Source organism: Photobacterium galatheae, from assembly GCF_000695255.1.
Classification (GTDB): Bacteria; Pseudomonadota; Gammaproteobacteria; order Enterobacterales; family Vibrionaceae; genus Photobacterium; species Photobacterium galatheae.
This window is the reverse complement of record NZ_JMIB01000001.1, coordinates 1-56,821: the sequence shown is the minus strand read 5'-3', so window position 1 is coordinate 56,821 and position 56,821 is coordinate 1. Positions and strand designations below refer to the sequence as shown.

The window sequence follows — 56,821 nt, the reverse complement described above, 5'->3', positions numbered from 1 at the left end:
CTTCTGGGTATTCATCAATGACCTGAAAGCGATCCTTCGGGGGGACATTGAATTCATCGACAAGTGTTTGGTGCAGCGTATCTGAAATGATTTTCAGCGCTTCTTCAGATCGACCGGTCTGAACCATAATTCTGGAAAAAGGCATTATTCATCTCCATCATTCAATGTTTGCAAAGCGGTTACCGCACTGGGCCAGCCGACATAAAAGGCAAGATGTGTAAATACTTCAACGATATCTTCTTCAGTCAGTCCATTTTCCCGGGCAAAATTGATATGCCAGCGTAACTGTTCGTATTTGTTCATTGCCACCAGAGCACTCACCGTAATCAAGCTACGTTCCCTGAATGTCAGTGCTTCTCGCTGCCAGAGATCGCCAAATAATGTATTCGTTGTTAGCTCTGCCAGTTTCGGTGCGATTTTACCTAATGAGTCTTTATCCAGCGTCTTCCCCACGTGTTTCTCCTTTGGTTCAATTCAATCATTGCATGTTTTCAGAACATGACTGCGATTGTTACCGAACCAAAAGCCTTATAAAATCAAAACATTCTGAAGCAATCTTCCCGAAAAGCAGGAATATGATGAAGCGCCCTGAATCAATCGATTTAGATGCATTGAGAACGTTCGTCGTCGGTATCGACTTAGGCAACTTTACGCTCGCAGCCAGTCGACTCTGCCGATCGACTTCAGCAGTCAGCGCACAATTGAAAAAACTGGAGCAGCAATGTGGGGTCAAACTCCTGTCTAAAAGTGGCAGAAATTTGCGGTTAACCGAATCAGGTGAGTTATTGTTGAGCTACGGAAAGAAGTTGTTGTCAATCAATGATGAAGCGCTTCAGGCGATTCAGCAGCAAACCATTCATGGGGCTGTCAGTATTGGATTACAAGAAGATTTCAGTGAGCGATTACTGCCCAACTTATTAGGTCGAATCGCCAGAAGCTTCCCCAACATTCAGATTTATGCGCAATGTGGCCGAAACAACACGCTCAAAGAAGAGAGCCTTCGCAATAAAATTGACTTTGCTCTATGTTGGGAAAATCCGCTCGAAATGAATCAGGACCGACTCATTACGGAAGTCCCTCAGCATTGGATTGCCAGCCCATCTTTTGATCTGGCATCCCATCTGAATTCGGGGAAACCTCTCCCGCTGATTTTATTAGACGCACCATGTATTATTCGTGATGCCGCGATAAAGGCATTAGACCAAGAGAATATTCCCTGGAAAATTGCCGTCTCCGGAGGCAGCCTCTCCGGTATCTGGGCAGCAGTCAATGCCGGTCTTGGTCTCACCGTCCGTGCAGATTTAAGCATCCCAAGTTCATTAGCCATCATTCATCATCAGCTCCCCCAATTACCGACAATCGGATTATCGTTGCTGGAATCATCACTGAAAAAAGAAAAATCACAGACACTCATCAAAGAACTCCTTCTTGATGAATTGCAACGCGATATGCTTCCGTTTTCGTGATGATGCAAAGAAGAACGGCTCCAGAAAGCCAATACAGCCCAGATTCCATGAAACTATGTTACTGATTTCGATAGTATCCAGTGCTGGTTCCATCAATCGATTGAAGCATCCTTCCAAGCTCTGCCCGCCCTCATTTTTCCGTCTTATCATGCAACTTTGCGCTTACCCACAGATATGCAACCCCAAACGCATCACTTCGTGAAACGTGATTCGTATCTGCCTATGATGTACGGCAATTTACGGCACGTGACTTGATTGTCAGGGGCGGTAGCGTGTTTGTGTGAACATCACTGGTACATTGAGCACTGTTTTTTGTGGAGGCTTACAGGATGTCGTTCATCATTCCACAAAAACAGTTGTACAGAATCGGGACTATCGTGTGTCGCTTTTTCGATTCCGAATCACAGGCCGCTGATTTTCGATGCGATGAGTAGAAATCGGGAAACTCTGAACAGAACAGTTACGTGCGGAGGTGAGATATACGACAGGGTTATACGACATTATGTCGTTTAATAAAATGTTAGCTAAAAAGGAATGAAAATGGAAAAGCAGTACTTTGATTTTTTAGAGCTTGAAGGTGAATATATCTGGGCTGTTGATAACGAGTCTGGTCGTAAGGCTCCGTTAAACATAACTTGTACAGCTTACACCTTATCTTCATCTGAAGACATTGAACTTGAAGTTCAACAAGCCTCAGGAGGGTGGTGGTACTTAAGAAAAAAATTTAAAACAGAAAATGAAGTAAAAAAATACATAGCCGATATTGATAAAATGCTTAATGAACTCGATAATCGAAAATGGGCTTAACTATTAAAAGTATTATTGTGCCATAGCGCCTATTAAGATCACTTTGAGGTTTTAGCTAACAATAAATTTAAGAGTGATTCACAACGCTTGGCGCTCTCATTTCAAGTTGAGTTTTGTGTTTAAGGCGCAATGGCTTAGGTAAGATGTCAGCGTTGTTCACACCTTAATTTGGCTACATGGACTCCCCCGGTTGTCAACAACAGTGTCAGGCTATATAAGGTTTGGGACTGCCGCTCTACATTCGGTCTGTTTATTGGCATTGATGCCATGACACTGCGCGGTTGCGGTTCCTCATTCGTTAGAGGGCATCAAATGTGCCCGCCGCATGATCAGGTTTTCCCGCAAAAGGTCTGAACCTTACATCATCATTGGCTGTTGCAATGACCCGGTGAAGTAAGTGACTCCGCTGCACAAAATGTGCTGTTTTTTATATCAGCTCCAAGAAACTCAGTGCGAAACAGCTGCATGATGTCACCCGAGCGCATTGGGGAATTAAATCGATGCACTGGCAGCTGAACGTCAATTTTAAAGAAGACGAATACCGAATTCGGGTGGATGATCGCGCCGAAGCATTTTCAAGGATCAGGCAGTTCTGTTTGAATCTGCTGAAACAAGAAAGCAGTTTTAAAGGAGAGATCCAACGCAAATGAATGGAGTGTGCGATGGATATCAGCTATTTAAGTCAGGTGCAGTGATCCCTTGCATGATGGGGATTTCGTGCGGATTCCGTGGTTAAGGACCAAAAAAATAGAGCCACATTGCTTCGCGGCTGATGGCAGCGTTAGAATTTTTTGATAACACAGAAGAAAAGTGAAATATGAGATCTGAGTTTGATTATATAACTGATATGCTAAAAGACTTTTTTGAACAGAAACATATTAAGGACAGGCTAAATGTCATTGACTTAATGGACATCACCGGATGGGAAGTTTGGTTCCAAATAGAGTTTTCATACTTTCTTTCTATTCATGAATCAGAACCTGAATGGCATCGTGAACTTTCATTTTCAGTAGATGCAAGAAAGGAAAAAATAAAGCATCATGTAAAGCCTGACTTTTTAATTAGAAAAAAAGGTTGGGCACTTGAAAAATATGCTGCATTAGAAGTCAAGTTACATCGTTCACCAGTTTCCTGTGTTTCTAATGTTCTATCTGATTTTGATAAGGTTAGAAAAATAAAACGTTCAGAGATAGACTTAAGGTCATACTGGGGACTCGGTATATGTAAGGAACATGACGTTGTATACATAGAAGATATAATTCAAGAAAAGGCTCATGATAGAGACTATCATATTCGTCCAAGTCGAAGAGTTGTTTCAATTATTGACAACACACCTTTTTCTTATTTCATAATTTAATAAAAATTTCTAATAAGTACCGGGAAAAATACCCTAGAAAAATTTATTCTGGACGAAGCGCGTTGAAAGATGGGCAACATCAACACAAATCGCCATGGCATCACTAAGATCGTTTTAGCCCCGGTTCTGAAAGGCACGACATACTTTGATGCCATGATTTTCGGTATGTGCCCAAGCTTCGCAAACTCTCGGACCCAATCATAAGAAGCGTCGCAGGCTTCCATACCGATGATAGTAAACGTCGAGAGGGGATTTGATCGCGATATTATTCAGTGGATCAATAGCTTGCCTTCATGATTCTCACCGTAGATACTAAAGCCCTGTTTGGCCAAATCAATGCGATAAACAAATGATGACATGGTGGCCTCTAAGGACTTCGTGTTCAGACTGATCAAGTTTGGCAAAGTCTGGTAAGGAAGAATCCATGTCGTTCGTTTTGTGAATAGTGATAAAGGAGAATTTTGAATGATGGAGACCAATGTTTTTGATCGCACGAGTACAGGCGAGCGCGAAATAAGCGCAAGGCTGTATAACCTGACAATAGGTGCCGTGTTGTGTTGGGGCTTTTTGGTTAACTGGCTCATGGTCGATAATATCCCTGTTGAGTTGATAACTTCTATCAATCCCTGGGTCTTTTTGATCGGCTATTTTGTAAGTTGCCTCCTCGGCGTTTTTTTATTTAGTGCTTCATCAAACCCATTGGTTAGTTTTGCAGGTTATAACTTAGTCGTTGTTCCTTTTGGGCTCATCATCAACATGGCCGTATCAAATTATGACCCATCGTTGGTTCTGGACGCGTTGAAGGTGACGGGACTAGTGACCGGCATCATGATGCTGCTTGGTACAATGTTTCCAGCTTTCTTCCAAAGAATCGCTGGCGTGTTGTCGATTGCATTATTAGCCGTCGTTGCTGTTGAGCTCTTTCAAATATTCATACTTGGTATTCACCAAGAGTGGTTAGACTGGGCGGTTGTTATCATATTCTGTGGTTACATTGGTTATGATTGGGGGAAAGCAAATCGAATCCCAAAAACTTTAGACAATGCAGTAGATAGCGCAGCAGCACTCTACATGGATATCATTAACCTATTTTTGAGAATTCTTCGTATTATGGGTCGAAAATAGAATCCACATCACACAGATAAGTCTTCTCAGTGTCAAAGGTAAGCGAACTCATTGGCTGCGTAGCAGCCAATTTATCTGAACAACCAAGTCATCTTGATAATCCTCGCCGGGGATACTGAAGCTGTGTTTGCTTCAATCAAAACCATAAAAAGACGGTGACATGGTGGCTTCCAAGAGTTTTTCAGGCTTTCCTGGTGGGGTAAAGCTGAATGGAGGGAAGCCCATGTCATTCGTTTACATTCAAGTGAGATCGATGAAATATTTTATATTGTTACTAATTTCTCTATCGTTTCAATCTTTTGCTCTCGAGCAAAGAGCATTTATTCCAGAAAAGACAAAAAAAAATGGCTATGTCGAACCATTTAAGATGTTCGATGATGTGTATTACGTTGGAGACAAATGGGTTTCCTCATATTTAATCACAACATCAAGTGGACTTGTTCTCATTGATACTTTAGAAAGCCCATACGGACGCTGGATCCCAGACAGTATCAAGAAACTTGGACTAGACCCAAACGATCTAAAATACATCATCATTACCCATGGGCATTCAGATCATATAGGCGCTGCAGAGTATATACAGCGCAATTATGGTAGTCAGATCATCATATCTTACGAGGATTTTCTTCTGGCCAAATCTACGTCGAAAGAATCCACAGGTAACAATCATTTTATTCCACCCAAAGTAGATAGCTTCACGAAAGATAAAGATGAATTAATCGTTGGAAACAAGCGATTTAAATTTTATTCGACGCCAGGTCATACCGAAGGATGTCTTTCAATCGACTTTTTCGTGAAGAACAAAGGCATTGATCATAGAGCATTTATTGTTGGCGGGAATGGCACCAATTTTAATGGTCTGGATTTGGCTGAAAAATATGTTCAAAGTGTAGAAAAGATTCGGAATATTTCACGAACATCGCCAGAAGTCGAAGTCAATTTGGCAAGTCATCCTCATATGGCTCAGATTTTTGAGCGAAAATCTAAATACTCTGAGGAAATGAATCCATTCATCGATAAAAATGGGTTCCAAGAATTTCTGGATGTACTTGAAGTACGTGGCACCAAGAAGTTGCTGAAAGAACAAACTCAATAATGAAAATAAATCAGTCAACTTCGAGCCTGTGGCGCACGCCGCACTATCAAGTTTCCGAAATAGGTCTGAACCTTACTTTATCATTGGCTATTACAATGACTCAGTGAAGCAATCCACTCCAATGAATAAATAGACTCAGTATTATATTGGTTGATACTGAAGCTGTGTTTGGCTCAATCAATCCTATAAACAGATAGTGACAGGATGGACTCCAAGGATTCTAGCATCAGGCATTAGCCAATGCAGAAAAACCTGATATAAGGGAGTCCATTTCATTTGTCATTTGTCATTTGTCATTTGTCATTTGTTATACCTTGATGAGGAAATATGAAATTTTATCGTGCTGAACAATATCAAGCGTCTTGTAAAGAGCTGTTTCTTCATTACAGGCGTGAAATACAAAAGTTGCTCCCTGAAGCAAGCGTTGAACATGTGGGTGCATCATCAATTCCCATGGCTGTATCAAAAGGCGATCTGGATATTTTCATCGGTGTAAAGGCTATTGAACTAGAGAATGCAGTCCAATTACTGATAACTTTAGGCTTTCAAGAAAAAGTCGACACATTAAGAACTTCGGAACTCTGCATGTTGGAATCAACATCAAATGATAATGTCGCACTTCAAGTTGTCGCCAATGGGTCAGAATTTGAGTGTTTTTTGGCTTTTCGCGATAAATTACGAGCCAATCCTTCGCTAGTCCAACAGTACAATGAACTCAAAATGTCTTGTAAAGGTTTGCCTCAAGAAAAATACCGCAAAAAAAAGTCAGTTTTTGTCGAGCATGTGCTGGCACAGGAATAGCACAACGACTTTATCGTTGATCACTAAAATCCGACTGATTTTTCTTTCTATCAGACACAATTGCGCAGCATCAAATTGGGGATGATAGCCACCGTCCTGACACAGGTAACGATGACGGGTGGTATATATACCAAAGCTTCAATAACTTTTCTGTATGACTGTCTTCAGATCAACGAGCCTGTGGCGCACGCCGCGCTATCAGGTTTCCGAAAAAGGTCTGAACCTTACTTTATCATTGGCTATTACAATGACTCAGTGAAGCAATCCACTCCGCTGAAAAAATAGGCTCAGTATTATATTAGTTGATACTGAAGCTGTGTTTGGCTCAATCAATCCCGTCAAGACCCCCCCCTGGATTTGTCCCAATGTGGCAAAGCCTGATAAGGTAAGGGAACCTGTGTCATTCGTGAATAACATCTTCCAAATAGGGAACTCATATGGAAAGTAAAAGAATTCAATTAGTTCCACCATCATTGAAATATACTGAGTCAATGCTTGTTGCCATTCATGAGAGTAAATCCGATTTATCACAGTTTTTACCTTGGGTTTCTGAATCATTCACAGAAAATAAACTCAGAAGTAATATCAAAGAGGCTATAGAAAATTTTACTCTTTTCACGGGTGAGTTTTGGTTTAATCTCATTGAAAAAGAAACTGGACTCTTTATCGGTGCTGTCGGTTTTATTGTTAGAGATAAATCGGTTCCCTATTTTGAAATAGGTTACTGGTTACAAACATCAAAAACTGACAAAGGTTATATCACCGAAGCCGTTAAACTTATTGAAGAATATGCTTTCAAGGAAAAGCATGCTCAACGGTTAGAAATAAAAATGGCCAAATCAAACTTAAAGAGTCAGGCTGTCGCAAAGCGTTGTGGTTTTCAACTTGAAGCATGCTTAACCAATGCACGACGTTTACCATCGGGTGAATTAGACAGCACGGTCGTTTATGCAAAAGTGTGCTCATAACAAAACGGCTATAACGTTTATCACTAAAATCCGGATGATCCTCACCGTGAACACTGAAACTCTGTCTGGCTCAATCAATGTCATACGCAATTTGTGCCATGGTAACCGTCAAAGCGCTTGCCACACTCAAAGTGATAGAATTGTATCACTTGAGTATTCTATGAGAGCATCTCTCATGAAAGTAGAACTCGCAACAGCACTAAAGCGTCAAACGACTAAGATCCTAGCCGACCTTCACGAAACAAAAGAGCCAGTGTTGATGACCGAACACGGTAAACCATCTGCTTATCTGATTGATGTCGATGATTATGAGTTGATGCAAAACCGCTTCACCATACTTGGAGGTATTGCGCGTGGTGAGCGTACAGTCGCTGATGGCAAAGCAGTCAGTCATGAAGAAACCAAACTGTCAGAATGGCTGAAATAATCTGGATTGAGCCAGCGTTATCGGATCTCAACGATGTTGCTGAATATATGGCACTAAAAAAATGTAATCGCTGCAAGCAGCTCATCCAAACGATGTTTGCGAAAGTGGAGCGTTTAGCCTCCCCCACCATAATTCACTGGCATCAAAAGCTGAACTTGTCTTGACACTGATCAGAATTGGACGGAGAAACCGCCCAATTCTGTCTCATAACGACAATGAACTGCCCGTGACTCTCAGGTAAATCATCTTGTCATCATCACCGCCGATCACCACCGACTCATCGTCTTGTAACAACACGGTCGAGGTAATTTCCCGTTGAGACGTGCCCTGTTCATTGCTGCTTGCATAACGAATATGAACCAAATTCTGGCCTTTTGATACCTGCAACTTCCCTGAAATACGGCGTGTCAGGTGATTCTCTGTTTGCGTCTCATCAAACTCACCATTTTGGTTGACGGCGGCCGTCACCGAAAAATCATCGGAGCTAACCACAACGCCGGCTTGTTCCTTTCTTTGTTCGATTTGTTGTTCAGCAGCGCACCCCTGAATCAGAGCCGATCCGGTAAGTGCTAAACTCAACAAGAAAGCTTTCTTCATTTTTATTTCCATTCAACAAAACACTACACGGTGATGCAGCCGGGTTTCATCCAACAGATGCGATTGGATCACCCGACTGACAAGCGCAATGCCCACCGTAAATTCAACGGTGCTGAATATAACCGCTTGGACACCGTCATTTAAAGGCCGAATCTGCTCATACCCGCGCTTAATTCAAACTCAGCCCGCCATCGACCACCAGCGTATGGCCGACAATATAACTGGCTTTTTCTGATAATAAGAACAACACAGCATCTACAATTTCACTGGCATTGGCATAACGTTTTGCCGGAACGACGGCAGACACATCCGCACGGGTACCGGGGGCTTCGACTTCACGGGCTTCCCAGCGTGGTGTCCAGGTGACACCGGGAGCAACGGCGTTGATGCGAATGCCCTGCCCAATCACTTCCAGCGCAACGGAACGCGTGAGCCCTTCAATGGCATGTTTGGCTGCACTGTACATCGCAGCATTGGGGGTTGGACGTAACCCATTGACCGAGCTGAGATTGACGATGGCACCGCCTTCGCCCATCAGCCGAAGTTCCTGCTGCAGACACAAAGCCTGCGCCCAGAAATCTTGTTGAAGCGTATCCTGTAATGCGACCGATACAACTTCTGCAAACTGTCCGCGGGAAGCCAGCGCCGGGGACGCATTGTTGACCGCAACATCCAGTTTGCCATACTGTTCACTGATGTCACTGAACAGACGATACAACTGGGCCTCATCACTGATATCCGCCTGATGGTAATCCACAGCAGCCAGCTCTGGATAGCGTTCGACCTGCTGCTGCCAGACGTCTTCCCGTCTGGAACAGGTAATCACCTGATAATTTTCCGCAACCAAACGCCGTACCGTTTCCAGCCCGATCCCTTGACTTCCGCCTGTCACCAGCGCAACTTTCATGTGACCTCCTTGTTTATCAATACTTTTCAGTCAGACAAATAATATTCAACGGTTGAAACTACTCTGACTTTCTTCATGTGTGGATTATTTTTGTCCCGGGCGGTAATGGAAAACTGCCCTTGGGACGCTTTTCGGATTTTCCCCAGAGAACTGTCTGAATCAGCCGCAAATTTCTGTGCGACTTCGCGGGCATTGCGGGTCGCTTCCTCAATCATGTCCGGCTTGATGTCGTTCAAACGGGTAAACAAATATTCTGTCTGAGTTTGGTAAGCATCTCCAGTAAAAACAATGCCCTGCTTACCCAATTCAGATAACGACCCCATGACAGCACGCACAGTTTCAATGTCACTGGAGTACACCGTCACTGTCTGAAGTGCAGTATAACGATACACAACCTGAGTCTCATTGCCATATTGCTGGGCTGATTTATCGGTAATCGCTGGGGTCGACACCGAAATTTCGCTGGCACCAATGCCATTGCTGCGAAGATAAGCGCGTATCTGTGATGACTGGCTATCCAGCATCTGATACAGCTCCCCCAAATCATTGCTGGCGATATTGAACTGAATCGGCCAGATCACAATATCTGCCGGATATTCCCGCTCCGACAGCCCTTTCACGGTCACACTGCGATCAAGCTGTTTATAATTCATCGCAGCCTGGCCGAGCAAGAAACCCAGAAAGACCAATCCCAGTAAAATGCCGCCCGCCAGCAGCGCGAAACCCATTCTGTCTTGTTGTTGTGGCATACCCCCTCCCTGACTGAAAAGTAAATTGTCTGAACGCAGTGGCTTTTTGCCTCACGTAGAAGAAATATAGGCAGAAATGATTGATCGTGAAGGGAAAATAACAAAAAACGCAGCCGAAGCTGCGTTTTTCAACTCAAAGGCAGTGAGTCTCAGAATCAGGCGTAAGCCAGCGTAAAGCGGCGGTTCAGGTGCGCCGGAGATTCCAGCTCATCAATCATCGCTTTCGCGTAATCTTCAACAGAAATCTGGCTGTTGCCGCTGGCATCGGTCACTAGCTGATCAGTGCCTAACTTGTACTGGCCGGTGCGCTCACCCGGGGCAATCATGGCCGCCGGAGAAAGCATGGTCCAGTTGACGTTCTGCTGCGCACGTAACTGATTCAGCGCGTATCGTGCGCCTTCCGCAGTCGCTTTATATTCAGCCGGAAACGCAGGCGTATCAATCAGCTGCACGCCCGGTGCGACTTCCAGAGAACCGGCACCGCCAACGACCATCAGACGCTTCACATCCGCGGAAGTTGCTGCCGCCAGAATACTGTCGAACCCTGTTGCAAAGTAACCGCCGACATCGGTCTGCGCGTGGCCTGAGAATGCACTCAGCACGGCATCAAATCCTTTCAGTTGCTCTGTCAGTGCATCGGTATCCTGCACGTCTGCTTTGATCACAGTCAGACCCGGCTGTGTTGCCAGTCGCTCCGGACGACTCACCAGAGCTGTCACTCGATGACCACGGCTCAGCGCTTCTTCACGCAAGGCTGAACCAATAAAACCGCTGGCACCAATAATCGCAATATTCATGTTGTTGTCCTCATTTCTTTCTTATAGATAGATACTGTGTTGAGCTGATGAACATATTGTGCGATCAATCATTGATTTGAAAAACAGCCCATTCGATAATTCACTGTTATTAAATTCATAACAGTGAAGCCATGAACAAAGCACTCGATCTGAATACCCTGCCGATCTTCATTGCCACCGTGGAGGCCGGTTCTTTCACCGCTGCAGCCGATAAGCTGGGGTGTACCAAAACCAAAATCAGTCTGAATATCAAAGCGCTGGAAAAGCATCTGGGTGCGGTACTATTCAACCGCACAACCCGACAGGTGACACTGACCGATGCAGGTCATCAGCTTTATCTGGCCTGTCAGCCGCTGCTGGCAAAGCTGGGGGAAACACTCAGCGAAGCCGGTACCAGCGCACAGGCTTTGTCCGGCACATTGCGGATTACGGCACCGGTTGATCACATGGCGCTGTTACTCGCCCCTGCGGCTGCCGCATTTGGCAAACGCCACCCGGGACTCACGGTTGAGCTTCGAAGTGGCGATAAAGTATCGGATATGGTGCGGGAAGGGATTGATCTGTCGATCCGTATGGGCTGGCTGAAAGACTCCAGCCTGCGCGCCCAGAAACTGGGCGAGTTCGAACAGCGGGTCATGGCCTCAGCCGGCTATTTGCAGGAAATAGGGACACCGAAGCATCCCAGTGAACTGAAACATCACCCGTGGATAGAATTTTCTCCGCTGCCGAGCGCACTGACCTGGACCTTTGAAAAAGCCGGTGAACGAGTTCAGGTTCAGATGCAGAGCAGTTTCCGGGTCGACAATACCAGCGCGATGCGCAGCCTGATCAAAAGCAATGCCGGGTTATCCGTCATTGCCACCCATTTAGGCGAAGATGAGCCCGATCTGGTGCCACTGTTTTCCGACTGGCAGTTGCCCCGGGGCGGGATCTACGCCGTGTTTCCGCCCGGCGCATTTATTCCCGCCAAAGTCAGAGCGTTTGTTGATTTTTACCGGCAGTGGCTCACGGAACAGACAGCAGATACAGAGAACAGGCCGTAAGCAAGCTGGCAGGCACTGCCAGCCTGTGGCAAAAATGCGGGTTTAAATTCCTTCAGCCCCCAGCGATTTGACCGTCTTGATCCACTCTTCACGCTCTGATGCTGTGGACAGAATCACCGAGCCGAGCAGCGTGGTTTCAGCAGGAGCCACGCCGCAAAACTGCAACGTAAAGCGATCGAGCTGCGCAAGGACTGGCTGGGCCTGCACCTGAAGCATCTCCGGCGGTGCATCCATCGTCAGCATGATCCGGGCCGTTTTCCCCTGTAACAACGGCACCGGTTCCGGGTTATCTGCTTCAAACTGAAATGCAACCCCCGGTAAAATAGCCCGATCAATCAGTCCTTTGAATTTTGCGGGCAGCCCGCCCCACCAGACCGGTGAAACAATCACCAGGTGATCGGCCCATTTCAGTTGCTGCTGAAAGTCTTGCAGACAGGGTTCCAGTGGCTGAATGGCGTCGTAGCCTTGATCCAGACTTGGCTGAAAAGCCATTTCCGGCAAATCAAAACGCCGGACGTCAAAGCGTACCCGGGCTTCAATCTGATAATGATCAGCAAGCAAACGGGCAAAGCTCTCTGTTTTCGGATTGGCGTTCAGTAACAGGATGTTTTTCGACATGATTTCCTCTCGTGTTTCAAGAATCAATCATGAGTCTACCGTCTGCCCTATAGGGCAGAGTCAAGTGTTCTGAAGAGACGTTTTCGGGCAATCATTCATGGACTGAAGACATTGCTCCACCTGCTGAATCTTCTGTGTCAGTAACACCTGCTCAGCGAGCAGTGTCTCCCTGACCTCCAGTAGGAAACGATGGATCCGTCCCCAGTCGGCCTCGCCCTGATGATAATGAATCACCCCTTTCAGACGGTTCAGGGTCACGCCCAGTTGCTTGGCTTCCGCGATCAGCCGCAACACCTCAATATCGGTATCGGTGTACACCCGATACCGTCCCTGCCTTGGCGGGGTGCGAATCAATCCCATGTCTTCATAAAGCCGGATGGCTTTAACCGACAACCCGGTCTGTTTTGAGACTTCGCCGATGTACATACTCACCTCTCAAACACTTAAGCTTGCTGGCTTCAAACATATAAAAAGCAGGCTGTTTTTACAGACAACCTGCATTTCATGTCATCCTTTTTCAAAGAAAAACCGACCAGATTGATGATTCAATTTCTTCATCCCGAGGTTCTAAATATGCCTGCAGCAACTGCCACGCTTCAGCGTCGTTCACGACATCCAATCCCCATGCTGCGACTGTGCCATCCTGCTGTAACGCGAGGAATTTATCCTCAGCCGCTTTCAGCAGAATTGTCCGGCTCAGCGCCCCGGTAGCTGACGAGAGATCACCGCCACCAAATTGGTCTCCCCAAGCAACCAGACTGCCATCAGCCCGCACCGCTGCAAAGGCACACGTAGTTGCTTCAACCTGCACAATATCCGTGATGCCAGCAGTCGCGTTGTTTGTTCCGCCACAATTATCAAATCCCCAACTAACGACGGAACCATCTTCTTTCAAGGCAGTGAACGCATTCGCGTTTGGCACAATGGTTTTTATCTGAGTCAGTTGATGACTAACCGATGTGCTATTACCGCCCAAGCGCTCTGACCCCCAAACCTTCACATTTCCTGATTCAGTCAGGGCAACATAAGCGCCCCAGGTTGAAAATATTTCTTTCGCCCCAGGGATGCTTTGTCTCCGCACATCTCGCAGATCTGAGTAGGTATCAGCCCCCCAGGAAATCACAGCGCCATCTTTTTTAATGGCAATAAAATCTGTTCCATTATCATAAGTATCCGGAAAATGAGTTCTGTTCGAAAAAACATTCAGGATATTTTCCAATTCATCACGAAACGACTTCGTATACCCGCCATAATTCAACTCTCCCCAAGTCACAACGGTGTTATCTGCTTTGATTACTGCGAAAGAGCGCTCATTTTCGATGATCATTTCTACATCGGTCAGGTCCGCCTGAACTTGGTTACTGTCACCCGCATCACCGCCTCCCCAGGCAACAACCGTTTTATCATTTTTCAACGCTGCAAAAGCATATTTAGCGCCATAAATCGATTCAACATCAACCAGTTGTGTCTGAACGTCAGCGCTGTCACCTCCGGAATAATGATCGCCCCAAGTCACGACACTGCCATCACCTTGAATCACAGCAAATCCGCCCCCTTGATTTGAATGGAATGATTTCGCATGATAAATCGGTGCCATATCAGAAGGCATGGCAGAGCGCTGCCAAGTAATCAATTTCCCTGTCGTGTCTTGTGCAGCAAGGCCATAATCACTTTCAAATACTTTTTCGATCCCATCATGGGTATCAATCTGGCCGTACGCCCAGGTCACCAACTCACCATTGGATTTCAAAAATGCAACATCGCCAAAATTGTTAGAGAAGATCTTTTCCACCAGAACTGGCTGATAAATCACAAAGTCTGACTTTGCTTTTCCTTCAACCTGGTACTGCATCTCTAAACGGGCCTTTACGCCATATTCATCCGAACTGAGTGTATAACGCTGACCTTGAATTTCTTTATCAGAAACCAACTGACCATCCACAAAGACACTATCTCCCCAGATACCATTACGGTTCATATCCAGCATCCAGGTATATTGAATCTGCTCACAGTCATTGCAACGAGAATTTGCAGAGACCGTATTTCCAACCCTTAATTCACCTTGTTTTTCCAATGCAACCAAACCCGGCTTAGGATGACCACTCTCTGAGCCACAGCCAACTAATCCCAGCCCAATGAAACAGGCAGAAAGAAAGGTTAATTTTGTTTTCATTTTTCTTGATTGATAATTCCAGACACAATGCGAGACATTGTTCATATGGATATTGAAAAATCAATTTATTTTTCATTGACTTCCTGAATCGTGTACTGGACTAGCCATCATGCCACAACCCGAGTTGTTTCAGGCGCTTGTATACCGTATTGCGGCTCACACCCATCGCTTCAGCGGTTTTACTGACGTTCCGGCCCAGCGCCCGGTAAACTTTCGGCAAAGCCGTCTGCCAGTCTTCTTCCAGCAATTCGGGTTCGATGCCCTCCTGTTCACGGACGATGCCTTTCAGATCCCAGAAGAAATCATCCGGCAAGTGTTCAGTACCAATCGGCTTGTCACCAGCAAGCGCAATCGCCACGCGCAACACGTTATGGAGCTGGCGGATATTGCCCGGCCACAGGTGAGATGCGAACAGCTGCATCACGTCAGCACTGACCGCAACCGGCACGCCGTCTTCCGTCAGCTCAGTCAATACGCTTTGCACGACAGAAGTCAGATCCTGACGATCCCGAAGTGCTGGCAGCGTCACCGTCAGGCCATTAATGCGGTAATACAAATCTTCCCTGAATTCCCTGAGCCGGATGGCATCCCGTAACGACTGGTGCGTGGCACAGACCAGCCGGAAATCGACCGGATAGCTCTCACTGCTCCCCAGCGGTGTCACGCGCTTTTCCTGAAGCACCCGTAACAATCTTGCCTGAGTCGATAACGGCATATCGCCAATTTCATCCAGAAAAAGCGTGCCCCGATCGGCACGGCGGATCAGGCCCAAACTGCCTTTCTGACTTGCGCCGGTAAATGCGCCTTTCACGTAGCCAAACAGTTCAGATTCCACCAGCTCGGACGGAATCGCCGCACAGTTCACAGCCACCATGTCGGCATCTGCTCGCGAAGACGACGCATGCAGGGCGCGGACAAACACCTCTTTCCCCACTCCGGTTTCTCCGAGGATCAGCACTGGAATATCGCTGTCGGCAACTTTCTGTGCCAGCGTCACCGCTTTCGCCATGTGCTTATCCCCGGTATCCAGCGCAGTCAGTAAGCGTTCACCTTGCTGCGGTTTCGTCTTTTCTTGCAATACTGCATCTGCACCTACAGCACGTTCAGTGAAAGGTTGCGTCGGTGATTTGATTCGGGCAAATAAGGGAATCGACACCAAGCCGTTCAGGGTCAGCACACGAGCTGGATCAGCCGCTTTCATCTCCGACAGCGGCAGACCCGCCACCATGTCCAAGGTGATCCCGGCCAGCGACTGACCCAGCAGCAAATCTGCCCGGCGGTTGGCCGCCACAATTTGTCCCTGATGATCAAACACCAGCAATCCGGCCCAGGGGCTGTCGAGGTTATCCGGGCTGGTATTCAGCACACACTGCCAGAAGTACGGGCCATATGCCGCCTCGATCAGATGATTTTCAATCGCCTGCGACATTACCTTCACCATGCCGTGGATCTGTGTGGTCGGCAGGTAAGCATCGCTGGCAATACTGAGAATCCCCACCAGCTGACGATGCGGATCAAACACAGGGGCCGCCGAGCCACTCATCTGCCGGTTCTGCACCAGAAAGTGCTCATCCCGGCGAATATCGACGATCTCCCGGGTGTGCAGCGCAAGACCAATCGCCGTGGTGCCAATCACCCGCTCCTGCCAGCAACTCCCCGGTTCAAACAGCGCAGCCGGCATCTGCTGCATAAAAGGTGGATGTCCCCAGTGCGCCAGCAGGTCACCATCCTGATCGGTCAACAACACCAGACTGTTCGCGTTTGCCAGCATGCTTTGATAACCCGGCAGGACTTTCTCCCGGGTGACAGTCAACATCACATCCGCCTGCGCCAGTTTCTGCTGCCACCGGGGTTCATCCGGCCTTGCAATCACGGGTGTATCCCGGCTGATCAGGCCGTAATCCCGGCAACGCTGCCAGGACTCAGCAATCAGAGATTCGTGGTTCTGCTTTTCTTTTGTTTCTTGTGTTTCGTTCGTCATATCACAACCTGTCACTGACTGTTTGTCACTGGCAATGACCCCTGTCATCTGCTGACTGAACGCTCAACACTGTTCACACGCCGTTCACAATCAACAGTGTCATTTCGGGTCAGTCCGGTCGGGTTCAACCAAGAAAGAAATGAAGTGCATGAAAAATCAGGCAGATAACGCCTGGCTCAATTGTTAAATAATTGTGGCACATTTTTCGCCTGTTGCTGTGCAGGATAAATGACGGAGCCCGCAGCAAGATGTCGCTGAAACTGGAGAATATTTCCCGGAAAGTCGATGGCGAGTACTGGATTAAAGATGCCAGCCTGGAACTGGAACCGGGCTCTTTCAATGTGCTGCTGGGCAGAACGCTGGCAGGCAAAACCAGCCTGATGCGTCTGATGGCCGGGCTGGACAGACCCAGTCAGGGGAGAATTTACTTCAACGGTCAGGATGTCACCGGCATTCCCGTGCGTGAACGCAATATCTCGATGGTGTATCAGCAATTCATCAACTACCCCAATATGACGGTCTACGACAACATCGCTTCCCCCTTAAAACTGGAAAAATTACCCAAGGCACACATCGATGAACGGGTCATGCAGACAGCCCGGATGCTGCACATTGAAGATTATCTGAAACGTTACCCGCTTGAGCTTTCCGGCGGACAACAGCAGCGCACCGCCATGGCCCGGGCACTGGTCAAGAATGCCGATATCATTCTGTTCGACGAGCCTTTAGTAAACCTTGATTACAAGTTGCGGGAAGAATTGCGGCAGGAAATGCGCGCGCTGTTCGCGGCCCGCAACACCATCGCGGTTTACGCCACCACAGAGCCCAATGAAGCGCTGGCGCTGGGCGGTAATGTGGTGCTGATGCATGAAGGGGAGATCATTCAGTCCGGTCAGACCCCGCGGGTCTATCACAACCCGGCCACCGTCGCCTGCGCTGAGCTGTTTGGCGAGCCACCGATTAACCTGATCGCAGGTACAGTCAGCCAGCATACCGTGTCCTTTTCAGACCATATCCATTTCGCCCTGAATGACGATCTGGGCGATCTGCCGCCCGGCAACTATGTGTTTGGCATTCGCCCCAACCACCTGACACTGGTGCCGAACCGCGACGATGATTTAGAACTGGCTGTCGATGTTGAGCTGGCAGAAATCAGTGGCAGCGAAACCTTTCTGCACGTGTCCAACCGTGAACTGACTTTGGTACTGCACTTGCCGGGCGTCCATGAATACACAGTCGATGCCCGAATCAACATCTATGTGCCCACCCACAAACTCTATGTGTTTTCGCAGGACAGACAGCTGATTCAGGCTGCCCGTTCCGGCTGGGAGATCCGCTGATGGCTGAAATCCGTCTTGAATCGCTGGCACACAGTTATGCCCCTCATCCCACCCGTGACAGCGACTACGCGATCCGGCGGATGGATCATGTCTGGGAAGACGGAGGCGCCTATGCGTTGCTCGGCCCGTCCGGTTGCGGCAAAAGTACCATGCTGAACATTATTTCCGGCCTGCTGACCCCTTCTGAAGGGGCAGTGAAGTTCAATGGCGAAGTCGTCAATGAACTGGCCCCGCAGGAGCGGAACATTGCGCAGGTATTCCAGTTTCCGGTGATCTACGACACCATGACGGTGTTCGATAACCTCGCCTTTCCGCTGCGTAACATGAAAACACCGGAAGCCAAAATCCGCAGCAAAGTGAAAGAAATTGCTGAGATTCTTGAACTGACACCGTTACTGAATAAAAAAGCACGCAACCTCAATGCCGATGAGAAACAGAAAGTGTCCATGGGGCGCGGGCTAGTCCGGGATGATGTCTCCGCCATTCTGTTCGATGAACCCCTGACGGTCATCGACCCCCAGCTGAAATGGAAACTGCGCCGGAAACTCAAACAAATTCATGAGCAGTTCAATCTCACCATGGTTTACGTCACCCATGATCAGCTCGAAGCCGCCACTTTTGCCGACAAAATTGCTGTGATGTACGACGGCAACATCGTGCAGTTCGGCACCCCACGTGAACTGTTCGAGCGCCCGAATCATACCTTTGTCGGCTATTTCATTGGCAGCCCGGGCATGAACCTGCTGACGGTTGAGCGGGGGCCGTCTCCGCAGCATCTCAACTTCAACGGGCTGAAAATTCCCGTGTCGGCCAGCCAGCAAGCGGCGCTGAGTCAGATACAGCCGGCCCTGCTTCAGTTCGGGATCCGCCCTGAATTTGTACAGATCTGGGACACGCAGCGCGACGACAGTTTTCCCGTAACCGTGACGCATACCGAAGATCTCGGCACCTATAAAATTGTCACCGTGTTGCTGGCAGAGACCCCGCTCAAAATCCGTCTGGCAGAAGGGGCGCCAGTCCCGGACCGTGCAGCCTGGGTCAGTTTTCCGGGCCAGTGGCTCAAACTCTATGCCGATGACTATCTGATTGGCGAAAGCGCTTTCGAAAGTTCTTTCGAAAAACCTCCCGAAAGCAGTGACAAAAATAATCCCGGAGGCGACGATGCAACATAAAACCGAAAACAACAAAGCGTGGTGGCTGGTTGTCCCGGTCTTTTTACTGGTCGCTTTCTCTGCCATCGTGCCGCTGATGACGGTGGTGAACTACTCCATTCAGGATATTTTCGACCTGAATACCACCTATTTCGTCGGCACCGAATGGTACAAAGAAATCCTCAATGATTCCCGGTTGCATGATTCCCTGCTGCGCCAGTTTATCTATTCTGCCTGTGTGCTGCTGATTGAAATACCGCTGGGGATTCTGGTGGCGCTCACCATGCCCAGCAAGGGGATGAAAGCCTCACTGGTACTCATCATTCTCGCGATCCCGTTGCTGATTCCCTGGAATGTGGTTGGCACCATCTGGCAGATTTTCGGCCGGGCGGATATCGGGCTGCTGGGCTGGTTCCTGAGCAGTATTGGCGTGGACTACAACTACGCGTCAAACCCGCTTGATGCCTGGGTCACGGTGCTGGTGATGGATGTCTGGCACTGGACTTCGCTGGTCGCCCTGCTCTGTTATTCCGGCTTACGCGCCATTCCCGACGTGTATTATCAGGCCGCCAAAATTGACCGCGCCTCCAACTGGGCCGTTTTCCGCTATATCCAGTTACCGAAGCTGAAAAACGTCCTGCTGATCGGCGTGCTGCTGCGCTTTATGGACAGCTTCATGATCTATACCGAGCCCTTCGTCCTCACCGGCGGAGGCCCCGGCAACGCCACCACGTTCCTGTCGCAGGCACTGACCAAAATGGCCGTCGGCCAGTTCGATATTGGCCCGGCAGCGGCATTCTCCATCATTTATTTCCTGATCATCCTGCTGGTGTGCTGGCTGTTCTATACCTCGATGACCCTGATGGACAAGGAAAAATAAGATGGATCAGGAGAAATAACATGCAAACCCGGAAAACCCTCGGATTACTGCTCTATATCCTTTTTCTGCTGCTGCCGATTTACTGGCTGCTGATGATGTCGTTCAAAACCAATGAGGAGATCCTCGGCGGGCTGTCATTCTGGCCGCAGGAATTCACTTTCGCCAATTATGCGGTGATCTTCACCGATCCGTCCTGGTACAGCGGCTATCTCAACTCGCTGACCTACGTTTCGATGAATACGGTGATTTCCCTGCTGGTGGCATTGCCAGCCGCCTATGCTTTTTCGCGCTACCGATTCATTGGCGACAAACACATGTTCTTCTGGCTGCTGACCAACCGCATGGCACCGCCTGCGGTGTTCCTGCTGCCTTTTTTCCAGCTCTATTCTTCTGTGGGCCTGTTTGATACGCATATCGCTGTCGCGCTCGCCCACTGCCTGTTCAACGTCCCGCTGGCGGTGTGGATTCTGGAAGGGTTCATGTCTGGCGTGCCGAAAGAAATTGATGAAACCGCCTACATCGACGGCTACAGCTTTCCGCGTTTTTTTATCCGGATCTTCGTGCCGATGATCCGCTCCGGCATTGGCGTAACCGCTTTCTTCTGCTTCATGTTCAGCTGGGTCGAGCTGTTGCTGGCCCGGACCCTGACCTCGGTGAACGCCAAGCCCATTGTCGCCACCATGACCCGCACCGTCAGTGCATCCGGCATTGACTGGGGCGTGCTGGCAGCCGCCGGAGTCCTGACCATTCTTCCCGGACTGCTGGTGATCTGGTTTGTACGCAACCATGTCGCCAAAGGCTTTGCACTGGGCCGGGTGTAACAGACGTCAACAAGGAGACGATCATGAAGTGGATGGCCTGGACACTGCCCAGTGCACTGTTTTTTATCACCATCGCCGGCATTTTACTGACGATGACTCTCTATGAAATCCGTAAACCCTGCACCGAACGCAAAGGCTTTCTGCCGATCAGTACCACCCGGGGCGATCGCCTGTTTATCGGCCTGCTCAGCAGCGCCTACATCCACCTGCTCTTTATTGGCATAACCGACCTGTCCATCTGGATACCGTTCACGCTATCCGTGTTGTGGCTCGCGATTGTGCTTCGTTGGGGTTAAGACAAAACAAAGGAGTTCAATCATGAACCGGAAACACCCTGTACCGAAACCCACCACGCTCGGGCTGATAATAACCCTGCTGCTGTCCCCGGCAGTCTTGGCTGACCCGTACAGCGATGCCGCAAAGAAATGGGTCGACGATGAATTTGCGCAGTCGTCACTCAGTAAAGATGAACAGATGAAAGAAATGGCCTGGTTTACCGAAGCGGCCAAACCGTTTCGGGGTATGGAAATCAAAGTGGTGTCGGAAACCATCACCACCCATGAATATGAATCGAAAGTGCTGACCAAAGCCTTTGAAGAAATCACCGGCATCAAAGTCACCCACGATCTGATTCAGGAAGGGGATGTGGTAGAAAAACTGCAAACTGAGATGCAGTCCAACCGCAGTATTTATGATGCCTACATTAACGACTCCGACCTGATCGGCACCCACTTCCGCTATGGCAAGGTTATCCCCATCAGCGATTACATCACCGGTGAAGGAAAAGACGTCACCCTGCCGACCCTGGATCTGGATGATTTCATCGGCCTGAGTTTCACCACCGGTCCGGACGGCAAAGTTTACCAGCTTCCCGACCAGCAATTTGCCAACCTGTACTGGTTCCGGGCCGACTGGTTTGAGCGCAAAGATTTGCAGAAACAGTTTCAAGACCTTTACGGTTATGAACTGGGTGTTCCGGTCAACTGGTCTGCCTACGAAGACATCGCAGAATTCTTTACGGATCATGTAAAAACAATCGACGGCCAGCGCGTGTACGGCCACATGGACTACGGCAAGAAAGACCCGTCATTAGGCTGGCGATTCACCGACGCTTGGTTCTCAATGGCCGGTGCCGGTGATAAAGGACTGCCGAACGGCAAACCTGTTGATGAATGGGGCATTCGCGTCGAAGGCTGTCGTCCGGTCGGTTCCAGCGTTGAACGGGGTGGTGCAACCAACGGCCCGGCAGCCGTTTACGCCACCACCAAATATGTCGACTGGTTACGCAAGTACGCGCCACCGGAAGCACAGGGCATGACCTTCTCTGAAGCGGGTCCGGTTCCGGCACAAGGGAATATCGCGCAGCAAATTTTCTGGTACACCGCGTTTACGGCCGATATGACCAAGCCGGGACTGGCTGTCGTCAACCCGGACGGCACGCCGAAATGGCGGATGGCACCTTCACCCAAAGGCCCGTACTGGGAAGAAGGGATGAAACTGGGCTATCAGGATGCCGGTTCCTGGACGCTGATGAAGTCCACCGATCCCATGCGCCGCAAAGCCGCCTGGCTGTACGCGCAGTTCACCGTCTCGAAAACCGTGTCGCTGAAGAAGACGCTGGTTGGCCTGACGCCGATTCGTGAGTCAGACATCAACACCGACATCATGACCCAGGCTGCGCCGAAACTGGGCGGTCTGGTTGAGTTTTACCGCAGCCCGGCCCGGGTTCAGTGGACCCCCACCGGGACCAACGTGCCGGATTATCCGAAACTGGCGCAACTCTGGTGGCAGTATATTGCGGAAGCTGCCAACGGCGAGAAAACGCCTCAGCAGGCACTGGACGGCCTGGCAAAAGCACAGGATCGCGTGTTACAACGTCTGGAACGTGCTGATGTACAAGGGGAGTGCGGGCCAAAACTCAACAAGCCCAGAGATGCCAAATACTGGCTCTCGCAACCCGGCGCACCCAAAGCCAAACTGGCGAACGAGAAACCCAAAGGCGTCACCATTCAGTATGCAGAACTGCTGAAGTCCTGGCAGCAGTAAGAAGGGAACGGAAAGAGCAAGGGAGGCGATGCCTCCCTTGATATTTTGAGTTCATGTCTGTGGAATCACTCCCAGCCTTTATTCCGTGTAAATCAGAAACAAATAATCACGGTTCAGAATCATGTCTTGCAGCTCTTTTCTGATACCGGGATCTTCCGTGTATTCAATTTCATCATCTTCCATGCTGGTGATGGTGAAGAAATGATCAATGAGATGATTCGCTTCCGTGTGATTTAATGGTTTTGTTTTTTGATAGCAGAGCAGCGATGCGCCAATCCCGTAAAACTCGAAGCCATAAATCTTCCGCAAATGCTCAGACATTTCATAAATGTCATTTGGCTCCATATCACAACCAAAATACCCGTTTGGCAAAGCAGTTAAAGCCAGAGGAGTGTCATCGACCGGCACGATAAGAAAGAAAATATCTTTATCTAAAACCTCAATGGGATTGAGATTTGCTTGCTTGAAGAAAGGATATTTTTCATATTCCAACCAGTACGACTCAAATTCACTGTGTTCTGAAATAAATGCTTTCTTGAAGTTGATTTCCCGAATTTTAAATTTCAAATCAAGGGACAGATTTTCATAATCTTCATCGGAATGGACATCGAACTGCTCCGCCAGCGCTTCATAATCATCTAAATCAGATGAATTTGTTCGATGCATGGATGTGTAACGTGCCTGATGATAATCATCGAGGGTAATCAGGATAGTGTGGTTTTTATAGGTTTCCTGAAGTTGTTGTCGATACATAAAAATGTCATCAAACGAGGTCACGTTTTCTGCCACATAGGTCAGACACACGGTCACAGCATCGCGATGATCGTTCGGAACTTTTTTTAATGTCATTATGATTTTCCTCAGTTAACTGGCCCAAAAATAAAGCTTTCACTCGAACTTAAATTCAACCATGCCATACTCACGTCACGCATAGCTGGATGAGTAGAAACAATGTAAAACGCACTTCGCGATTGACACGCAGAAAAATAAGGTATTAACGCACACTAAAGTTACTTCCAGTTGCAATTAAGAGAAGGAACAAAGAAGTCAGTGAGACAAAATAAACGCCATCTAAAACAATCGCAACAGGAGTCACAACCATCTTACCGACTTTTTCTAAATTGGTGTCGAATGTCTTGATTTTTATATTCAGCGGAGTTTCCAACACTTGGAAAGGCAATTTCCCTTCCACTTCATATCGTTTTGCTGCAAACGAAAAATCCAGACGATTCTCCACGAGAGAACCATGCTTTATCCAAAGCAGCCTCATATCCCTATATTTTTTTTCCAGGACAGGATCAATTGGCCGTGAGAGATCCACATCAGGTTCAAAAGATACACTACCTTGAACCATACCTTCCGGATTGAGCGTTAAACCCCAAAATGAGGTCTTCATTTCCAACTGACGACTCGCTTGCGCATAATCACAGAGTAAGCTTTCGCATTGAATGATATAGCTGTATTTTTCCCCTGAAATCAGCAGCACACCTTCTTTCGGATTCAGATAAAACCCTGAAATAGTTTCATCGTAATAAGGTTCTTTCCAAAGCCCTGTTCTGAGTGGGCCACTGCATCCTGTCAGGGTGACAATTAAAAGCATCACAACACTACGTCGAAACCAATCCATCCGCTGTTTCTCCTGAAAATCAAACGCTGGCATTCCTCTCAAGCATTGAAGGAATGACTCAAAGGAAAATGGGATTTTCCAACGAACAAATAAAGCGACCTTTTGGATTACAACAATAATAAAATATGCATCCCATTCGATAATACAAACAGATACCGGGACACATGCTGAGGGGGGCGTATGCAGTTGAAGAATGAATAAAAATCAGGCTTCAACCAAGCCACCTGATTTTTCTGTAGAACGAAGGCGCTGACTTCGAATTCTGTCTCTCCCGCACCAGCCCTTTAATAAAAATCGAACACTTTTTATTTAAAATCAATTGATTATCGTCATTCCCGCGAAGGCGGGAATCCACAGAGCACGAGATGAAAGCAATCTGTCAGGTTCATTTCCCCCCCCTCATCTTCCGCACAATTTATCCTGAAAAGTCACTTGCTCCCCACCTTCACGAGGATGACAAAAGACAAAAGACAAAAGACAAAAGACAAAAGGGATAACAAAAAGAAACGGGATATCAAATGCCTTCGGTTATGCCTGAAAATCAGCAAGGCTAAACGCCAGAGAGAAGAAATGCTCATCGCGCGCTTCGACCTGATAACCTAATGACTGGTAAAAACGGATGGCATTTGTATTACAGGCAAAGCTGGATAATGTCACGCGGCTTCGGTTTTCACGATGAGCCCGATGATGAAGTTCATACATCATCGCTTTACCAATTTGCTGATTTTGAAATTCGGGCAGCACAATCAGCAAATGAATATGGTAGGCACATGCGTACGGCTTAAAACAGAGTAAGCCAACGCGTTCAGCAGCAACTTCAATCCAGTAAAACCAATTCGGTTCATAGTCTGTTTTCAAGCGATGGCGCTGAAAATCATCATCCCAGCCAAACACTGAATCAACATAAACATACAGACTTTGTTTGACGACAGAAAAGAGTGCGTCAAATTCATCTTCTGACACCGCGCTCAAGTGAATATCCATATTTTCCTCATCCCAAATCGTGAATGGCGCGGCTTCGCACATACCGCCACCATCTGCATCACATGGATGCCTGCCCCGCAGTCTGATACACATTCGGCTGCCAGATTTCCATAAAACTGTCCGGATGCTGAATCGGCCGGAAGCCGTATTGTGCATAAAGGCCGTGTGCATCGCGGGTTGCCAGCACCATCCGTCGGAGCCCCTGTAAATCAGGATGACGAACGATGTCGTCCATGAGCTTTTTACTGAGTCCCTTGCCTCGGTGCGCATCACTGATAAACACATCCGCTAAATATGCGAAGGTCGCTTTGTCCGTGATCAACCGGGCAAAACCGACCTGTTCCCCAGTGACGTGATAAATCCCGAAACAGAGGGAATGTTCAATAGCTTTTTTCATCACGGTTTCCGGAATATTTTTCGCCCAATAGCTGTTGGCCAGAAAACCGTGAATGACCCGAAAATCCAACCGGGATTGATCGGTACTGATTGCATAATCCTGCATGTTTTCCTCCTTGAAAGAGCCACAATTTCTGTCTGCTGTTATTCAAAAGCGAGTATTTACTTATCTGCTTTCACTCTGGCCGTCAGGACATGATCTTCCCATTGCCCGGCAATCTTCAGATATCGTCTGGCGTAACCTTCTTTTTCAAATCCCAGTTTTTCTAACACATGTCCACTGCGTTCATTGGCGGGCATGTAATTAGCCATGACCCGGTTCAAACCCACTTCATGGAACATATAATCAAGGGCAGCTTCCAGAATGTCCTGCATCAACCCCTGACCTTCATATTTTTTCGCAATCGAATAACCCAGATAGCATGCCTGAAATGGCCCTCTTGCCACCCCGGTAAAATTGCAGACGCCCACCACCTCGGTCCGTGAATGATTCAGCGCGACAAAGCGGTATTCACTGCCTGCGTCAAAGGCCGCTTGCGCATGCGCTAACTGCGTCTGCCAGTTCGGTAAGGTCAGATAATTTTCGTCCCGAATCGGTTCCCATGGCGCTAAATGGGCCTGATTCTCCTGGTAATAAGCCAGCAGCAACGCTGCGTCTTCGGCCGGTAAAATTTCTAATGTGGTTCTTGGGGTGACAATCATTTTCATAACACTTTACTTTTCATTGCAGGAAAACATTCAAAGACGCAGGTCTTCATAACTCGAAATGATTCGGCTGGCCTGACTCAAATCATTCTTGCCGTTGAATGCATGTGAAAATGCGATCACCTCACATCCACTTTTGACGCCAGCGATGACACCCGCTTCAGAATCTTCAAAAATCAGTGCCTGATGAGGCGACAGATTCAACCGGCTCAGTGCCAGCACATAGGCTTCCGGGTCTGGTTTATGTTGAGAAACATGTTCTTGTGTGATCACCAAATCAAACAAACCATTGAGCTGCAAATCATCCAGAATCTGCTCAACCATCCAGGTTGCTGCAGAACTGACAATGGCACACTGCTTCCCGGCTGCTTTTAATGCGTGAATAAAATCTCTGGCACCGGGATTCAGAGAAACCCGGTCGGTCAGCAAAGCTTCATAATACGTTCGAAAATGCTGATTAAATTCGTCTAAATCCGGTGAAATTCCCGCATGTCTAAAGAAATGTCCCGTCACCGTTTGCCAGTTCTCTCCCATCACACCCTGATAGATCACCGCTTCCACTGACGCCCCAAAATCTTGACAGGCTAAAGCCAAGGCCAAGCCTTTCAATGGCTCTGAGTCCACCAGCGTGCCATCCATATCAAAGAGGAAAGCCTGATATCCTTTCATGTTTACATCCGTCTCTTTTTCAGTATCTTCCGTATTATGCCAGCCCGGCAGATGAAGTTAACCAGATAACCCTATCTTTTTTCTGTGTTTCTTGCTGCGAAATCAGACTAGACTGAATTGAATCTCATTGATGAAGAAAGGAAATCAAACATGATCCAGCAAGGCCAGAAACTCCCGAATGCCACGCTCAGTGAACTGACCAAAGACGGCATGGTCAATCATGATGTCACCGAGCTGTTCGCCGGCAAAAAAGCCATTTTGTTTGCCGTACCGGGCGCATTTACACCGACTTGTTCTGAGTCTCACCTGCCAGGTTATGTGGTCCATGCCGACCAGTTGAAAGCCAAAGGCGTTGATCTGATTGCCTGTGTTTCTGTGAACGATGCTTTTGTGATGCAAGCCTGGGGCGAAGCACAGAATGCATCTGAAATCATGATGCTGGCCGACGGTGATGGCAGCTTTACCAAAGCACTTGGACTGGAAATGGATACCGAGAAATTTGGGGGCGTGCGTTCACAACGTTATGCCATGCTGCTCGACGATGGTGTGGTGACCCGGCTGAATATTGAAGCACCGAAAGAATTTGAAGTCAGTAAAGCAGAAAAACTGCTCGAACTGCTGTAATTCAATCCGACTGCATTAAAAAACGGAAGAGTCATCTTCCGTTTTTATCACTGTCCTGCGGCTGGCTATATTTCAAGTGAAGCATCTAAGCTTTGTATTCAAGCCAGATCGCATTCGAAGTGAAGCATGGTTAGGGGTTCGTTGTTCAACACCACAGCATCTGTCTCTTCTTTGGTGACCCCAAACCCTGACTTCTCTAGCACACGTCTGGATGCCAAGTTATTCATCGTTGTGCTCGCCACAACCTTTTCGAGGTTGAAATCCTGCTTCGCGACCTGCAACAGATGCTTCACAGCCAAGGTTGCCAGCCCCTGTCCCGCATACGATTGCCCGATCCGGTATCCGATTTCAGCCCCTGATGCAGAAATATCGACAAGATTCGCCCGGCCAACAATGCAGTCGTTTTCTTCCAGCACGAATAACAAACAATCACCTTGTGCCTGCGCTTGCAATAATTCATCAATGACGGCACGGAAAGTCACCAATTCATGGTAACGCTGTGGCCGCGCAGGTACAGATTGTTCAAACCAGTCACGATTTTCCTGTTCAAATACAAACAGCGCTTCAGTATGCTCCGGTCGCAATGGTGAAATTTTCACAGACTGCGCCTGCTCTGGCATTTTTTCACGAAGATGCGTCATCATTCACTTTCAATATCGGTGATCGAGAAATGATGACTGGCGATATTAAAGCCCTGACGCAGATAAAAACGGTGCGCTGCAAAGCGCTGAACACCAGAGTCTAAATGCAGTTGCCTGCACCCCTGCGCCTGACCATAATCTTTCAGCCATTGAATGAGACAGTCACCGACGCCCTGACTGCGGTGATGCTGATCCGTCACCAAATCATCGACATAAATCGCCTTGCCCCAGGCCAGCTTTTCAGTAACGACAAAGCCCGCGACACCCAGCACCTGATCGCCGGATTTCACGTAAACAACCTGATAGCCCTGCGCCTGCTGTGTTTGAATCTGCGCCAGCAGCGATGCCCGGTCGTACTGCGGCCGGAGTTGCAGCAACACATCCAGCACAGAAGATAAATCCGAGTGTTTCTCACAGTCATGCGTTTCTAATAAATGGACATTCATACAGTTCTCTTTACCGCTGGTTTTCTGCGTATTGCAGTTTTTTGAGAGACGTCGGCACAATGACTTTATGCACTGGCGCGACAAAAAACATATACAGCTTACCGAGCCAGTTTTTCACTTGCACGACCGTACTGGCATGCACTGTGGCTGTCTCTCCGTCTGGCTCAACGAAGAAAGACACTCTGACATCCAGGTGCTTATCCCGATCCTCTAAAATAATTTCTTGATGAGAAACGGCATAAATAGAGAATATTCCCACTTTGTCGCCGACCTGATACGCAGTACTGGGTTTATGGACATCAATGTCGGCCATATGGCCCAGATTTTTCAGCCCCAGATAACTGACAATTTGATTGCGTAAAGCCATTAACCGATTCACCCAGGATGGTGTCTCTTTGACGAGTACAAAATACACATCAAGCGCTGACTGGTTGCGATAAGGGATGGTCGTCGAATAGCTGTCAAAGAAATAAGCGTCTTTCGAAAGGGAATGAATCCCGGATTGCGAGGGAAGCGTCACGGTGAATCTCCTTTCCATAAAATGAATTTCAAAAATCAGTTCAAGCGTGCTCCGAAGATAAATCCAGCACCATGGTGACCTGATCGATCCCTTCGCCGAAACCGTTGTGAACGACATTTGTCACATCAAAACCGTACCGGGCATAAAAGCCTTGGGTATGTTGAGAGGTTTCAATTTTCACGCGATCAGATAAGTTTTCAGCGCGGATCCAGTCTAACCGGTATTCGGTCAGTAAAGCGCCCAGACCACGACGATGATATGCCCGATGCACCAGTCCCCAGCATAGATAGCTGATGCCCTGATAAACACTGAGACCACCACAGCCAATGACCCGCCCTTCCTCAATCAACACGAAATACGGCGAACTCAGCGCCTGAGTCTCCAGAAACGTTATAAATTCATCCAGTTCAGCGGCTGCAAAAAATTTATCCAGATTACTTTTGAATGCCAGAACACAATCATTTTTATGCTCGGCTGCATACTTCACAATTTCCATTTGTTAACCAGTGAGATTGTTTATTCGCGCAGGGTTGTCATCAGCCATTGCCTGACATCCTGAACAACCCGTTCCGTATGGCTCTGCCCTGCCTGATCCTGAAACCGGTGATCTAGGCTGGCATAAGTGCGTGACTGAAGATTTGGCCGAGTGTCTTTCAATGCATTCACCATGACTGTAAAAGAATCGGGATCAACATTGATGTCCTGCTCTGCCTGAATCAGCAGCAAAGGCACTGTCACTTTCGCCAGCACAGATTGCTGATCCAGGGTCAGCATGGTTTTCCACCACGGGAAACCATGTCCGCTCACGGTGATATTCATGGCATCATTCTGTATTACAGACAGCGCAAACTGCCGAAAACCGGCTTCCGCTTCCGGGTAAGCGTCCGGCGGCATTTGCGACTGCATGTTATAGAGCACATCATCGATGAAAAAACGTCCGCCGCCATTGAGCGCCACGACAGCATCAATCTGATCACTGTCAGCCCCAAGCAAGTTCGCCACCAATGCACCTTCACTGCCGCCCAGCGCAACCACATGCCGGTATGGCTTGGCTTGAGTCAACTGATGAATGACCGCACGGTAGTCTTTCACGCGCTGTTGTGGCGAATCATGCTTCAGATAAGATTCCGGACAATCTTCGCGCTCAGCTTCCGAACGCCAGACAAGATGTTGATCAATGCCATATTTTTCCACGGTGAGAATATCTGCATCATCCATCACCTGACTGAATTGAAGATTGATCGTGTCATTGTGATAAACGCTGTTGCAGTCTGAACCCTGAATCAATACCAGTAGCTTGTCCCCGCCACCACCTTTCAGATAATAAGTAATCGCCGAACCATCAGCTCTTTTGAACGTTTCGCCCACGACTGAACTTGAAAATGCAGCGGAAACAGTGAGGAGGACAAACATGGTGAAACAAAGAATCTGACGCATTTCATCTCCCGTTAAGCAATCAGGCACGAATGTGCTGCTTTCACTTGTAACTTGCCGTTTTTCTTCAGCCAGATACGGGTAAAGCGGAATTGCCCGTTCGCCGCTTCGCCGCCATAAGTGCCGGTAATATCGGTCCTGACATTCACAATCGTGAACGTCCCAACCTGATAAAACATCTCGTCAGACACTTCTAGCGATTGAATTTTCAATTGACCGGATGCATGCACAGATAAATCATCTTCCCGGGTCAAACGCTGTCCCAAATGGTTGGTAAAAATCAGATCTTCGGCCAGTAAATCTGACAGGACATCGGTGTCAGAGTTGAGCATGGCCTGCTTTAATTTTTCTTCTGCGCTTCTGACTTCATTGAGCAATATGTTGTTCATGTTTCTCCCTTTGGTCCGTTCAGATATTTTCCTGATTCATCGGGCGGGAAATCTACAGTTTCATCTTCATTCCCTGATGACTGGCTGTAAACCCCAGTTTTTCATAAAACCGGATGGCATCCGGCCGTAATTTATCGCTGGTCAGTTGGATCATGGCGCACCCTTTGCGTTTTGCGCTGTCAATCGCGTATTCAAACAATTTCTCGCCACAACCCAATCCGCGATAGGCAGAATGGATGCGTACGCCCTCCACCAGACAGCGCCAGCTCCCCTTCAAGGTGAGAGACGGAATATAGGTCAGCTGGAGCATTCCCATCACCTGCCCTTCATTTTCGGCAAGCACCAGGCTGTTATTTGCATCGGACTGAATTGCCTGAAACGCAGAAAGATAAACTGGGTTCAATGGAGAGGAAGCGTCTTCGCGCTGGCTCCCCAGAATGTCATCCGCCAGCATCCCGACCAGATGTTCTAAATCTTCTGCTTGTGCTTCTCTGAACGTTAATTCCATGAATATGCCATCCATTCTTGCATGATTTTTCTGACTTCATCCTGAAAAGTGACTGAAAAATACACACCCACGACTTCAGTTTTGATCCGAAGGGTGGTGAATTCCGTCGTAAATTTTGACCGGCTCCAGTTCATAGGGGTTCACACCTTCCAGACAAGCCACATTGATCGCGAACTGATGCGGATTGGAGCGACGCTGATGATGGGTATAAATCCCGCAGGTTTTACAGAAGTAATGTTTTGCCGTCATCGTATTGAACTGATACAGCGTGAGGTTATCTTCGCCCTTCACGATTTTCAGGTTTTCCAGCAACACGGAAGCGGCAATCGCCCCTCTTTTCCGGCACATGGAACACGAACAACGGCGCGGATCTTCCAGGCCATTCGGCATTTTGAGTTCGAGCACCACAGCACCGCAATGGCAACTCGCTTGATGAACCGGTTTCATCTCCACAGGCATCCCTCCCTTGTTCCGAAAGCGGTTGAATCGCATAACTCAGCGGGGGCAAGAACACAGTCTGCCCAACCCACTCATGTCACGACAAGTGCCAGCGAATCGCTTAGCCTGTCACGCAGTTTACGTTTTTATGCACATAGTTTCATCTCAAAATTTTAACGAAATTTGATTCTGTGCGATTACGCAATAAGCGACGCAACAGTTTGCAATCGGCACCCAGATAGGAAAGTCCCCAATGAATTCGCGCAACCACAGAATCTGCTTCGACAGGCAGACCGGGAAAGCGGGACTGTGACTGGCTGATGCCAGTGATTTATTTTACAAAGCTGTATGGGATAAAAAATGCGGGATTTGGTAATCTTATCCGGAAATAGCTCGCTCTGAGCCAGGGTCTGTTGACCTTCATTCTTCGATGAAACAGCCTTTGATTAAATGAAAAATATCGAAACCAAATGGTTGCAAGATTTCCTGACACTCGCGGAGCTCAGGAACTTTTCACATGCTGCTGCCATACGAAACGTCACTCAGCCAGCGTTCAGCCGACGGATCAAGTCACTGGAAACTGAGCTTGGACTGAATCTGATTGATCGCAGCAAAACGCCGATTGAACTCACCCTGCACGGAAAGCAGTTTAAAACAACGGCTCAGTCGATCCTTCAGCAACTGGATGATGAAGTGAACCGACTGTCGGGCAGCTCATTTCTGGGTCGCCATACCGTACGGATCAGCTCTTCCCATTCAATGGCTATCAGTGTGCTGCCGAAATTACATACCTGTCTGTTTAACCCGGTGCTGAATACCCAGCTCTCCGTGGTGGCAAATGAAGTGGATGAAGCGGTCAAACTGCTGATTGACGGTAAATGTGACTTCCTGTTTTCTTTCTATGAAGACCGGCTGCAAGTGGCACCTTACCGTTCGATCCACCTTGGACGCAGCTATCTTTATTGCGTCTCCGCGGTAGACGAGCATGGCAAAGCCCTGTTCGACCCGGCTGAAAATGATGCGGTTCCCAGTCTGGACTACACTCCGGAAAGCTACATGGGCCGCGCCTTACAACGCTCTAATCGGGTTCTGACGCAAAATACGGTATGCACCTCTTCCATGACCGACTTTATCAAAGCACTGGTGATGCAGGGGAAAGGAATCAGCTGGTTGCCGGACTATGCCATCAAAGATGAACTGGCCGCAGGACGCCTGCAAATTCTGTCTGCCAGAGAACCGGTCCCGCTGGATTTATATGTCTACCGGTATCACTCCCGCTTACATGCAACCTGTGAGGCCATCTGGAGTGCGATGAGTAAAATGAGTCCGATTGACGGTTTGCTGGGCAGAGATTAAGTCCCAAAAATCTTCCGGCATAAAAAAACCCTCCCTGAAACAGGGAGGGTGTAGGGTGAAGGCGAATCCTCTTCCCCAGCCCATTCAGGGCCAAGGTCGAGGTACAGACCTTTCGTTATTATTCTTTCGATTAGTTATACATTTTTGCTTTATACGTTGGGCGCATCAGATTTTGCGCTGAGAAGATATCGTTCAACTCATCTTCACTCAGCAAACCACGCTCCATCGCCACTTCTTTCACACTGCGACCGGTCTCGGCACAAATCTTACCGACGATATCCCCTTCATGGTGACCAATATAAGGGTTCAGGTAAGTCACGATACCAATGGAGTTAAAGACGTAGTCTTCGCAGATCTGGCGGTTCACCGTAATCCCGGAAACACACTTCTCCGCCAGGTTAATACAGGCATTGCTCAGCAGGTTGATGGATTCAAACAGCGCCTGACCAATGACTGGCTCCATCACGTTCAACTGCAACTGGCCAGATTCAGCCGCCATGGTGACGGTTGTATCGTTACCAATCACTTTGAAGCAGACCTGATTCACCACTTCCGGAATCACCGGGTTCACCTTGGCAGGCATGATGGAAGAACCCGCCTGCATTTCCGGCAGATTAATTTCGTTCAGACCGGCACGCGGACCCGAAGACAGCAGACGCAGGTCGTTACAGACTTTCGACATTTTCACGGCCAGACGTTTCAGCGCCGCGTGAACCGTCACGTAAGCACCACAGTCAGAAGTCGCTTCAATCAGGTCTTCGGAAGGCACGCAGTTCAGGCCGGTCACTTCTGCCAGATATTTCACAGCCAGTGGCTGGTAACCCGCAGGGGCATTCAGACCGGTCCCAATTGCCGTCGCACCCAGGTTCACTTCCAGCAGCAGCGTCGCCGCATAGTGCAGGTTCTTAATTTCTTCTTTCAGCAAAATACTGAAGGCATGGAATTCCTGACCAACCGTCATCGGAACCGCGTCCTGAAGCTGGGTACGACCCATTTTCAAAACGTCTTGAAATGCTTCACTCTTAGCATCAAACGCGGCCTGTAGCTGTTCAATAGACCCCATCAGCTTCATGATGCTGTTGTAGACCGCAATCCGGAAGCCCGTTGGATAAGCACAGTTGGTTGATTGGCTTTTATTCACATGATCGTTCGGATTGATGATGTGATATTCACCTTTTTCATGACCTTTGAGTTCAAGGGCAACGTTGGCAATCACTTCGTTCGCATTCATGTTCACCGAAGTGCCTGCGCCGCCCTGATATACATCAGAAATAAACTGATCCATACACTTTCCGGTTTCAAGAATCAGATCACAGGCTTCAATGATGTAATGGCCAACATCCGCCGAAATCGCACCAAGCTCCATATTGGCTTTCGCCGCTGCTTTTTTGGTGAACACCATGCCACGAACAAATTCAGGGATATCTGAAATGCGCATCGTTGAAATATTAAAGTTCTCGTAAGCACGCAGGGTATGGATGCCATAATAAGCAGAAGCCGGAACTTCACGTTTGCCGAGCAGGTCTTCTTCAATTCGTACCTTTTGGGCAGTGTCTAGCATAGTGGTCACCTTTGACTCATGACAGAAAAGAGATTTACCAAAGCCATCTCAAATGCTTGGGTGTAAATACAATGTTCTTTTTCCCGGTCGAAAGGAAATGCTGAAAAGTAAGCCACAATGCAATTAATGCATAGCTGAAGCGATTGCATTCACCCGACATTTATTGTTAAGAACAACGGACTGACAGCATATATGCTTTGATTGGATAATTACTCATAACCTGCCATTTCAGCGGCATGATTATATCCATTCAAAAGAGACATCCAGACTGCCATGCAAGATATGCACAACAGAAAACTATATTTTTCAAAGCGTAAATTAAAACTTTTGTTCCAAAAGGAGATTTATCTCACTTTTCCCTGATCCTCCGTCATCTGTGAAAAAACAAAAAGGCCAGCACGAATGGCTGGCCTCCACATACAACAATGAAAATCTGAGGCTATTTTTATGCCGTCTCTTCACCCGCCACCAGATTAGGTTTGTCTGTGCTGTGATAGATCTTACTGTCCAGCTCTCCTTCGCTTCGGCCGACCAGTACAGCCACCATCAGGTCACCACAAACGTTCACTGTGGTCCGGGCCATATCCAGAATCCGGTCAATCCCGGCAATAATCGCCAGACCTTCCATCGGCAGACCCACCGTGGTCAGAACCAGAGACAACATGATCAGACCCGCGCCCGGAACCCCTGCTGTACCAATCGATGCCAGCGTGGCGGTCATCACAATGGTCACGTAATCGGCAAATTCCAGATCCACACCAAACGCCTGCGCGACAAAGATCGCCGCCACACCCTGATACAGTGCCGTACCATCCATGTTAATCGTCGCACCTAACGGCAGAACAAAACTGGAAACGCCTTTCGACACGCCCAGCTCTTCGCGAGCACATTTAATGCTTGCCGGCAGCGTCCCTGAACTGCTGGTGGTGGTAAATGCGACGGCTGCCGGAGTCAGAATCCCTTTGATATACGGCATCGGATTCAGACGGCCCACCACTTTGATCACCGCAGGATAGAACAGCAGCACGTGCAGCAGACTGCCCAGATAGGCCACGCCAATCACTTTGAACAGCGGCAGCAGAATTTCCAGACCGTATTTACCGGCGACCCAGGCCATCAGACCAAAGATGCCGTAAGGGGCCAGTTTCATCACCAGCTCAGTCAGCTTGTACATGGCTTCAGCCAGGCTTTCGAATACCTGCACAGCCGGTTTGCTTTTCTCACCACACAGATTCAGTGCAACACCCAAGCCCAAAGCGAAAACGATAATTTGAAGAATGTTACCCGCGGCCAGTGCACTGATAGGATTGTTGGGAATTAAACTGAGGAGTGTCTGAACCAGCGTCGGGGCTTCTTTGGCTTCCGCAGCCGTCGCAGCCGCCGTCATTTCCAGTCCGGCCCCCGGTGCCAGAATGCTCGCCAGCCCCAGACCGATGCTAATCGCTACAGCCGTCGTTGACAGGTAAATGGCAATGGCTTTCGCGCCAATACGGCCCATTTTTCGGGTATCCTGCATCGAGGTCACGCCCACCACCAGAGAACAGAAAACCAGCGGGACAATCAGCATTTTAATGGCGTTAATAAATAAGGTGCCGATTGGCTTCAGAATTTCAGCATCCGGGCCAAGGAGGCTCCCAGCGGCGACCCCCAGAATCATTCCGATCAGAATCTTCTTCCATAAAGCGAGCCGGCCCCAGACGCCTTTTGGCGACGGCTTCAGGTTTGCATATTCCATGTTTTTTCCTCTTCCATTGACAGAAATCGGGATCTCCCCTCGTTTCTGTTTCGCTGTTGTGATTCGGGTCTGCTGACCCTGAGACGAGAATGGGTGATCCCCATTCCACAAGAGGATGGAATGTTGCAAGCATGATGCCACTCTGTTTTATTTTCTATCCTTATGATTTATCGATGAAAATCCTGAACCCTCAGCATCCGGGACGCCGAAAGGGGTATAACCAAATGCATAACATGAACGTATAATTGAAAATTTTCCATGATAAACAATCAGTTACCAGCTATTCGTCTCGTTATAACCATTCCGTTGGTTATAGGGGTTTATTCCAACGCCGACTGCGCTTTTTTCAGCCGTTTGCTCAGCGCCGGCTGAGAAATCCCCAAAAGCTTTGCCGCCAGAGACTGGTTGCCTTCCGCCCGTCGCATCGCTTCCTGGGTCAGTAAATCCCCCATTTCCTGAAAAGACGGTAAAGGGAGATCCGGATCGAACAACGACACACCCGTCGGTAGCGGAAGATCCGCAGACACCGCATGCTTGTCTAACACCCGACGGAAGACATCCATCGACAACATCCGAGAGCGATGCTGACTCATCGCATCATAAGCCAGCGCACGTAATTCCCGAACATTGCCGGGAAACGCATAATTTGCGAGTAAAACCGGCAGCTCTTTCGGAATCGTCGGTTTCGTTTTTCCCAGCTCATCTGCCGCTTCCTGTAAAAAATGCGACAGCAGCAGCGGGATATCCTGACGCCGTTTGCGCAGCGGAGGGATATCGACCTGATGCGTTTTCAGACGGTAATACAAGTCTTTACGAAATTCGCCACACTGCTGTTTTTGCACCAGATCCTGATGGGTGGCGACGACAATTCTGGCCTTGAGCCGTTTAGGTCGGTCACTGCCCAGCGGATAATATTCACCTTCCTGAATCAAACGCAGCAATTTGACCTGAGATGCCTGACTCAGATCGCCAATTTCATCCAGAAACAGCGTTCCGCCAGACGCCTGTTCAATCAGCCCTGCCCTGACAGTCTCCGCCCCGGTAAACGCCCCCCGGTGATGTCCAAACAAAGTATCGGCAAACACATGATCATCCAGCCCGGCCACATTCACGCTGATCAACGGGCCATTTCGCTGACTCAGGGTATGCAGTGCCCGTGCAATCAGCTCTTTACCCACGCCACTTTCACCACAGATCATCACCGGCTGACTGCTGGGTGCCACCGATTCCAGATACTGAAAAACCGACCGCATGGCTTTATCCCGGGTGATAATTCGGGCAAACACGTCAGGGCGCTCCAGCGTATCCGTCAGAAACCGACGCCGCAGGGCATAATTTTCGGCCTGCATTTCCTGCATCAGAATGACCCGTTTCACGCCTTCCACCAGCCGGTTCTCTTCCGTGGTTTTCACGAAATAGTCATGGGCACCCAGCCGGATACAGTTCACGGCGGTTTCCGCCTGATTCAGTCCACTGATAATGATGACGGCAACTTCCGGATATTCCGCTTTGATCTGAGCCAGCAAGGTTTCGCCGGACACATGAGGCATGGTCAGGTCCAGCAGCACTAAGCCGATATTTTCCTGCTTGATGATCGCCATAGCTTCCCGGCTGTCCTGACACTGAAAAAGATGGTTCACCCCACCCCGCCGTTCCAGCACAATGCTCAGGCTGCGCAGAAAAGCCGGTTCATCATCGACCAGCAGGACACCGAAAGCCGGATATCGATTGGTATTCATGAAACTGTTGTCCCTTTCAAGGCGGGCAGCGAGAGCGTCACGCAGGTGCCTTGCTGCAAAGTAGAGTCATAAGTTAAATTGCCACCATGTTCATTCACGATACTGAACGAAATGGACAATCCCAGTCCGGTGCCGCCCTGCTCGCGCTTGGTGGTAAAGAACGGATCACTCAGCCGGGGCAGATGTTCCGGTGCAATCCCTTTTCCCTGATCGCAAATTTCCAGCCGAAGCTGCTGTTCTGCGCTGTGAAAATACGTCCGGACCCGAATCGCCTGCTCAGGCGATGACAGTGCCTGACAGGCATTGATCATCAGATTGATAATCACCTGCTCAATGCGCTGGCCATTCCCTTCAAATGTTGGCAATGACTCACCGTACGACACGGAAAAATGCTGGGTGGACTGGGATAGGGTTCGCTCAACCAGCCGAATGGCCGCCGCGGTGACCCCGTTCAGATCAACAACCTCGCTCAGATCTGTCGGCTCCTGACGGGCAAAATCCCGTAAGTCTTCCACGATCCGGCGAATGCGCTGCGTCCCGGCCAGCATGTCGTCCAGCATCGAGGGGATTTCATCCCGCATCCGGCTATAAGACAAACCGCCCATCATAAAATCACCATGCTGCTGATAATAAGCTTCGAGGATCTCCTCTGCATCCTGATAGGATTCTTTGAGGATCGGCAGGTTCAGCAACAGTAAGCTGCTGGGATTATTGATTTCATGTGCCATGCCGGACACCAGAATCCCCAGCGAGGTCATTTTGTCCGCCTGAATCAGCTGCTGTTGCTGCAACTGCTGAGCTTCTGTCCGTTTTGCCACTTCACGGCTCAGGGCGCGGTTCCAGATCATAATCCCACCCAGCACCAGTAAAAGAATGGCAGAAACCATCGCCGCAGCCATGCCGAGCTGTTTCCAACTGAAGCCCTGATTTTCCAGCGGCCCCAGCCATTTATCATAAATCGCCTGCTGCCGGCCGGTATTTTTGAGAATCGCCAGCCCTTCACTGAACTGCGCCAGCAGATCTTCGTTGCCTTTCAGCACCGCGTAGCCGTAATGCTGAGCACCCAAGGGTTTTCCGACCGGAATGAGATTCGACAGCTCCAGCGCTTTACCGGTATAGAGTCCGGGCAGATTTGCCACCAGCGCGTAATCGTATTGGCCAGATGACAGTAGTCTCAAGGCATCGGCGTGGGAATCCACCAGCACTAAATCAGCTCCCGGCTGCTGGTGCCGCAGATAATCATGCATCGCGCCGCTGCTCTGAACAATCACCGACTTGCCGTTCAGATCATTCAGCCCAGAGACCGCTGGATCGCCTTTCCGGGCAAAGATGGACTGATGCACAATGGCATGGGGCGGGGAAAAAGCATAATACTGCTGTCTGGTTTTCGACTGCACAATGCCCTGAACAATATCGATTTGCCCCTGATCAAGCTGACGACGGATGTCATCCCAGGCCCCCAGCCGAATTTCCACATCAATCCCCATCACTTCGGCAATCGCCAGAGTCAGCTCGGTGTTGTAACCGTCAGGATCACCATCTTCATTGATGAATTCATAAGGTGGATAGTGATGATCGCCACCAACCACAATCACCCGGTCTGCCTCAGCCGAAAGCCCCTGAAGCGGCCACCAGAAGACAAGGCCGATCCCGAGCCAACGGATCAAAGCGCCACACGCAGCACGACAATCATCAGCGTTCAGGGTCATGCAGTTTTCCTTTATCTGCTCGGCATTTACGGCATTCCATACCGGAAATGACAACTCGCGAAAATCAGGAGAAAGGTGATTTTCCTTCCATTCAGTGAGTGGGTTATTTTATAGATTTGTCATCAATAGCCAAGGAAAGAAAGCGGAAGGGATGCCGGACATCGATTGATCTGCCATCGCTGATATGCCAGGACGCTTCATCCCGGCATTACCGATATAAACTGAACTTTTTGGTCATCTCTTTCAGAGTCTCGGCATCCCCAAATAAACCAATGCCCATATATTCTAAATCAACTTCTGCGGTTTCTGCCGTGATCGCTTGCTGATGCAATGAACCGCCGTCAGTCATGGTATGGGTAAAATCAGTAAACATGACGCCCTTCGCCAGCGCCGCTTCCCTGATCTTCCGGATTTTATTGCTGTTGTCAGCCTTCAGCACGATAAACGGATAGTGAGATAACGAAGGATGAACCTGACCGTCTTTATCCGTGTAATCCACAAAATGTGCCATGCCTTGTTCTAATTGCGCAGACAGACCCACACTGATGTGTCCCAGCACATTGAACGTCCTGCCCAGTTCCAGTTTCTTACTTAATACAGCGACAAATCGCTTTTGATTTTCATCCGGTAAACTGTTGTGCATCATTTCCTCTTCTGTGCCTCATGCAAAATTGCTTTTTCAAAACCAGAAAATTATCGATCATCCGGCCCTGCATAAACCAACGCTAACCCGGAATCGCCGTCAAATCGAGGCGGAGTCTGAGCATATCCAGATGCTGAAGTCCCTGCTCAACAATCGGCTCATCATAATGTTCGACAAAAAAATCTTTCACGACCGAATCGACCCGGAACCCCAGTTTCTGATAGAAGGTTAACTGATAGCCAAAAGTGCCGGTGCCCAGTACCAGCGTTGTTACGCCCTGTTTTTTCAGTCTCGGAAACAGCGCAGCCAGCAACTGTCTGCCAATCCCCTGTTGCTGGTAAGCCGGAAAGACAGCCAGATTGAACACTTCATAAGTCTGCTCTGCAATCGGCTGAGTCACACAAACCCCAATGATCTCGTCCTCCTGAACCGCAGCCAGACAAAACGCCCCGTTCAGATAATGCTGAATGCAGGCTTCAGATGGATCAGCTTCCAGCAACAGTGCCATCGGGATCAGTGCCGGATCAACATGACGAATCCGGATCATGAGAGCACCAGCGTCATGATCAATTCATCCTCAGTCTGATCAGTCACCTGAAAGCCGGCTTTTTCGTAACTGCGTTTCGCCGCCAGATTTTGCGGATAGACATCCAACTGAAGCCTGCGGGCCTGATGGCTTTCGGCTGCCGTTCGTTTCGCGGCTTCAATGAACGCCTGACCCACACCCAGCCCCTGATAGGCCCCCTGAACATACATCTGAGTAATCAAAACTGTCTGGTTACCGATTTCAGAAACACCACATAATCCTATCAGCGCTTCCCCGTCAAAAGCGCCCAGCATGGTATGCTGCGGGTTTTGCGCTGCAATATTACGTTCAAAATGCATTTGGGGCATACACCGCTGCTCTTCATAGCTGGCGCCAAAGCAGTCCGGGTGCAGCCGCAGGCTTTCCAGACGAATCTCACGATACGCCGGAAGATCAGCCGGGGTTAAGGCACGCACATCAACTTCCATCTCACTGACTCTTTTTCATTCTATTTTTCAGCATCTTAACCTTGCGCCTGCCGGAATGTACAGACCGAAAACATCGGATGATTTTCCCCCGCAGCCGGCACGGCACAAACGCCCTCTCCTCCCAGCACCTATAAGTAGCGATGATAGTCGAATGAATTTTCTTCGGGTTCCTCCAGTCCAAGGTCATGCTTCAGATGCGGGGTTAAGCCATCATGCTGTACTGCCGACTTTCTGGCAGAGTTCATGGCAATCAGCCGCTTCTTTGCGCTCAAACGCTGACTTTTCAATTCCCAGTGCAACATCATCTTGATCATTTTTCTTCTCTCCGGTCACAGTGTCTGCGGAGATTATGCGTATAATCCTTTCTATCAACGAACGATGATTTATGACACCACTTATAAGCTGAGATTATGGACAATCGCTTGCGACATTTATCCGGGCTTCGCTATTTCGAAGCCGCAGCCCGGCAACAGAGTTACAGCAAAGCCGCAGAAGAGCTATATGTCAGTCAGGCCGCCGTCAGCCAGAAAATTCGCCAGTTAGAAGAATCGCTTGGCTGTAAGCTCTTCACCCGTCAGGGACGTAACATGATCCTGACCAGCCAGGGCACCAGCCTATTTTCAGCCGTCTCCAGAGGGTTCGAGCACATTCTGTCTGGCCTGAATACCATCCAGGCCGAGCCGCTGGAAGGCATGCTGACCGTGAATACCACGCCGTCGTTTGCAGCACGCTGGCTAATGCCCAGACTCTGGAAATTCACCATGAGTCATCCGAACATTCCAATTCGGGTTTACGCCACCGCCGAATCACCCGAGATGAAGTACGGCAATATCGATATTGCCATTCGTCAGGGTTATGACACCGATTTAGGCAATAACCTAACCAAAGCCCTGCTGTATGAAGAGGCCGTCTACCCGATCTGCTCGCCTGAACTGGCAGAATCCGTTCAACTGACCCGACCGGAACAGTTATTAGATTGCTGGCTCATCCATGGTGTGGACACCCATAGCTTCACCTGGGAGAAATGGTTCCAGATCGCCGGGGTCACCATGCCCAAAAACAATGTCCAGTGGATGGAAGTGAGTACATTCGATATGGGGCTGAATGCGGTGATCGCCGGCCATGGTGCCTGTTTAGGCACGCTCAGTCTGGCGGGCGATTTTATTGAACGCGGCCTGCTGGTGAAGCCCTTCGACATTGGCATGACCCCCGGCGTCCGCTTCACCCTGTTTTACAGTCAGACTTCGCCCCGGATCGCCCGGGCGCAGGCGTTCATCGACTGGCTGCACAATGAAGTCAGACACTTTCAGACGTAGTCTTCACGCGTCTGATTGTCCTGTCTGAGTCAGTTCCCGCCTTCGTCGGTTCTTCCTACACAAAGCCTTGAATAAAACTGATAAATTTTATTTATAATCAACCAATTAGCCTCATTCCCGCGAAGGCGGGAATCCAGTGCCTTTTGGCGTTCTTAAGGCGACTGTCCCAATATTTCTTTGTGATGGGGTGGTATGTCGCGCTTGGGTTCAGTACCAATCTCAGCCTTTTCTGATGCGCGCCAGATACTCTTTGCTGGCCCAAAGAGTATCCAGAAATGCCTATTGGTTCTTTGATGTGGTCCGGGCCGGTTGTAGGCGCTCCCGACGCCGACAACCTAAAAATTCATCCATGAATTTTTCCCTAAGCAGGTGACCTCTTCCGATTCTTATGTCTGGGGCTGGATTATTTTTGCTTATAATCAATGATTTATATCATCTCCACGAAGACGGGAATCCACTGAGCACGAGATGACAGCCATCAACCGGATTCATTTTCCACGCAATTTATCCTTGAAAGTCACTGGATCCCACCTTCGTGAGAATGACGGGAAAAATGGGATAGCAAGAGAGTACGGGGATAACAGAAAGGAGCGGTTACCTCTCGCCAAAGTCCCTCATCATTCATGCCTGCTTTGTGGCTCCAGCTTTCGCCGGTTCCTCCTACACAAAGCCTTGAGTAAAACTGATAAATTTTATTTATAATCAACCAGTTATCGTCATTCCCGCGAAGGCGGGAATCCAGTATCTTTTGGCGTTCTTAAGGCGACTGTCCCAATATTTCTTTGTGATGGGGTGATATGTCGCGCTTGGGTTCAGTGCCAATCTCAGCCTTTTCTGATGCGCACCAACAGCTCATTTGGTGTTGACCATTTTTATTTGAGCCACTATGATGACTTTTAAATGAGCCACACCAAATGAACCAGTCATTCTGTCGTGCCCCGACAAAAACAACACAGAAACAAATACAGATACAACACAGGAACATCCCATGCCGACGACTTATGGCTACATTCGGCTGTCACCGAAAATGACCGATCCGGATGCTTTCATCCGGCAAATCACCGATTTCAGTCCGGATCTCCAACTGTTTCAGGAAACCGGGATGCGCGGCAATGTTCCCGCAGAAGATCGTCCGCAGTACCGTGCCTTATTTGATCGCCTCAAACCCGGCGATCAACTCATCGTCCGCTGGGTAACGGATCTGGGTTTTCATTTCGATGCTTGTCATCTGACTCTCAGCAATTTGCTGGATAAAGGCGTGATCATCCATACCCTGAATCAGCCCCTGACATTTCAGCCGAATTGCCCGGTGACCGACGCTTTGCTGCGAATGCTGAAAGGCTACGCCAGCTCGCAAACCCAGCAACGATTGTGGGCCGCTGAAGCGAGTCGCGGCATTCTTCGGCAAGACCCATCGGCCTGGAAAGAAAAATTTCGGGGCCGGCGTGCCAATCAGGCACAACACCAACAGATCGCCAGGCTGCTGCAAGCCGGAAAAACACTGCAAAGTGTGGCGGATGAAGTAGGCGTCAGCATTTCCACCGTCAAACGTGTCAAAGCCAAAATGCAGCATCATGGCCACAACCAGCCATCCATGAACGATAAACAATAAAAAGAGCACAACACATGCAAAAACGTCTTCAACCCAAAACATTCACCGTCTCAGAAACATTCGATATCAGCCCGAACATGCGCCGTATCGTGCTGACCGGCGAGGATATCCGGCAACTTCCGGCAGACAGTGCCGGACAATATGTCAAACTGCTGTTCACGCCGGAAGGCAGCACGGATCTGAGTACCCTGACCGAAGGTCAGCGTCCGGTGATGCGTACTTTTACTATCAGCGAATTTGATGCCGTGCAGGGCCGGTTTTCAATCGACTTTGTCAAACATCATCATGGGGACACCGTCGATCAGATGCAGGGCGGATACGCCAGTCACTGGGCCATGCAGACACAGGCGGGCGATCAGATTTCCATTGGCGGACCCAACACGATTCAAGGTCTGGCAGAAGACTATGACTGGGTGCTGATCATCGGCGATATGACCGCCCTGCCATCGATTCAGCTCAAAACCGCCAGCCTGCCCGCAGAGGCCAGAGGCTATGTGGTGCTGGATCTGCACAGTGATGCCGATCGGCCAGCCCTGAACCTGCCGGCCGGTGTTGAACTGATCCTCAGAACCGGGGATCTCCAGACGGCCCCTTCGCTGGCAGAGCGCGTGGCTTCACTGCCATGGCTAACCGGGAAACCGGCCATCTGGTGTGCCTGTGAATTCAGCAATATGAGAGCCATCCGCCAGCATCTCAGCCAGCAGCCAGAATTCGATCGCAAAGCCTGCTACATCAGCAGTTACTGGAAAGCAGGCGTCACCGAGGACGGCCATAAAGTCATCAAGCGTGATGACCAGGAAAATTACAGCGGATAAGCGACGACGGTAGTCATACCGAATAAAAAACACAGCCTGACCGGCAGAATGCAGGACAGGCTGTTTCGTCAGGGATGGATAGCTTCAGGCATCCTGCAGGAAATCCAGCATCCAGCGGGTCACCCGTTCGCTGTCGACCGGTTTCTCCAGCGATGTCAACCCATGATCCAGCACTTCCGCAGGCAGGATGTCTTTTCTTGCCAGCATCAGATCCCGGGAGTAAGGCTTACTGAACTCCGGGTGCCCCTGAATGCCGAGGAAGTGCTCACCAACCTGCATCATGGCATACGGACAAAAGTCGCTTCCGGCCAGCACCACACTGTTTTGCGGCAGCGTCACCACCTGATCCTGATGGCTGACCACCAGCGACAGGCTTTCAGGCACCGTGGCTGCACCGTTCACGCCCCGGGGTAACGCCAGCAGCGAATGGGTTGCGACGCCAACCCCCCAGCCCTGCGGGGCCTGAATCACATCGCCCCCCAGCGCTTTGGCAATCAACTGATGCCCGAAGCAAATCCCCACCAGTTTTTTCTGGTTTGCATACAGGGTCCGGATGAAGTCCAGCAATGGCGGGATCCACGGCAAATCATCATTCACGCTGAAGCGACTGCCCGTCGTCATGTAGGCATCGCATTCATCCATCTCTGAAGGCAATTCACCGTCCAGCGCCCGGTAAAACACCAGTTCCAGCTCGCGGTCGGCATGATGCAGTAACTGCTCAAACATCGCCGGATAATTCCCGTGTGCCGGCTGCAAATCCTGCCGGACATCATCGCACTGCAAAATACCTATTTTCATCAGCATGGTGTCTCCTTGGTGTCAGGCTTACGGAAGCCGGCCCGTGACGGCATCAACAAAAATCTGGCTGTATTCCTCTGCCGAGAAAGCAATCGGATTGCCCCCGGCTGATGGATCCTGCACGGCCATTTCCCCGACCCGCGGTGCTTCTTCAAGGGTGATGTCGATCTCAGCCAGCGTATGCGGAATCTTCAGTTCGGTGCGGAAGCCCAGCACCCAGCGCAGGAAAGCATCAAAACCGGGCTCTGGTAAATCCAGGTAACGAGCCAGATCCGTGATCCGGTCTTCAATTGCAGGACGATTGGCCGCCAGTACATAAGGCATCAGAATCGCATTCAGCAGACCGTGGTGCTTGTCGTACAAAGCACCCAGTGTATGCGCGATGGCGTGCATGCCACCCAGCCCGCGCTGAAAAGCGGTTGCCCCCATGCTGGACGCCACCAGCATCTGAGTCCGGGCCTCAATATCTTCACCCTTCGCCACCGCCAGCGGCAGATAGGTTTTGATCAGCCGGATGCCCTCCAGTGCAATCCCCTCCGCCATCGGGTGATAGCCGGGCGCACAGAAAGCTTCCAGATTATGCGACAACGCATCCATTCCGGTTGCAGCCGTGATATGCGGCGGCAGACCAACGGTCACTTTCGGGTCAAGCAACACACGAACCGGCAGCATCTTCGGATGGAAAATAATCTTTTTGACATGATTGACCGTGTCGGTGATCACCGAGGCACGCCCCACTTCGGAACCGGTTCCGGCGGTGGTCGGAATCGCGATCACTGGCGCAATGGCACCGGCATTGGCCTGAAGCCAGTTGTCGCCCACATCCTCAAACGCCCACAGCGGCAGAGACTGCCCCGCCATCAGCGCGATGGCCTTGGCCGCATCCAGACTGGAACCGCCGCCAAACGCAATCACCCCGTCAAAGCCACCCTGACGATACACTGCCAGACCATCTTCGACGTTCTCTCCGGTTGGATTGCCCTGAATCCGGCTGAACACCTCACAGGCAATCCCGGCTTCCCGGCACAGCGCAACCGTTTCAGACACCATGGGCAACTCCGCCAGACCGGGGTCCGTCACCAGCAGGGCTTTGCGGATCCCGGCACCATGACACGCCTGCGCAATCTGATACAGACAGCCTTCGCCGACCGTCATCGGTGTCGGGTAATTCCAGTTTCCTTGTAATGCCATCTTGCTCTCCTTAAGGCCGCTCCGTCGCCAAGCACAGCGCGGCACGTTTCTGAAATACGGTGAATTAACCCAGTGTTTTGATATGGAATGACTTCGGACGGGTCAGCGCCTCAAAGCCGAGCACAGACAGCGTGAAGCCGCGCCCGGATTGTTTCACCCCGGTCCAGGCCAGCGCCGGATCCAGATAGTCACACCGGTTCATAAAAAACGTCCCGGTCTCCAGTTGTTCGCCCAGCGTGATCCCAGTGTCGATGTCCTGCGTAAAAATACTGGCGGTCAGGCCGAAATCGCTGTCGTTCATCAGGGCGATGGCTTCCTCGTCGCTGCTGACCTTCATGATGCCAACCACCGGGCCAAAGGATTCTTCGTGCATGACCCGCATCGAATGATCCACCTGCGTCAGAATCTGCGGCGCCAGATACGGCGTGCCGGCTTTGCTGAGCGGGAAGTTTTTCTCGTCGATATGCGCCACAGCCCCCTGAGCAACAGCTTCTGCAATCTGCCCCCGGACAAAATCGGCAGCACTGGCACGAACCAGCGGGCCAAGTGTGGTGTCCGGATCATCAGAACGACCCAGCGTGTACTGATTCACGATCGCGACCGCTTTCTCAACAAAGGTGTCGTAAACCGAAGCGTGAACATAAATACGCTCAATCCCGCAACAGGACTGGCCGCTGTTAAAAAATGCACCGTCAATGGCTGTCTCAACAGCGGCATCCAGATCAGCATCTTCACGGATATAAGCCGGATCTTTGCCGCCCAGTTCCAGTCCGACCCCGATAAAGCGTCCGGCAACCGCCTGTTCGACATGGGCACCGGCAGGCACCGACCCGGTGAAGGCGACATGACTGATCTGCGTCGACTGAATCAGCGCCGTGGTGTCGTCATGGCTGAGATGCAGAAACTGGAACACCCCTTCCGGCAGTCCGGCGGCATCAAATGCGGCCTTCAGGCGTTCCGCACACAACGGCGTCTGTGCCGAATGCTTCAGAATGACACTGTTGCCCGCCAGCAGGGCCGGAACGATGCTGTTCACCGCCGTCAGATACGGATAGTTCCAGGGCGCAATCACCGCAACCACCCCCACGGGTTCACGGCGGATGTACCGGGTAAATCCGGGCTTATCCGGCAAAGTGACGGGAGCCAGTGCCGTCTCACTGGCCGCGATCATGTAGCGTGCCCGCTCGGCCAGTCCTGCGACTTCCCCTTTGGCGTAACGGACCGGACGTCCCATCTGCCAGCTGATTTCCAGACCGATCTCCGCCTGATGGGCTTCAAACCATTCGACGGCTTTGGCGCAGATGGCCTGACGCTCTGCCAAATCGGTGCCGGCCCAGTTTTTCTGTGCGCGTTCTGCCAGCGTCAGCGCCTGCTGAATCTCAGTCTGTGAAGCATGCGGCCGGGTGACATACACACTGCCGTCAACCGGCGAAATTGTTTGCTGCATGGTTGTCATTGCAAGTCTTCCTCAAGGTTTGTTGACCTAGATAATTTCGAAATAGCGGTCCATTTCCCAGTCCGTCACATGCTTTCTGAATTCACGCTCTTCCCACTCACGGGTGGCCGCAAAATGATCGACAAACTCATCTCCAAACATAGTACGGGCCGCTTCCGACTGCCTGAATCGCTGCGCGGCTTCCCACAAGGTGCGAGGCAATTGCAGTTCCGGCGCATGTGTCTGTTCATAGGCATTACCTTTTACCTGTTCAAAGGGTTCCCATTCCTGAAGGATGCCGTACAGACCGGAAGCAACCGCAGCCGCCAGGGCCAGATAAGGGTTGGCATCTGCCGCGCCGAGACGGTGTTCAATCCGTTGCGACTTTTCACTGCCGGGGATCACCCGCAGCGCCGTGGTGCGGTTTTCCACGCCCCAGGTCGCATCGGTCGGCGCCCAGAAGCCCGGGATCATGCGGGTATAACTGTTAATGGTCGGCGCAATCAGACACAGAAATTCCGGCATCAGACGCTGCTGTCCCGCCAGAAAATGACGCTGGATTTTGCTCATGTTGTGGGTCTGCGATGGGTCGAAGAAAGCCGAAGAACCGTCTTTGTTTTTCAGCGAAACATGGATATGCCCGCTTTGTCCGGGATAATCACCCGACCATTTCGCCATGAAGGTCGCCATCAGCTCACGCTTCTGTGCCAGCACCTTCATGAAAGTTTTGAACAGCGCGGCTTTATCTGCGGCCGCTTCAGCACCATCCACACCGATGGCGGCTTCCAGCACACCCGGTCCGGTTTCAGAATGAATACCCTCGATCGGGAAGTCCATCTGCTCCCCCATTTCAAGAATCGCGTGATACAAATCGGAATGGACTGAATTGCGGATCATCGAATAGCCAAACCAGTCCGGCGTAATGGGTTCGAGATTGCGAAAGCCTTTTTCGCGGGCCGAATGCGGTGTTTCGTTGAACACAAAGAACTCGTACTCCAGTGCAGAAAACACATCGAAGCCCATTTCATCGGCTTTTTGCAGCACCCGGCGCAGGGTACCGCGCGGGCAGACTTTTTCGGCCTCTTCCGTAAACTCTGCAATAAACAGCAGCATGCCGCCTTCCCCGTACACGTCACGGCAGGTCTGGGGCAGAATCCGCACCGGGGCATCCGGGTAGCCTGTATGCCAGCCGGTGTAGCGCGCGTTATCGTAAAGCTGGTCTTTCGAATCCCAGCCCAGCACCACATCACAGAAAGCAAACCCTTTTTCCAGCGAGGAAAAGAATTTCGATTTCGCCATATATTTACCGCGCATGATGCCGTCGTTATCAAACAGCCCGACTTTGACATGGGTCAGACCCCGTTCCTCAACAATGGCCATTGCGTCTGCAATCGTCTTCACTTCTCTGGCTTCCATGTGTACCTCTTTTGATGAAGATGGCTCGTACCTGAGCCGTGTGATCAATGATTCAGTCCGGACGCGCTTACTCGCCACGCGCCCGGATATCCGGTGAATTAGCTGAGTTCAGACTCAGCACTGGAAATCAGGTCAAACTCTTCTTCCGGCGCATTCGCCACAATCCGGTGGCGGCTGTACAGGGCGAAGTAAGTCAGCATCACGGCATAGAAGAGTGCCGACCACAACGCCGCCTGCAGGCTCACCACAAAGGTGGATGCCAGTGCCACTAACGACAGCACCAGAGCAATGCCGGACGTCAGCGTGCCCCCCGGGGTTTTGTAAGGACGCGCCAGTTCCGGTTCTTTCTGGCGCAGCAGGATATGGGACAGGCTCATCAGGGCGTAAGATACGGTCGCACCGAACACCGCCATGGTGATCATCAGATCGCCCTCGCCGGACAGCGACAGCAGAAAGCCAATCACGCCCGGGACAATCAGTGCCCAGACCGGCACTTTTCGCTCACCGGACAGCGACAGGAAACGGGGCAGATAACCAGCCCGGGACAGGGCAAACACCTGACGGGAATATGCGTAAATAATCGAAAAAAAGCTGGCAATGAGACCGAACAGGCCAACAACGTTCACAAATTTGGCAGCGAAAGAATCTGTGCCGTAAACCGCCTGCAAAGCGCCCACCAATGGCGCACTGTGAGATTTCATCGCCTCCGCACCGGCACCGCCCGGAACCAGAATCAGCACCACGGCAGCAAAAACAATCAGCAGCAACATGGAAGCGATAATCCCGCGCGGCATGTCTTTGGCCGGGTTGGTCGCTTCTTCTGCGGCCAGCGGAACACCTTCAACCGCCAGAAACAGCCACATCGCAAACGGCAGTGCCGCCCAGATCCCGAGATAACCTTCCGGTAAAAAGACACTGGCACCGGCGACATCAGCTTGAACAGGAATATCAAAAAGGTTGTTGATGTCGAAGTGAGGCAGCATGCCCAGTGCAAACACGAGAATTGCAATCACCGCCAGAATCGTAATGCCCATCATGATCCGCAGCGCCTCTCCGGCTCCCCACAGATGAATCCCGACAAAGGCACAGTAGAAGACGGCATACACCACCGGGCCATCGATGCCAATCAGTTCGTTAACGTAACCGCCAATGAAGATGGCAATCGCCGCTGGGGCAATGGCGTATTCCAGCAAAATCGCAGTGCCGGTCAGAAAGCCGCCCCAGGGCCCCATCGCCCGGCGGGCAAAGCTGTAGCCGCCCCCGGCCGTCGGAATGGAAGATGACATTTCGGCCAGACTTAAAATCAGGCACAGATACATCAACCCCATCACAATGGTTGCCAGCAACATGCCACCGAATCCGGCACGTTCCAGACCAAAGTTCCAGCCGGCAAAGTCGCCGGAAATCACATAAGACACCCCGAGGCTGGCCAGAAGCACCCAGCCGGCAACGCCTTTTTTGAGCTGTCGTTTATTTAAGTAATCGTCAGAGACGGTGTTATTTTCGACTGCTTGATCATTGCTGTCAGACATCACTGTTCCTCTTCAACGGTAGATAAAGTCAAATCGCTTCTTTGTTACAGCTTTGTTAACTTAAAGGCGATTCGATAACCCCGACAACAAGAATCAGTTCTGCTAACAGTGCGGCATAAATTTTTTTAATAGTGATGGATGGCCCACTCAAAAAAACCAATTAATTCATCAGGTAACAGACAAAACCTTAACAAACATCAAAGACATAACGCTCAGCTTCAGCTCTCCGCCTGCACCAAAATGGCGGATGTTTTACGCCTCAGTCGTTCCAGTCAGAAACAGGGTCACCCGGCATAAAATTCGTGTTCCAGCCAGGGCAGTTCATCGCGGATCTTCGGTAAAAAACTTTGATTGATAATCTGACGGCTGTCGTTTGCCAGAATCTGCGGCAGATTCCCTAACTCGTGATGACGGCTGACCAGCGTCAGGTTCCGAAAAAAAGGTTCATCGCCGGGCAACGGCAGGCAAGTGAGTTTGTCTCGGATCGGCCCGCACTGGAACAGGCAAAGCGGTGTGGTGATGGTCCAGCCCAGACCGGCTGCGACACTGGTGAGCACTGCAAAGGTATTATCCAGTTGCATCCTGATCGGCACGTTCAGATTCTGCCGTCGCAGATAGCGTTCAATGGTCACCCCTATCAGCGAATCACTGGTATAGCGAATAAAATCAAGCTGATTCACCACCTGATGCAACTGCTGAAACTGACTCGCATACAGGCTCGGAATCACCAGTACAAAGGGTTCGCGAAGAATCCGGTGACGGCTGAGGTGTTCATGATTATCCAGCGCATCATCAGAAATGATGATATCGACGCTGCGGGACAACAGCGACTGGGCATGCATATGAGAGCGGCCCGTGCTGATCCGCCAATGCTCGGTATGACGTTTGATCACTTCCACCAACGGCTGACCGAGCGAGGTTGCCAGCGAGTCGACCATCGCAATCCGCAGCAAATGCAGTTTCTGGAAATTGCCCTGAGTCATCACCCCGTGGGTTTTCTCGGCCTCGGCCAGCAAATGGCAGGACTGATCGTAGAAATAACGTCCGGCAACCGTCAGTTCGACAGGCCGGACACTGCGGTCCAGCAAAGCCACATTAAGATTCTGCTCTAAGGCAGAGAGGGTTTGCGACACCGAAGACTGCGTCAACCCAAGCTGCGTCGCAGCCATCGTCATATTGCCGGTCTGAGCCGTGGCGACAAACACTTCGAGTGAACGAAGATCGAATCCGAATCCTTTCAAATCAGCCATCCTTCTGAGCTGCCAGCATGCGCGATGAGTTCTGACAGGCATGACCTCCTGTCATGCAGCATGCCTTCTTGTGACATGCAAAGCGTCAGAACCTCATCAGAACAATCACGCAAAGGTATAATTTACAAATAAAAATACCTAAATATCAAACTCATCAGTGATATTTGCGTGCTCCATGGCATGGCCGGTTTTTCTGTCACAGGCACAGCGACCGGGACAGTCATCAGTGATTCGGAATATACGCTACTTTTTCCATCCCGATTGCCGGTAAAATGTAGTCAGCCAGCAACTGTAATGGAAAATCTTCATCCTGATTGAAATAAGCGCCTGATGTCATGGCAAACACCAGATTCAGCTCAGGCACAATAAACATCTCCTGCCCGCCGCTGCCACGCATGGCTGCAATCGACACCCGCTTCCCATTCGACTCAATCTGTGGCAGCCACCAGTTATAGCCATATTCAATAGATTTCCACGACCAGAACTTTCCGCGAGGCATCAAGCTTTGTTTTACCCATTGCGGAGACAGAAGCTGCTGCCCGTGCCATTCCCCCTGATTGAGGTACAGCTGCCCCAGCTTGGCTAAATCACGGGTTCTGAGATATAAGCCCGATGAACCTAAATACTGGCCCGTCACTTCATGCGCAAACCAGTCATAATTCGTAATATGGAGTGGCCCGAACAGGGCTTTGTCGGCGTATTCACGCAAGTCCATCCCCGAAACCCGTTCAACCACGCCCCCCAGCAACACGCTGACACCCCCCTGATAAATAAATTTCTCACCGGGCCGGTACGCCATTTTCTTGTTCAGAATGTATGCGTAAGGGTCGGGCGACAGCCACATATTCATGGCATCACTGTTCCGCTCTCCCCACTCGGCCCAGTCCAGCCCGATATTAAACATCAGGGCATTTTCCAGCGTGACATCGGCTTTATGGCTTAAATCCGCCACCGCCTCGTTCTGATAGTAACTGAACAGTGGCTGCTTCAGGCTGGGGATCGCACCCGATTGCAGCAGCGTACCCAGCAAGGTTGCTGTCACTGTTTTAGTCACAGAACGCATTTGGTGCGCTGTATCCGGCCCGGGCGGATAATGTGTGGGCATGGGCGTCCCCGTCGGCGTATTCGCCGCAGGATAATACTGCTCAAACACCAGTTGCCCGTCTTTGGCAACGAACAGTGAATGAACATGCTTGCGCTTACTTCTGCTCACGAACTGATGCAGTGAGACCAGCTTCTCTTCATCAAAACCCAGGGCTTTGGGCTCTCTCACCGGCCAGTCGTTTTGCTGAGATAACTGAACCCAGCTGAAGTTGCTCATATCAACATGGTTCAGCTGATAAAATGAAAACGCAATCAGCCCCAGGCCAATCAAAATAATTTTCTTCACAATCCCTCCCGATACTGATGATCACCCAGTCATTCCGACGATATTGAATAGCACTGAATTGCATTAACACGAGCAATCATCAGCATTGACAAAAACAATCCATTCAACGAATTCCCATGGATTGACAACATAAAAGCATCAAAAATCATGTTCTTATACAACCCTCGGTTTTGCGTCACTAGGATCTCGGGGATTGAATTCACAATCTCATTCTGTTTTCTGTCATTAATTTAATTGGCGTCACGTATTTTCAGATGTCATTGAAATGCGGACTGCCTTCAGAGAGAGCAAGCGCCAGAAGTCATCAGCATACTGGCACCCGATGACCCCAAGCAGCGTACATAAATAATCACGATAAAAATCACGACAGTACAGGCAGGTAAAAGGCACACAGCAAACAGCACCGTACGCCCGGAAGGACAGGTTTATTTCACCACAGTTGCAGATTCACGCCTTGCCTGTAAAAAGGCTTTACCCGATTCGATTTGAATCAGTTGATCAAGGTAAGGACGAATTTCATGTTGCTGTTTTTCGCTACAATAATAAAGGACACAGTGAAAATTCCGCAATTGATGATGAGGGTCAGGTGCATTATCATCCTCCAACCAATTGGGTAATATATCCATATGTTGAAGCGTGACTAAACCGATGCCATTTTCATACATCGCTTCTTCAAAATCTTCACGGATCATATATCTAAGTTCTTTCAAAAATGGAAACACCTTCACCTTGGGGTCATTATTAAACCCGGTCATTTTAAAGGCCATCAATGCTCCCGCACCTGCCCCTACAAAAGCCAGTGGCCCCACCAAACCCACAGCCAATAAGCACAGCACGATACCGACATAAGCGGCATTACGGGTCGCTGCATAAAAAACCTCAGGCACCAGTTCAACCGTGCTGACAATGATTCCGTATTCGGTTAATTTGACATGTTGACGTTTTGTAGACTGATACAGAAAGTAAGATGCGCTCCCCATCATCAGCGCCAATATGCTAAACGCAAGATACCATCCCCACGAATCACCCAACAAAATCGCGAATAGAAAGATCATGAGAACAACCCCTGAAGTTTGAACCCATCTCAAGCCTTGCACCAAGTCACATTCCCATTCATAAATCACATCCGCTTCCAGCACCTGCTGGATCTGTTGCTGCTTATATTCTTCTGTACATTTTGGCAAGTATTTGAACTGGTTTTTCATCAATGTATCTTCAAATAAAAACGGGCGCACGATTAAGATTGCGTGCACCCTTAATTTAATCGATTAATTTAAATTCATTTCCTTGGCTCGTTCACGCCTAGCCTGTAAAAAAGCTTTACCCGATTCGATTTGAATCAGTTGTTCAAGGTAAGGGCGGATTTCCTTTTGTTGAGATTCATTACAATAATAAAGTACACAATGAAAATCTCGTAAATCCTGATAAGGATCAGATGCATTTTCATCCGCCAACCAATCCGGCAAAATATCCATATTTTTTAGATTCATTAAAACAACACCATTTTCATAAGTAGGCTTCTCAAATTCATCTCGGATCATATATCTCAATTCTTTTAAAAATGGAAACACCTCAACTTTAGGCTCATTATTAAACCCTGTCATTTTGAAGGCCATCAATGCTCCCGCACCTGCTCCCACAAAAGCCAACGGCCCAACAAAAATCACGGCCAATAAGCACACTACAATTCCCACATAAGCGGCATACCGGGTCGCCGCATAAAATATTTCCGGCACCACTTCGACTGTGCTGACAATAATTCCGTGTTCGGTTAATTT

60 protein-coding genes and 3 pseudogenes (1 of these 63 cut by a window edge) are annotated in these 56,821 nt (G+C 49.7%); 22 read left to right on the top strand and 41 right to left on the bottom strand.

What is annotated here, in order from left to right:
- Together EA58_RS00320 and EA58_RS00315 are read right to left on the bottom strand one after the other, a co-directional pair.
- On the bottom strand, nt 1-145 hold the 5' portion of the coding sequence (locus EA58_RS00320; RefSeq protein ID WP_036747550.1) for a tautomerase family protein. It extends 260 nt beyond the left edge of the window; the window shows 145 of its 405 coding nt (coding positions 1-145); it begins with the start codon at nt 143-145; its stop codon lies off the left edge, out of view.
- Complete coding sequence (locus EA58_RS00315; protein WP_036747548.1) at nt 145-453, bottom strand: carboxymuconolactone decarboxylase family protein; 309 nt, start codon at nt 451-453, stop codon at nt 145-147. Before EA58_RS00315 ends, EA58_RS00320 begins: the two co-directional genes overlap by 1 nt.
- Before the next feature lie 32 nt (nt 454-485).
- On the opposite strand from EA58_RS00315, the gene EA58_RS00310 reads away from it, so the two are divergent.
- The 10 genes and pseudogenes from EA58_RS00310 to EA58_RS21920 form a co-directional block, all read left to right on the top strand.
- The gene (locus tag EA58_RS00310; RefSeq protein WP_161781003.1) at nt 486-1,466 is read left to right on the top strand and encodes a LysR family transcriptional regulator; all 981 of its coding nucleotides are present in this window, start codon (nt 486-488) and stop codon (nt 1,464-1,466) included.
- Nucleotides 1,467-2,006: 540 nt separating this feature from the next.
- Nucleotides 2,007-2,273, top strand: coding sequence for a hypothetical protein (locus EA58_RS00305; protein ID WP_036747544.1), 267 nt, complete (start codon nt 2,007-2,009; stop codon nt 2,271-2,273).
- 425 nt (nt 2,274-2,698) lie between these two features.
- A pseudogene (locus tag EA58_RS21925) lies at nt 2,699-2,923 on the top strand (ISAs1 family transposase); the annotation flags it as partial.
- Nucleotides 2,924-3,090: 167 nt separating this feature from the next.
- Nucleotides 3,091-3,630 (top strand): hypothetical protein, encoded by a 540-nt coding sequence (locus tag EA58_RS00295; protein ID WP_036747540.1) that lies wholly within the window; start codon nt 3,091-3,093, stop codon nt 3,628-3,630.
- Nucleotides 3,631-4,095: 465 nt separating this feature from the next.
- A complete protein-coding gene (locus EA58_RS00290; protein ID WP_036747538.1) occupies nt 4,096-4,755 on the top strand; it encodes a Bax inhibitor-1 family protein in 660 nt (219 codons plus the stop codon).
- Between the two features lie 160 nt (nt 4,756-4,915).
- Nucleotides 4,916-5,851: an MBL fold metallo-hydrolase gene (locus tag EA58_RS00285; protein WP_200872132.1), complete on the top strand. Its 936-nt coding sequence runs from the start codon at nt 4,916-4,918 to the stop codon at nt 5,849-5,851.
- Between the two features lie 327 nt (nt 5,852-6,178).
- A complete protein-coding gene (locus tag EA58_RS00280) occupies nt 6,179-6,652 on the top strand; it encodes a GrpB family protein (RefSeq protein ID WP_036747537.1) in 474 nt (157 codons plus the stop codon).
- A gap of 437 nt (nt 6,653-7,089) precedes the next feature.
- Nucleotides 7,090-7,620, top strand: coding sequence for a GNAT family N-acetyltransferase (locus tag EA58_RS00270; RefSeq protein WP_036747535.1), 531 nt, complete (start codon nt 7,090-7,092; stop codon nt 7,618-7,620).
- Nucleotides 7,621-7,795: 175 nt separating this feature from the next.
- A complete protein-coding gene (locus EA58_RS00265; RefSeq protein WP_036747534.1) occupies nt 7,796-8,047 on the top strand; it encodes a type II toxin-antitoxin system Phd/YefM family antitoxin in 252 nt (83 codons plus the stop codon).
- Nucleotides 8,035-8,163, top strand: a pseudogene (locus EA58_RS21920) (type II toxin-antitoxin system RelE/ParE family toxin); the annotation flags it as partial. The gene EA58_RS00265 and the pseudogene EA58_RS21920, both read left to right, overlap by 13 nt.
- An 88-nt stretch (nt 8,164-8,251) precedes the next feature.
- Here EA58_RS21920 and EA58_RS00255 read toward each other — a convergent pair.
- The 4 genes from EA58_RS00255 to EA58_RS00240 all read right to left on the bottom strand — a co-directional run bounded on the left by EA58_RS00255 (nt 8,252) and on the right by EA58_RS00240 (nt 11,097).
- The gene (locus tag EA58_RS00255) at nt 8,252-8,644 is read right to left on the bottom strand and encodes a hypothetical protein (protein WP_036747533.1); all 393 of its coding nucleotides are present in this window, start codon (nt 8,642-8,644) and stop codon (nt 8,252-8,254) included.
- A 169-nt stretch (nt 8,645-8,813) separates the two neighbouring features.
- The gene (locus EA58_RS00250) at nt 8,814-9,551 is read right to left on the bottom strand and encodes an SDR family NAD(P)-dependent oxidoreductase (RefSeq protein ID WP_036747532.1); all 738 of its coding nucleotides are present in this window, start codon (nt 9,549-9,551) and stop codon (nt 8,814-8,816) included.
- A gap of 26 nt (nt 9,552-9,577) precedes the next feature.
- Nucleotides 9,578-10,300 carry an SIMPL domain-containing protein gene (locus EA58_RS00245; protein WP_036747531.1) on the bottom strand — a complete coding sequence of 241 codons (723 nt, stop codon included), beginning with the start codon at nt 10,298-10,300 and terminating at the stop codon, nt 9,578-9,580.
- A 155-nt stretch (nt 10,301-10,455) separates the two neighbouring features.
- Nucleotides 10,456-11,097, bottom strand: a complete 642-nt coding sequence (locus EA58_RS00240; RefSeq protein ID WP_036747530.1) for an NAD(P)-dependent oxidoreductase — start codon at nt 11,095-11,097, stop codon at nt 10,456-10,458.
- 131 nt (nt 11,098-11,228) lie between these two features.
- Here EA58_RS00240 and EA58_RS00235 point away from each other — a divergent pair, with 131 nt between their 5' ends.
- Complete coding sequence (locus EA58_RS00235) at nt 11,229-12,140, top strand: LysR family transcriptional regulator (protein ID WP_036747529.1); 912 nt, start codon at nt 11,229-11,231, stop codon at nt 12,138-12,140.
- A 42-nt stretch (nt 12,141-12,182) separates the two neighbouring features.
- On the opposite strand, the gene EA58_RS00230 is transcribed toward EA58_RS00235, so the two are convergent.
- The 4 genes from EA58_RS00230 to EA58_RS00215 form a co-directional block, all read right to left on the bottom strand.
- Entirely contained in the window at nt 12,183-12,758 is a 576-nt protein-coding gene (locus EA58_RS00230) for an NAD(P)H-dependent oxidoreductase (protein ID WP_036747526.1), read from the bottom strand.
- Between the two features lie 60 nt (nt 12,759-12,818).
- Entirely contained in the window at nt 12,819-13,184 is a 366-nt protein-coding gene (locus EA58_RS00225; protein WP_036747523.1) for a MerR family transcriptional regulator, read from the bottom strand.
- A 91-nt stretch (nt 13,185-13,275) separates the two neighbouring features.
- Nucleotides 13,276-14,931, bottom strand: coding sequence for an RCC1 domain-containing protein (locus tag EA58_RS00220; RefSeq protein ID WP_036747519.1), 1,656 nt, complete (start codon nt 14,929-14,931; stop codon nt 13,276-13,278).
- 100 nt (nt 14,932-15,031) lie between these two features.
- A complete protein-coding gene (locus EA58_RS00215) occupies nt 15,032-16,912 on the bottom strand; it encodes a sigma-54-dependent Fis family transcriptional regulator (RefSeq protein WP_051641798.1) in 1,881 nt (626 codons plus the stop codon).
- A gap of 248 nt (nt 16,913-17,160) precedes the next feature.
- On the opposite strand from EA58_RS00215, the gene EA58_RS00210 reads away from it, so the two are divergent.
- Genes EA58_RS00210 through EA58_RS00185 form a run of 6 tightly spaced genes read left to right on the top strand, consistent with a single transcriptional unit; the run spans nt 17,161 to nt 23,150 of the window.
- A complete protein-coding gene (locus EA58_RS00210) occupies nt 17,161-18,252 on the top strand; it encodes an ABC transporter ATP-binding protein (RefSeq protein ID WP_036747518.1) in 1,092 nt (363 codons plus the stop codon).
- Nucleotides 18,252-19,424, top strand: coding sequence for an ABC transporter ATP-binding protein (locus EA58_RS00205; protein WP_036747516.1), 1,173 nt, complete (start codon nt 18,252-18,254; stop codon nt 19,422-19,424). Before EA58_RS00210 ends, EA58_RS00205 begins: the two co-directional genes overlap by 1 nt.
- A complete protein-coding gene (locus EA58_RS00200; protein WP_036747515.1) occupies nt 19,414-20,283 on the top strand; it encodes a carbohydrate ABC transporter permease in 870 nt (289 codons plus the stop codon). The genes EA58_RS00205 and EA58_RS00200 overlap by 11 nt, the downstream gene beginning before the upstream one ends.
- A gap of 20 nt (nt 20,284-20,303) precedes the next feature.
- Entirely contained in the window at nt 20,304-21,104 is an 801-nt protein-coding gene (locus EA58_RS00195) for a carbohydrate ABC transporter permease (protein ID WP_036747514.1), read from the top strand.
- A gap of 23 nt (nt 21,105-21,127) precedes the next feature.
- Nucleotides 21,128-21,400 (top strand): DUF2160 domain-containing protein, encoded by a 273-nt coding sequence (locus tag EA58_RS00190; RefSeq protein ID WP_036747512.1) that lies wholly within the window; start codon nt 21,128-21,130, stop codon nt 21,398-21,400.
- 22 nt (nt 21,401-21,422) lie between these two features.
- The gene (locus tag EA58_RS00185) at nt 21,423-23,150 is read left to right on the top strand and encodes an ABC transporter substrate-binding protein (RefSeq protein WP_036747511.1); all 1,728 of its coding nucleotides are present in this window, start codon (nt 21,423-21,425) and stop codon (nt 23,148-23,150) included.
- A gap of 78 nt (nt 23,151-23,228) precedes the next feature.
- Here EA58_RS00185 and EA58_RS00180 read toward each other — a convergent pair whose 3' ends face one another.
- The 6 genes from EA58_RS00180 to EA58_RS00155 all read right to left on the bottom strand — a co-directional run bounded on the left by EA58_RS00180 (nt 23,229) and on the right by EA58_RS00155 (nt 27,531).
- Nucleotides 23,229-23,999 carry a hypothetical protein gene (locus EA58_RS00180; protein WP_036747510.1) on the bottom strand — a complete coding sequence of 257 codons (771 nt, stop codon included), beginning with the start codon at nt 23,997-23,999 and terminating at the stop codon, nt 23,229-23,231.
- 145 nt (nt 24,000-24,144) lie between these two features.
- Entirely contained in the window at nt 24,145-24,810 is a 666-nt protein-coding gene (locus EA58_RS00175) for a hypothetical protein (RefSeq protein WP_036747507.1), read from the bottom strand.
- A 495-nt stretch (nt 24,811-25,305) separates the two neighbouring features.
- Nucleotides 25,306-25,761 (bottom strand): GNAT family N-acetyltransferase, encoded by a 456-nt coding sequence (locus EA58_RS00170; protein ID WP_036747586.1) that lies wholly within the window; start codon nt 25,759-25,761, stop codon nt 25,306-25,308.
- A gap of 58 nt (nt 25,762-25,819) precedes the next feature.
- A complete protein-coding gene (locus tag EA58_RS00165) occupies nt 25,820-26,263 on the bottom strand; it encodes a GNAT family N-acetyltransferase (protein WP_036747504.1) in 444 nt (147 codons plus the stop codon).
- Nucleotides 26,264-26,319: 56 nt separating this feature from the next.
- A complete protein-coding gene (gene rimJ / locus EA58_RS00160; protein ID WP_036747501.1) occupies nt 26,320-26,865 on the bottom strand; it encodes a ribosomal protein S5-alanine N-acetyltransferase in 546 nt (181 codons plus the stop codon).
- A 30-nt stretch (nt 26,866-26,895) separates the two neighbouring features.
- A complete protein-coding gene (locus EA58_RS00155) occupies nt 26,896-27,531 on the bottom strand; it encodes an HAD family hydrolase (protein WP_036747498.1) in 636 nt (211 codons plus the stop codon).
- Nucleotides 27,532-27,681: 150 nt separating this feature from the next.
- Here EA58_RS00155 and EA58_RS00150 point away from each other — a divergent pair, with 150 nt between their 5' ends.
- Nucleotides 27,682-28,155, top strand: coding sequence for a peroxiredoxin (locus tag EA58_RS00150; protein WP_036747495.1), 474 nt, complete (start codon nt 27,682-27,684; stop codon nt 28,153-28,155).
- Between the two features lie 98 nt (nt 28,156-28,253).
- Here EA58_RS00150 and EA58_RS00145 read toward each other — a convergent pair whose 3' ends face one another.
- The 8 genes from EA58_RS00145 to EA58_RS00110 all read right to left on the bottom strand — a co-directional run bounded on the left by EA58_RS00145 (nt 28,254) and on the right by EA58_RS00110 (nt 32,546).
- A complete protein-coding gene (locus EA58_RS00145) occupies nt 28,254-28,799 on the bottom strand; it encodes a GNAT family N-acetyltransferase (protein ID WP_051641791.1) in 546 nt (181 codons plus the stop codon).
- Nucleotides 28,796-29,242 carry a GNAT family N-acetyltransferase gene (locus tag EA58_RS00140; RefSeq protein WP_036747491.1) on the bottom strand — a complete coding sequence of 149 codons (447 nt, stop codon included), beginning with the start codon at nt 29,240-29,242 and terminating at the stop codon, nt 28,796-28,798. The genes EA58_RS00145 and EA58_RS00140 overlap by 4 nt, the downstream gene beginning before the upstream one ends.
- A gap of 10 nt (nt 29,243-29,252) precedes the next feature.
- Nucleotides 29,253-29,762 (bottom strand): DUF2867 domain-containing protein, encoded by a 510-nt coding sequence (locus EA58_RS00135; protein ID WP_235199512.1) that lies wholly within the window; start codon nt 29,760-29,762, stop codon nt 29,253-29,255.
- A gap of 40 nt (nt 29,763-29,802) precedes the next feature.
- Nucleotides 29,803-30,258 (bottom strand): GNAT family N-acetyltransferase, encoded by a 456-nt coding sequence (locus EA58_RS00130; RefSeq protein ID WP_036747486.1) that lies wholly within the window; start codon nt 30,256-30,258, stop codon nt 29,803-29,805.
- A gap of 20 nt (nt 30,259-30,278) precedes the next feature.
- Entirely contained in the window at nt 30,279-31,199 is a 921-nt protein-coding gene (locus EA58_RS00125) for an alpha/beta hydrolase family protein (protein ID WP_036747484.1), read from the bottom strand.
- Between the two features lie 11 nt (nt 31,200-31,210).
- Nucleotides 31,211-31,585 (bottom strand): nuclear transport factor 2 family protein, encoded by a 375-nt coding sequence (locus EA58_RS00120; RefSeq protein ID WP_036747483.1) that lies wholly within the window; start codon nt 31,583-31,585, stop codon nt 31,211-31,213.
- 52 nt (nt 31,586-31,637) lie between these two features.
- Nucleotides 31,638-32,093, bottom strand: a complete 456-nt coding sequence (locus tag EA58_RS00115) for a GNAT family N-acetyltransferase (protein ID WP_036747581.1) — start codon at nt 32,091-32,093, stop codon at nt 31,638-31,640.
- A gap of 75 nt (nt 32,094-32,168) precedes the next feature.
- Nucleotides 32,169-32,546 carry a GFA family protein gene (locus tag EA58_RS00110; protein ID WP_036747579.1) on the bottom strand — a complete coding sequence of 126 codons (378 nt, stop codon included), beginning with the start codon at nt 32,544-32,546 and terminating at the stop codon, nt 32,169-32,171.
- A gap of 435 nt (nt 32,547-32,981) precedes the next feature.
- Between EA58_RS00110 and EA58_RS00105 the strand changes: the two genes are divergently transcribed.
- Nucleotides 32,982-33,887, top strand: coding sequence for a LysR substrate-binding domain-containing protein (locus tag EA58_RS00105; protein WP_036747482.1), 906 nt, complete (start codon nt 32,982-32,984; stop codon nt 33,885-33,887).
- A 130-nt stretch (nt 33,888-34,017) separates the two neighbouring features.
- Here the strand turns inward: EA58_RS00105 and aspA are convergent, their stop codons facing one another.
- The 8 genes from aspA to EA58_RS00065 all read right to left on the bottom strand — a co-directional run bounded on the left by aspA (nt 34,018) and on the right by EA58_RS00065 (nt 42,602).
- The gene (aspA, locus tag EA58_RS00100; RefSeq protein ID WP_152547886.1) at nt 34,018-35,448 is read right to left on the bottom strand and encodes an aspartate ammonia-lyase; all 1,431 of its coding nucleotides are present in this window, start codon (nt 35,446-35,448) and stop codon (nt 34,018-34,020) included.
- Between the two features lie 445 nt (nt 35,449-35,893).
- Nucleotides 35,894-37,183, bottom strand: a complete 1,290-nt coding sequence (locus EA58_RS00095) for a dicarboxylate/amino acid:cation symporter (RefSeq protein WP_036747480.1) — start codon at nt 37,181-37,183, stop codon at nt 35,894-35,896.
- A 320-nt stretch (nt 37,184-37,503) separates the two neighbouring features.
- Nucleotides 37,504-38,922 (bottom strand): sigma-54-dependent transcriptional regulator, encoded by a 1,419-nt coding sequence (locus EA58_RS00090; protein ID WP_036747479.1) that lies wholly within the window; start codon nt 38,920-38,922, stop codon nt 37,504-37,506.
- Nucleotides 38,919-40,631, bottom strand: a complete 1,713-nt coding sequence (locus EA58_RS00085) for a transporter substrate-binding domain-containing protein (protein WP_081819500.1) — start codon at nt 40,629-40,631, stop codon at nt 38,919-38,921. Before EA58_RS00085 ends, EA58_RS00090 begins: the two co-directional genes overlap by 4 nt.
- Nucleotides 40,632-40,839: 208 nt before the next feature.
- A complete protein-coding gene (locus EA58_RS00080; protein WP_036747476.1) occupies nt 40,840-41,277 on the bottom strand; it encodes a DUF2000 domain-containing protein in 438 nt (145 codons plus the stop codon).
- Nucleotides 41,278-41,356: 79 nt separating this feature from the next.
- Nucleotides 41,357-41,821 carry a GNAT family N-acetyltransferase gene (locus tag EA58_RS00075; protein WP_036747473.1) on the bottom strand — a complete coding sequence of 155 codons (465 nt, stop codon included), beginning with the start codon at nt 41,819-41,821 and terminating at the stop codon, nt 41,357-41,359.
- Nucleotides 41,818-42,288 (bottom strand): GNAT family N-acetyltransferase, encoded by a 471-nt coding sequence (locus EA58_RS00070; RefSeq protein WP_036747470.1) that lies wholly within the window; start codon nt 42,286-42,288, stop codon nt 41,818-41,820. The genes EA58_RS00075 and EA58_RS00070 overlap by 4 nt, the downstream gene beginning before the upstream one ends.
- Nucleotides 42,289-42,416: 128 nt before the next feature.
- Complete coding sequence (locus tag EA58_RS00065) at nt 42,417-42,602, bottom strand: hypothetical protein (protein ID WP_036747467.1); 186 nt, start codon at nt 42,600-42,602, stop codon at nt 42,417-42,419.
- A 96-nt stretch (nt 42,603-42,698) separates the two neighbouring features.
- On the opposite strand from EA58_RS00065, the gene EA58_RS00060 reads away from it, so the two are divergent.
- From EA58_RS00060 to EA58_RS00050, 3 genes are all read left to right on the top strand, one after another.
- On the top strand, nt 42,699-43,604 hold the full coding sequence (locus tag EA58_RS00060) for a LysR substrate-binding domain-containing protein (RefSeq protein WP_036747464.1): 906 nt from the start codon (nt 42,699-42,701) through the stop codon (nt 43,602-43,604).
- Between the two features lie 988 nt (nt 43,605-44,592).
- Nucleotides 44,593-45,216 (top strand): recombinase family protein, encoded by a 624-nt coding sequence (locus EA58_RS00055; RefSeq protein ID WP_081819499.1) that lies wholly within the window; start codon nt 44,593-44,595, stop codon nt 45,214-45,216.
- A gap of 14 nt (nt 45,217-45,230) precedes the next feature.
- Nucleotides 45,231-46,031 (top strand): siderophore-interacting protein, encoded by an 801-nt coding sequence (locus EA58_RS00050; RefSeq protein ID WP_036747461.1) that lies wholly within the window; start codon nt 45,231-45,233, stop codon nt 46,029-46,031.
- 84 nt (nt 46,032-46,115) lie between these two features.
- Here EA58_RS00050 and EA58_RS00045 read toward each other — a convergent pair whose 3' ends face one another.
- The 9 genes and pseudogenes from EA58_RS00045 to EA58_RS21635 form a co-directional block, all read right to left on the bottom strand.
- Nucleotides 46,116-46,835, bottom strand: a complete 720-nt coding sequence (locus EA58_RS00045) for a glutamine amidotransferase-related protein (RefSeq protein ID WP_235199511.1) — start codon at nt 46,833-46,835, stop codon at nt 46,116-46,118.
- Nucleotides 46,836-46,856: 21 nt separating this feature from the next.
- Nucleotides 46,857-48,020: an iron-containing alcohol dehydrogenase gene (locus EA58_RS00040; protein ID WP_036747459.1), complete on the bottom strand. Its 1,164-nt coding sequence runs from the start codon at nt 48,018-48,020 to the stop codon at nt 46,857-46,859.
- Nucleotides 48,021-48,084: 64 nt separating this feature from the next.
- Nucleotides 48,085-49,476, bottom strand: a complete 1,392-nt coding sequence (locus EA58_RS00035; RefSeq protein ID WP_036747456.1) for an aldehyde dehydrogenase family protein — start codon at nt 49,474-49,476, stop codon at nt 48,085-48,087.
- A gap of 27 nt (nt 49,477-49,503) precedes the next feature.
- Nucleotides 49,504-50,871: a glutamine synthetase family protein gene (locus EA58_RS00030; RefSeq protein ID WP_036747454.1), complete on the bottom strand. Its 1,368-nt coding sequence runs from the start codon at nt 50,869-50,871 to the stop codon at nt 49,504-49,506.
- A 98-nt stretch (nt 50,872-50,969) separates the two neighbouring features.
- Nucleotides 50,970-52,403, bottom strand: coding sequence for an ethanolamine permease (eat, locus tag EA58_RS00025; protein WP_036747451.1), 1,434 nt, complete (start codon nt 52,401-52,403; stop codon nt 50,970-50,972).
- A gap of 284 nt (nt 52,404-52,687) precedes the next feature.
- Nucleotides 52,688-53,695, bottom strand: coding sequence for a LysR family transcriptional regulator (locus tag EA58_RS00020; RefSeq protein WP_235199510.1), 1,008 nt, complete (start codon nt 53,693-53,695; stop codon nt 52,688-52,690).
- A gap of 181 nt (nt 53,696-53,876) precedes the next feature.
- The gene (locus EA58_RS00015) at nt 53,877-55,043 is read right to left on the bottom strand and encodes a serine hydrolase domain-containing protein (protein WP_036747447.1); all 1,167 of its coding nucleotides are present in this window, start codon (nt 55,041-55,043) and stop codon (nt 53,877-53,879) included.
- 425 nt (nt 55,044-55,468) lie between these two features.
- Nucleotides 55,469-56,248 carry a hypothetical protein gene (locus EA58_RS00010; RefSeq protein WP_152547885.1) on the bottom strand — a complete coding sequence of 260 codons (780 nt, stop codon included), beginning with the start codon at nt 56,246-56,248 and terminating at the stop codon, nt 55,469-55,471.
- A gap of 63 nt (nt 56,249-56,311) precedes the next feature.
- Nucleotides 56,312-56,821, bottom strand: a pseudogene (locus EA58_RS21635) (hypothetical protein); the annotation flags it as partial.

Bases quoted from the DNA above. Each gene is read 5' to 3' on its own strand.
- EA58_RS00310 (WP_161781003.1), top strand. From the start codon at position 486: ATGTTTTCAGAACATGACTGCGATTGTTACCGAACCAAAAGCCTTATA.
- EA58_RS00305 (WP_036747544.1), top strand. From the start codon at position 2,007: ATGGAAAAGCAGTACTTTGATTTTTTAGAGCTTGAAGGTGAATATATC.
- EA58_RS00295 (WP_036747540.1), top strand. From the start codon at position 3,091: ATGAGATCTGAGTTTGATTATATAACTGATATGCTAAAAGACTTTTTT.
- EA58_RS00290 (WP_036747538.1), top strand. From the start codon at position 4,096: ATGATGGAGACCAATGTTTTTGATCGCACGAGTACAGGCGAGCGCGAA.
- EA58_RS00285 (WP_200872132.1), top strand. From the start codon at position 4,916: ATGGTGGCTTCCAAGAGTTTTTCAGGCTTTCCTGGTGGGGTAAAGCTG.
- EA58_RS00280 (WP_036747537.1), top strand. From the start codon at position 6,179: ATGAAATTTTATCGTGCTGAACAATATCAAGCGTCTTGTAAAGAGCTG.
- EA58_RS00270 (WP_036747535.1), top strand. From the start codon at position 7,090: ATGGAAAGTAAAAGAATTCAATTAGTTCCACCATCATTGAAATATACT.
- EA58_RS00265 (WP_036747534.1), top strand. From the start codon at position 7,796: ATGAAAGTAGAACTCGCAACAGCACTAAAGCGTCAAACGACTAAGATC.
- EA58_RS00255 (WP_036747533.1), bottom strand. From the start codon at position 8,644: ATGAAGAAAGCTTTCTTGTTGAGTTTAGCACTTACCGGATCGGCTCTG.
- EA58_RS00250 (WP_036747532.1), bottom strand. From the start codon at position 9,551: ATGAAAGTTGCGCTGGTGACAGGCGGAAGTCAAGGGATCGGGCTGGAA.
- EA58_RS00245 (WP_036747531.1), bottom strand. From the start codon at position 10,300: ATGCCACAACAACAAGACAGAATGGGTTTCGCGCTGCTGGCGGGCGGC.
- EA58_RS00240 (WP_036747530.1), bottom strand. From the start codon at position 11,097: ATGAATATTGCGATTATTGGTGCCAGCGGTTTTATTGGTTCAGCCTTG.
- EA58_RS00235 (WP_036747529.1), top strand. From the start codon at position 11,229: ATGAACAAAGCACTCGATCTGAATACCCTGCCGATCTTCATTGCCACC.
- EA58_RS00230 (WP_036747526.1), bottom strand. From the start codon at position 12,758: ATGTCGAAAAACATCCTGTTACTGAACGCCAATCCGAAAACAGAGAGC.
- EA58_RS00225 (WP_036747523.1), bottom strand. From the start codon at position 13,184: ATGTACATCGGCGAAGTCTCAAAACAGACCGGGTTGTCGGTTAAAGCC.
- EA58_RS00220 (WP_036747519.1), bottom strand. From the start codon at position 14,931: ATGAAAACAAAATTAACCTTTCTTTCTGCCTGTTTCATTGGGCTGGGA.
- EA58_RS00215 (WP_051641798.1), bottom strand. From the start codon at position 16,912: ATGACGAACGAAACACAAGAAACAAAAGAAAAGCAGAACCACGAATCT.
- EA58_RS00210 (WP_036747518.1), top strand. From the start codon at position 17,161: ATGTCGCTGAAACTGGAGAATATTTCCCGGAAAGTCGATGGCGAGTAC.
- EA58_RS00205 (WP_036747516.1), top strand. From the start codon at position 18,252: ATGGCTGAAATCCGTCTTGAATCGCTGGCACACAGTTATGCCCCTCAT.
- EA58_RS00200 (WP_036747515.1), top strand. From the start codon at position 19,414: ATGCAACATAAAACCGAAAACAACAAAGCGTGGTGGCTGGTTGTCCCG.
- EA58_RS00195 (WP_036747514.1), top strand. From the start codon at position 20,304: ATGCAAACCCGGAAAACCCTCGGATTACTGCTCTATATCCTTTTTCTG.
- EA58_RS00190 (WP_036747512.1), top strand. From the start codon at position 21,128: ATGAAGTGGATGGCCTGGACACTGCCCAGTGCACTGTTTTTTATCACC.
- EA58_RS00185 (WP_036747511.1), top strand. From the start codon at position 21,423: ATGAACCGGAAACACCCTGTACCGAAACCCACCACGCTCGGGCTGATA.
- EA58_RS00180 (WP_036747510.1), bottom strand. From the start codon at position 23,999: ATGACATTAAAAAAAGTTCCGAACGATCATCGCGATGCTGTGACCGTG.
- EA58_RS00175 (WP_036747507.1), bottom strand. From the start codon at position 24,810: ATGCCAGCGTTTGATTTTCAGGAGAAACAGCGGATGGATTGGTTTCGA.
- EA58_RS00170 (WP_036747586.1), bottom strand. From the start codon at position 25,761: ATGGATATTCACTTGAGCGCGGTGTCAGAAGATGAATTTGACGCACTC.
- EA58_RS00165 (WP_036747504.1), bottom strand. From the start codon at position 26,263: ATGCAGGATTATGCAATCAGTACCGATCAATCCCGGTTGGATTTTCGG.
- rimJ (WP_036747501.1), bottom strand. From the start codon at position 26,865: ATGAAAATGATTGTCACCCCAAGAACCACATTAGAAATTTTACCGGCC.
- EA58_RS00155 (WP_036747498.1), bottom strand. From the start codon at position 27,531: ATGAAAGGATATCAGGCTTTCCTCTTTGATATGGATGGCACGCTGGTG.
- EA58_RS00150 (WP_036747495.1), top strand. From the start codon at position 27,682: ATGATCCAGCAAGGCCAGAAACTCCCGAATGCCACGCTCAGTGAACTG.
- EA58_RS00145 (WP_051641791.1), bottom strand. From the start codon at position 28,799: ATGATGACGCATCTTCGTGAAAAAATGCCAGAGCAGGCGCAGTCTGTG.
- EA58_RS00140 (WP_036747491.1), bottom strand. From the start codon at position 29,242: ATGAATGTCCATTTATTAGAAACGCATGACTGTGAGAAACACTCGGAT.
- EA58_RS00130 (WP_036747486.1), bottom strand. From the start codon at position 30,258: ATGGAAATTGTGAAGTATGCAGCCGAGCATAAAAATGATTGTGTTCTG.
- EA58_RS00125 (WP_036747484.1), bottom strand. From the start codon at position 31,199: ATGCGTCAGATTCTTTGTTTCACCATGTTTGTCCTCCTCACTGTTTCC.
- EA58_RS00120 (WP_036747483.1), bottom strand. From the start codon at position 31,585: ATGAACAACATATTGCTCAATGAAGTCAGAAGCGCAGAAGAAAAATTA.
- EA58_RS00115 (WP_036747581.1), bottom strand. From the start codon at position 32,093: ATGGAATTAACGTTCAGAGAAGCACAAGCAGAAGATTTAGAACATCTG.
- EA58_RS00105 (WP_036747482.1), top strand. From the start codon at position 32,982: ATGAAAAATATCGAAACCAAATGGTTGCAAGATTTCCTGACACTCGCG.
- aspA (WP_152547886.1), bottom strand. From the start codon at position 35,448: ATGCTAGACACTGCCCAAAAGGTACGAATTGAAGAAGACCTGCTCGGC.
- EA58_RS00095 (WP_036747480.1), bottom strand. From the start codon at position 37,183: ATGGAATATGCAAACCTGAAGCCGTCGCCAAAAGGCGTCTGGGGCCGG.
- EA58_RS00090 (WP_036747479.1), bottom strand. From the start codon at position 38,922: ATGAATACCAATCGATATCCGGCTTTCGGTGTCCTGCTGGTCGATGAT.
- EA58_RS00085 (WP_081819500.1), bottom strand. From the start codon at position 40,631: ATGACCCTGAACGCTGATGATTGTCGTGCTGCGTGTGGCGCTTTGATC.
- EA58_RS00080 (WP_036747476.1), bottom strand. From the start codon at position 41,277: ATGATGCACAACAGTTTACCGGATGAAAATCAAAAGCGATTTGTCGCT.
- EA58_RS00075 (WP_036747473.1), bottom strand. From the start codon at position 41,821: ATGATCCGGATTCGTCATGTTGATCCGGCACTGATCCCGATGGCACTG.
- EA58_RS00070 (WP_036747470.1), bottom strand. From the start codon at position 42,288: ATGGAAGTTGATGTGCGTGCCTTAACCCCGGCTGATCTTCCGGCGTAT.
- EA58_RS00065 (WP_036747467.1), bottom strand. From the start codon at position 42,602: ATGATCAAGATGATGTTGCACTGGGAATTGAAAAGTCAGCGTTTGAGC.
- EA58_RS00060 (WP_036747464.1), top strand. From the start codon at position 42,699: ATGGACAATCGCTTGCGACATTTATCCGGGCTTCGCTATTTCGAAGCC.
- EA58_RS00055 (WP_081819499.1), top strand. From the start codon at position 44,593: ATGCCGACGACTTATGGCTACATTCGGCTGTCACCGAAAATGACCGAT.
- EA58_RS00050 (WP_036747461.1), top strand. From the start codon at position 45,231: ATGCAAAAACGTCTTCAACCCAAAACATTCACCGTCTCAGAAACATTC.
- EA58_RS00045 (WP_235199511.1), bottom strand. From the start codon at position 46,835: ATGCTGATGAAAATAGGTATTTTGCAGTGCGATGATGTCCGGCAGGAT.
- EA58_RS00040 (WP_036747459.1), bottom strand. From the start codon at position 48,020: ATGGCATTACAAGGAAACTGGAATTACCCGACACCGATGACGGTCGGC.
- EA58_RS00035 (WP_036747456.1), bottom strand. From the start codon at position 49,476: ATGACAACCATGCAGCAAACAATTTCGCCGGTTGACGGCAGTGTGTAT.
- EA58_RS00030 (WP_036747454.1), bottom strand. From the start codon at position 50,871: ATGGAAGCCAGAGAAGTGAAGACGATTGCAGACGCAATGGCCATTGTT.
- eat (WP_036747451.1), bottom strand. From the start codon at position 52,403: ATGTCTGACAGCAATGATCAAGCAGTCGAAAATAACACCGTCTCTGAC.
- EA58_RS00020 (WP_235199510.1), bottom strand. From the start codon at position 53,695: ATGCCTGTCAGAACTCATCGCGCATGCTGGCAGCTCAGAAGGATGGCT.
- EA58_RS00010 (WP_152547885.1), bottom strand. From the start codon at position 56,248: ATGAAAAACCAGTTCAAATACTTGCCAAAATGTACAGAAGAATATAAG.